This is a genomic window from Kitasatospora sp. NPDC088861, assembly GCF_044750105.1.
GTDB lineage: Bacteria > Actinomycetota > Actinomycetes > Streptomycetales > Streptomycetaceae > Kitasatospora.
In genome coordinates this window covers 1-55,637 of the sequence record NZ_JBIVJF010000036.1, presented here as the reverse complement: position 1 = coordinate 55,637, position 55,637 = coordinate 1, and the positions used below count along the sequence as shown (strand labels likewise).

Genomic DNA, 55,637 nt, shown 5'->3' with positions numbered 1-55,637 from the left:
CCCGGCCGACTGCCCGGACACCTCCACCGGCGCCGTGGGCACCGAGAAGCTGCGGGCCATCGCCTGAATGTTCCTCACATAGCCCTGGGTCTCCTTGTACGGCGGCACCCCGTTGTACTTGGTCACCGCGTACGGGCCGGCGTTGTAGGCGGCCAGCAGGTTGGCCTGCCGGTCGCCCGGGACCTTGGCGACGTCCTTCGCGAGCGCGCAGTCGAAGGTGGCCGCCGAGGCGATCGCGTCCAGCGGGTCCCAGACGTCCTTCTTGCCGTCCCCATTGGCGTCCGTGCCGTACGCCGCCCAGGTATCGGGCATGAACTGCGCCATTCCCTGTGCCCCGACGCCCGATTGGGCCTTCGGATCGAAACCGCTTTCCTGGTAGAGCTGTGCCGCGAGCATCGGCGGCGAGATCTCCGGGCAGAGCGCGCCCCACTGCTGGATCGGCGCCTGGAACGCCGCCGGGACCGTCCCCGGCGAGAGTGCGGCGCGATTCGCCGACTGCTGCGGCGTCCCACTCGCCGCGAACGTCCCCACCGTCACCAAACCGAGCAACCCGAACGTCACAACTCCCGCAGCGGCGGCGGCCGTACCGGCCTTCCGGAGTACCATCAGCACCATCCCGACGAATCGTCAGTCGAAGTGTTCCGGAAGGCGTTGCTCACCGCAATCATCAGAGATACAAAGAGTGAGCGCTATCCTTCGTACGGTGGACATCCTCGCGTACGTGCCCGGTGCCTCACGACCAATCCGCGAGAAGTAGCCAAGTCGACATCAGATCTGGCCAAGAATAGGTACCGACCCTTCGCGCGGGCGGGGTCAGGGCCCTTGAATTTGCCTGATCGGGCGGTGAGATGGAAATGAACCTGAGCAGCGTGCACACGAACGCGATCGGCCACCTGGCCGAGGACCCTCCAAAGAAGCCGAATATCGACACCATCATCGGCGGGATCGCCCCGGACTGGGGCCCGTTCGCGACCCTCGGGTCGGAGGCCAGGGTGATGGTCGAGGTCATCATGGCCGTCGCCATCCTCATCTGCCTCGGCATCGCCGTCTGGGGGGCGGCCAAACAGCGGATCGGTGCGACCGCGATGCGCGACAGCTTCGGCGCCGAACAGGGCAAGGGGCTGATCGTCGCCGGTCTGACCGGCGTGTTCATCATTGGATCACTCGGCACGCTGTTCACCATTGTCTACGGCATGGCGATCTGACGATCGGACAGCAGTAGTCAGGCCCGCCCGCCCGCCCCGGGGCCAGGTCCCCGTCCGGACCGCCCCGAGCCCACCCGCCAGCAGTCCACCCCCCGTTCCCACCCTCCGTCCGCGCCCGCCCCCGGCGGAGGGCCCCCGGAGCCCCCCGGCTCCCCGCACCAGGAGGGCCGCCGTGCCGTTGTCCGACGACCAGCCGCACACCCGTACGCGGCTGCCGGTCGGCGAACAGCCCTCCTCCCAGCCGACCCCGCGTCAGGCCCGACCGCTCCGCACCCTGCTGACCGTCCTCGTCGTCGTCACCCTGCTCGTCGTGGCCATCGCCATCGCCAACCGCGACAAACCCGACCCCGGCAGCACCGGCCGCTCCGCCGACCACGCCGCCCCCACCGCGCCCGCCGGCGCCGGCCCCGCCCCCAGCGGCGACCAGCCCGTCGGCACCACCACCAACGGCATCGGATCCGGCTACCCGCACACCGACCAGGGCGCCCAGTCCGCCGCCGCCAACTACGCGGTGGCGATCGGCTCCGCCGACATGTTCCGCGCCGACAGCCGCCACGCCATCGTCGCCACCATCGCCGACCCGGGCGCGGTTTCCGGCCTGCAGAGCCGCCTGGACCAGGGGTTCGGCGGTGACACCGCCGCCCGTTACGGCCTCGACGCCCAGGGCCGCGCGCCCAAGGGCCTCACGTTCGTCAGCCGCACCGTCCCGGTCGGGGCCAAGTCGACCGGCTACAGCGACGGCGACGCCAAGGTCGAGGTCTGGTGCACCGGCCTCACCGGCCTCGCAGGCGAACACTCGGTCCAGCCCGTGACGACGAACTGGTTCACCCTCACGCTCTCGCTCCACTGGACGGGCAGCGACTGGAAGCTCACCGACTTCACCAGCAAGCAGGGTCCCGCGCCGATGCCGGGGGACCAGCAGGCCGCCACCGCCGACGAGATCACCGGCGCCGTCCAGCAGTTCGGGGGGTTCCGCTATGCCCGTTGACCAGACCTCACACCGTTCCACCGGACGCCGAGCGGGCACGCTGGCGGGGGCGTTCGCCGCCTTGCAGGTCGCGGCGCTGCTGGCGGCCCAGCGGGTGTTCGCCGAGCCGTCACCGACGGCCACGCCGTCCGCCACCCCCACGTGCCAGAAGGTCGATCTGCCGATCCCGGGCAGCGACGCGGGCTGCGCCCCGAATGGCGCGGTCGTCATCCCGGGCAGTGGGACCGTCGGGAGTGTGACCGATCCGTTGGGGTCGTTGGCCAAGGGGTGTGCCCAGGCGGCGGCTTGGGTGGTGCGGAAGCTGTCGAGCGCGATCGACGGGACGACGCAGGTGGACTTCACCAATGCGTCGTTCCTGCAGCAGTACGCGGTGGTGTTCGCCGTGTCGACGGTGATCACGCTGGTGCTGTGGCTGCTGGCGGTGACGAAGCGGGCGGTGCGGGGGGCGCCGTTGGCGACGGCGTTCACGGAGGCGATCGGCTTCCTGTGGCTGACCGTCGTGGCGTCCGCGTTCACGCCGCTGATCCTCTACACCGTGGTGAGCGTGACGGACGGGCTGACCAAGGCGATCGCGGTGGGGACGAAGTCGGACACCGGGTCGTACCTGGGCGCGTTCGCCGACACCCTGGAGAAGGGTGACATGGGCGGCGGCCCGCTGATCCTGATCATCGTGTCGCTGGTGGCGGTGCTGGCGGCGGCGGTGCTCTGGATCGAGCTGTTGATCCGGGCGGCGATGCTGTACGTGGGCGCGCTGCTGGGTACGGCGGTGTACGCGGGGTTGGTGGACAAGCAGCTGTGGAAGCACGTGCGCCGGTGGGCGGGGGTGATGGTGGCGGTGGACCTGGCGAAGCCGATCATCGTGGTCATCCTGGGCCTGGCGGGTGCGGTGGCGACGGGTGCCGGGGCCAGCGACGACTTCGCGCGGGTGCTGTCGGGGCTGGCGATCCTGTTCCTGTCGATCTTCGCGAGTGCCGCGGTGTACCGCTTCGTGCCGGGCTTCGGCGACGAGATCATGAACATGCGCCATGCCCGGGCGAGCGCGGTGTCGGCCGGATCGGCGATGATCAACGGCACCGCGAACCTGATGAAGCAGGGCATCACCACCCACGGTGACCGCGGGCCGGTCGGCGCGGGTGGCGGCGGCGGGGGTGCGGGCGGCGGTTCCGTCGCGCCGGGCATCGCCGCGCACGCCGGGCGGACGCCGGCGCCACCACCGCAGGCCGGGCCGCCGCAGACCTCGGTTCCGATCCGCGACAGCAACTCAGCGAAGGGAGGGTGACGGGTAAGTGAGCAGTGAACCGCTCGGCCAGTACGGAGCCCAGTACGCCCAGCCGTACGTGCACCAGCGCCGCACCTACCTGATCGGCAAGGCCCGCCCGAACGCGCCGATCGGCCGCAACCGGGAGTCCGGCGAGATCGTCCTGATCATCTTCGGGGCGTTCCTCGGCATGCTCTGGGGCCTGCTGATGCCGATCCTGCCGCTGCGGATCGGCGGCCTGATCGGCCTGCCGATGGTGGCCATCGCGGCGGTGTACGTGCCGTACCGCAGGCGGACGTTCTACAAGTGGGCGGAGATCAACCGCACCTACCGCCGGACGGTGCGGAGCGGCCGGTCGGTGTGGCGCTCGGACGTGATGGACGCCGGGACCCGGATGGACGGCCGCGAGGTGGAGGTCGGCCCGCCGCCCGGGGTGGGGCGGCTGCGCTGGCTGACCGCGCCGTTCGGGCCGGACGAGGTCGGGGTGCTGATGCACCTGGAGCGGCGGACGGTGACGGCCGCGATCGAGATCGAGGGCCCGGGTGTAGGCCTGCGCGACTCGGAGGACCAGGAGGCGCTGGTCGACCGGTTCGGCACGCTGCTGAAGCACGTCGCCAACGGGGACGGCTTCGTGACCCGGTTGCAGATCCTGGCCCGGACGCTGCCGGCCGACCCGGACGCGCACGCCAAGGACGTCGAGCGGCGCGGGGACCACGACGCGCCGCGCTGGCTGCAGGACTCGTACGACCAGTTGCAGTCGATGGTGTCGACCTCCTCGGAGCAGCACCGGGCGTACCTGGTCGCGTGCATGCACTACACCCGCGACCTGGCGGCCGAGGCGCACGCGATGGGCCGTACGGCGACCGGTCGGCGGGCCCGGGACGACGAGGGGCTGGCGGCCGTGATGGCGCGCGAGCTCACCGACATCTGCGCCCGGCTGGCGGAGGCGGACATCCGGGTGCGCCAGCCGTTGGGGCAGGCCCGGCTCTCCTCGCTGCTGCACTCGATGTACGACCCGGACCACCCGATCGACCACATCCAGGCGATGTCCCGGCGCAACGCCTGGCCGGCCGAACTGGACGCGACCAACCCGCAGTACCTGGAGGCGAAGACCCGCGAGTCGGCGACCCGGGAGCCGTGGTGCCACGCCACCGCGTGGATCAAGGAGTGGCCGCTGACCCCGGTGGGGGTCAACTTCCTGGCGCCGCTGCTTGTGCACACCCCGGACGTGATCCGGACGGTCGCGGTGACGATGGACCTGGAGCCCACCGACGTCGCGATCGAGCGGATGCTGACCGAGAAGACCAACGACGAGGCGGAGGCCAGCCGCGCGGCCAAGATGAACCGGACGGTCGACCCGCGCGACCTGGCCCACACCGGCCGGGTGGACCAGCGCGGCGACGACCTGGCCTCCGGCGCGGCCGGCGTGAACCTGGTCGGCTACATCACGGTGTCCTCGCGCAACCCCGACGCGCTGGCCCGGGACAAGCGCACCATCCGGGCCTCGGCCGGCAAGAGCTACCTCAAGCTGGAGTGGTGCGACCGCGAGCACCACCGGGCCTTCGTCAACACCCTGCCGTTCGCGACCGGCATCCGCCGCTGACACCCGGTCCGCACCGCTCCACCACCGCCCGTCGACCAGACCAGGAGGCCGTACATGGCGCTCGGCAACCTCTCCGAGGCGTTCACCAGCCTGATGTTCGGCAAGGTGGAGACCACCCGGCTGCCGGTGCGCACCTCCACCGGCCAGGCGCAGGCGGTCTACCTGCCCACCGCCGCGCCGGGGCTGGGCGACTCGGGCGTGATCATCGGCCGTGAGGTGTACAGCGGCAAGGGGTACGTCTACGACCCCTTCCAGCTGTACGGGCAGCAGCTGCCGGCCCCGCACTGGCTGGTGCTCGGCGAGTCCGGCAACGGCAAGTCGGCGCTGGAGAAGACGTACGTGCTGCGGCAGTTGAGGTTCCGCGACCGGCAGGTCGTGGTGCTCGACGCGCAGGGCGAGGACGGCGTCGGCGAGTGGAACCTGATCGCCAACGCGCTGGGCATAAAGTCGATCCGGCTCGACCCGATGGCCGCCCGGGACGGCGGGGTGAAGCTCAACCCGCTGGATCCGGCGATCACCCAGACCGGCCAGCTGTCGCTGCTGCGCACCATCGTCGAGGTGGCGATGGGGCGGGGCCTGGAGGAGCGGGCCGGGTTCGCGCTGAAGGCCGCGCACGCCCATGTGGTGGCGACGGTGACGGACCGCCAGCCGGTGCTCGACGACATCATCGACACCCTGCGCAGCCCCGAGCTGTCCTCGGTGGAGTCGCTGGGCGTGGCGGTGGACGAGGTGCAGTCCTGGGGCCTGGACGTGGCGCTGGTGCTGGACCGGCTGGTCGACGGCGACCTGCGCGGCATGTTCGACGGGTCGACTACCGACGGCATCGACCTGGACGCGCCGCTGATCGTCTTCGACCTCTCGCACATCGACCGGAACTCGATCGCGATGCCGATCCTGATGGCGATCGTCGGCGTGTGGCTGGAGCACACCTGGATCCGGCCGGACCGGAAGAAGCGCATCTTCCTGGTCGAGGAGGCCTGGCACATCATCAACAGCCCGTTCGTGGCACAGCTGTTCCAGCGGCTGCTGAAGTTCGGCCGCCGGCTCGGGCTCTCCTTCGTCGCGGTGGTGCACCACCTGTCGGACGTGGTGGACGGCGCGGCGGCCAAGGAGGCGTCGGCGATCCTGAAGATGGCCTCCACCCGGACGATCTACATGCAGAAGGCGGAGGAGGCGCGGGCCACCGGCCGGGTGCTGGGCCTGCCGCGCTGGGCGGTGGAGATCATCCCCACCCTGTCGCCGGGCATCGCGGTCTGGGACGTCAACGGCAACGTCCAGGTGGTCAAGCACATCATCACCGAGGCCGAGCGGCCGCTGGTGTACACCGACCGTGCGATGACCGAGGACGCGGTGGCCGAACGGGACCGGGCCGAGCGGCAGTTGGCGGCCGAGCCGGGAGTCTGAGCGGCCGGCGGGGGTCCGGGCGGCTCTGCAGGGCGGCGCCGGGAGGCTCGGACGGGGGCAGCGGCCCTGGTCGGACGGCGACGGTTCGTCAGGAGGTAATCCTCTCGTTACGTTCGACATCCTGACAGCTACGCGCGTTGACTCTAGGCTTCACAGGCGCAACACATCGCTCAGACGCCCGGTCCAGTCCACAGCGGGCGCTCCTCCAAGGTGCAGGGGACCCTCATGCTCACCGTCAGATCCCGACGCGCGGCGCTCGCCGTCGTCGCCGCCGCAGGTCTGTTCGGCACGGTGGCCGTGCCGACGGCCGCGCAGGCCGCCGACGCCAACGCCAAGCGTCACAAGACCGTCAACCTCCAACTGCTGGCGATCAACGACTTCCACGGCAACCTGGAGCCCCCGGCCGGCTCGTCCGGCACCATCCGGGAGATCGACCCGGCCACCGGCAAGGAGGTCTCGACTCCGGCCGGTGGCATCGAGTACCTGGCCACCGAGCTGCGCAAGGCGCGGATCCCGGCCGACGACTCGATCACCGTCGCGGCCGGCGACATCATCGGCGCCAGCCCGCTCACCTCGGCGCTCTTCCACGACGAGCCGACCATCGAGGCGATGGACAAGCTCGGCCTGGACGTCACCTCGGTCGGAAACCACGAGTTCGACGAGGGCGCGCAGGAACTGCGGCGCATGCAGGACGGCGGCTGCCACCCGGTCGACGGCTGCTACGAGCCCGGCCGCACGTTCAAGGGCGCCAACTTCAACTACCTGTCGGCCAACGTCACCGACGAGAAGACCGGCAAGCCGCTGCTGGCCCCCTACTGGGTGACCAAGTCCCAGGGCGTGAAGGTCGGCTTCATCGGCGTCACCCTGGAGGGCACGCCGAACATCGTGACCGCCGAGGGCGTCAAGGGCCTGAAGTTCGCCAACGAGGTCACCACGATCAACAAGTACGCCGCCGAGCTCAAGGCCAAGGGCGTCAACTCGATCGTCGCGCTGATCCACGAGGGCGGCTACCCGGCCAGCAGCGTCTACAACTACGACTGCGGCCCGGCCGGCCAGGGCATCTCCGGTCCGATCGTCGACATCTCCAAGAAGCTCGACCCGTCGATCGGCGCCATCGTCACCGGCCACACCCACAACGCGTACGCCTGCACCATCCCCGACCCCAACGGCGTCCCGCGCTCGGTCACCAGCGCCGCCTCCTTCGGCCGGCTGTACACCGAGATCGACATGAAGCTGGACAAGACCACCGGCGAGATCGTGCGCCCGACGGTCAAGGCCGAGAACCACGTGGTGCGCCGCACCGTCGAGAAGGCGCCCGACATGACGGCGCTGGTCGACCACTACTCCAAGCTGGCCGCCCCGATCGCCAACCGGCCGATCGGCTACATCGCCTCGGACATCAACGGCCGCGGCAACAGCGACCTGGAGAAGCCGCTCGGCGACCTGATCGCCGACGCGCAGGTGGAGGGGCTCGCCCCGGCCGCCAAGGGCGGGGCGCAGATCGCCTTCATGAACCCCGGCGGCATCCGCGCCGACCTGGTCTACAAGGCCTCCGGCGCCGAGGGCGACGGCGTGGTGACCTACGGCGAGGCGTTCACCGTCCAGCCGTTCACCAACATGATGCAGGTCAAGACACTGACCGGCGCCCAGCTGGTGCAGCTGCTCCAGCAGCAGGTCAGCGGCTCCAACGAGGCCGCGCCGAAGATCCTCCAGGCGTCCTCGGGCCTGCGCTACACCCTGGACATGCGCAAGACCGGCGCGGACCGGGTGGTCGTCGACTCGATCCGGCTGAACGGCGCTCCGATCGAGGCGGCCGCCAAGTACCGGGTCGCGGCCAACGAGTTCCTGGCCGGCGGCGGCGACGGCTTCCCGGCCTTCGCGGCCGGCACCGACAAGCTCGTCGGCGCCTCCGACCTGGACGTCTTCGCGGCCTACCTGGGTGCCCACAGCTCGGCGGCCTCGCCGCTGAAGGCCCCGGCGCAGGACCGGATCAAGGTCATCGGCCCGGGCGTCGACATCGACTGACCGTGAGCCGGTACGGGACGGGCGGGGCGCTGTCGGGGCGCCCCGCCCGTCCTGCGTTGTCCGCGGGTCCCGCCCTATTCGGGGGTGGGGCCGCCGGGCAGCCGGACGGTCGCCAGCGCGCCCGGTCCGCCGTCCCCGGCCGGGCCCAGCGACACCTCGCCGCCCGCCTCCCGGACGCTCTGCGCGACGATCGACAGGCCCAGGCCGGAGCCGGGCAGCTGCCGCGAGGACGGCGAACGCCAGAACCGGTCGAACACGTACTGCAGTTCCTCCGGCGGAATGCCGGGGCCGTGGTCGCGGACGGTCAACACGCCCTGCTGGAGCCGGACTTCGATGGTGCCGCCGGGCGGGCTGTACTTGACCGCGTTGTCCAGCAGGTTGATCACCGCGCGTTCGAGCCCGGGGGCGTCGCCGTGCACGAACCAGGGGTCGGTCGCGGTCTCGAAGACCAGCCCCGGGCCGCGCAGCTTCGCCCGCTCGACCGCCCGTCCGGCGATCTCGTGCAGGGCCACCACGGTGGGGTTGTGGACCGGCTTGGGGGAGTCCGGGCGGGACAGCTGGAGCAGGTCCCCGATCAGGACGGTGAGCTCCTGCATCTGCGCCTTCATGTTGCCCAGCAGCTTGGTCTTGGTCGCGGCGGGCAGCGGGCGGCCCGTGTCGTTGCTGCGGATCAGCAGGTCGACGTTGGTGCGCAGCGAGGTGAGCGGGGTGCGCAGCTCGTGCCCGGCGTCGGCGATCAGCCGGGTCTGCCGCTCGCGGGAGTTGGCGAGGGCGGTGCTCATCGAGTTGAAGGAGGTGGAGAGCCGGGCGATCTCGTCGTCCCCCTGGACGGGGATGGTGGTGCCGACCTCCTCGGTGCGGGCGATGTGCTCGACGGCGTCGGTGAGTTGGTCGACGGGCTTGAGCGCGGACCGGGCGACCACGCGGCCGGCGATGGCGGCGAGGATGATCCCGCCGAGGGCCACGCCGCCGAGGAGGAGGGCGAGCCGCTGGAGGGAGTCCTCGATGGGCTGGGAGGGGGTCGCGACCATGACGACGACGGGCACCTGGAAGCTGTGGTTGAGGGTCAGCCGGACGATCGCGGGGTCACCGTTGGTGTACCTGCCGTCCCGGATGATCGACTGGCCCGGCTTGAGCCGGAATCCGGCGGCGTCCTCCGACGTGGTCGCGATGGCCTTGGTCGCCCCGGGGGGCAGGCAGACGCCCCCGGCCCGGAGGAACTGGGTGTCCCGGGGGACGGCCCCGCTGATGTCCGGGATGCCGACGCCGCGCTGGTTCTCCAGCGCGGCTTCCGGGGTGGCGTAGCAGGTCAGGGGGTACTTCCCGATCGGTGCTGCGGGAGCACCCGCCAGGTCCGCCCGGACCTGGTCGTACAGCTGCTTCTCCACGATGAACCAGCAGGCCAGCGCCGACAGGGCGATGGCCACCGCGACCGCGGCCGCGCTCAGGAAGGTGAGGCGGCTGCGGAGGGAGCGGGAGCGGAGCCAGTGGGTGAGGCGCCGGCGGCGGGGGGCGCCGGGTGGAGCCAGTGGCGGGGGCGGGTAGGGCGTGGGGGAGGTCACGTGGTGGCGCCGGCGGCCGGGCGCAGGGCGTAGCCGACGCCGCGTACGGTCTGGATGAGGCGGGGCATGCCGCCCTGCTCGGTCTTGCGGCGCAGGTACATCACGTAGACGTCCAGGGAGTTGGAGGAGGGTTCGAAGTCGAAGCCCCAGACGGCCTTGAGGATCTGTTCGCGGGTGAGGACCTGGCGGGGGTGGGAGAGGAACATCTCCAGCAGCATGAACTCGGTGCGGGTGAGTTCGACGGGCTTGCCTGCGCGGGTGACCTCGCGGGTGGCGGTGTTCATCCGCAGGTCGCCGAAGGCCAGCACCTCGCTCTCGTCCTCGGCGGCGGCGCGGGCGGCGGCCTCGGTGGCGAGGGCGTTGCGGCGCAGCAGGGCGCGGACGCGGGCGAGCAGTTCGTCGAGCTCGAAGGGCTTGGCGAGGTAGTCGTCGGCGCCGACGTCCAGGCCGGTGACGCGGTCGCCGACGGCGTCGCGGGCGGTGAGCATCAGGACGGGGACGGTGTCGCCGCGGGAGCGCATCCGGCGGACGGCGGTGAGGCCGTCCATCCGGGGCATCATGATGTCCAGCAGGACGAGGTCGGGCCGGTCGCGTTCGACGGATTCCAGGGCCTCGTAGCCGTCGGTGGCGGTGGCGACCTCGTAGCCCTCGAAGGCGAGGCTGCTCTCCAGGGCGTCCCGGAGGGCGGGTTCGTCGTCGACCACGAGGAGCCGGGCGGAGGGGTGGCCGGCCTCGGCGGGGGTGCGGTCGTCGGCGGACGGGGTCATGGGCTGCTGCCCTTTCTCGTCGGGTGGAGGGCCTGCTGGGAGTACCGGGGGTAATTGTCCGTCTTACAGGTTCTGGCCGGCCTCCAGTTTCGGCAGAACCTGCTTGATGTCGTTGATCGGGATGGCGAAGCCGAGGCCGACGCTGCCGGCGCTGCTGCCGCCGCCGCCGGCGGTGGAGCTGGCGCCGCTGGGGGCGTACATCGCCGAGTTGATGCCGATGACCTGGCCGTTGGCGTTGATGAGCGGGCCGCCGGAGTTGCCGGGGTTGAGGGCGGCGTCGGTCTGGAAGGCCTTGTAGGTGGTGGTGCTGCCGCTGTTCTGCTGCGGGAGGTTGCCGCGCGTTCCGGGCAGGTTGGGCAGGCCGGGCAGGCTGGGGAAGCCGAAGCCGCCGTTGCTGCTGGTGGTGCCCTCGTCGAGCTGGACGGTGACGTCGCGGTTCTCGGCGCTGATGATGCCGGAGGTGACGGTGCCGGTGAGGCCGTCGGGGTTGCCGATGGCGACGACGGGGTCGCCGACGGCCACGCCGGAGGAGTCGCCGAGGGTGGCGGGGGTGAGGTTCTTGCCGCCGCCGGCGGTGATCACGGCGACGTCGAGGGACTTGTCGGTGCCGGTGACGGTGGCCGCGGCGGTGGAGCCGTCCTTGAAGGTGACGGTGATCTGGCCGCCGTCGGCGGCGGTGTCGATCACGTGGTAGTTGGTGAGGATCCGTCCGCTGGTGTCGAGGATGACGCCGGTGCCGGTGGCGGTGCCGTTGCCGTTCTTGACGGTGATCTGGACGACGCTCGGCGAGACGGCGGCGGCGATGGCCGGCACGTCGGCTCCGCCGTCGGAGCGGGCGGAGACGGGGCTGGCGACGGTGCTGGTGCGGGTGGCGGAGCCGTGCTGCTCGGCGGCGACGAACCCGCCGGTGACGCCGCCGATGACGGCGGCGACCGCGGCGACGGCGGTGACCAGGGCGAGCCGCCCGCGCAGCAGGCCGCGCCGGGTGCGGTTGCCGTGGCCGCCGTGGCCGCCGGGCCGGCCGGCGGTGGGCGGCTCGGGGGGCATGGGCGGGGGCGGGGAGTCGAAGCCGCCGGCCGAGTGGTCCTCGCGGTACCCGTAGGCGGTCGTGGCGGCGCTGCTGCCGAGGACGGTGCCCTCGACCACGCGGGGCTCGTACGGGCCGTACTGCTCGTCGTGGTGCTGCTGCTGTTCGCTCATGCAGACCAAAGTCCGCCTGGTGGATGAGGATGGCATGAGAACCGGCTCAGAAGGGTCCGAGAAGCCCGTTGGGTTCTCATAAAGCCTGGTCAGGCGGTGTGCGGCGGCGGGTGGAGCGGAGTGCGCTACTCCGCTTCCCCGGTCGGGACCGCCGCGGCGCCGCCGCAGCCGCAGGAGCGCCGGATCACCAGGCGGGACGGGAACTTGCGGACCCGCTCGGTGTCCGATCCGGGCACCATCAGCGAGTCGTCGAGCACCAGGTCCACGGCGGCCCGGGCCATCGCGTCGCGGTCGGAGGCGACGGTGGTCAGCGGCGGGTCGGCGAGCGCGGCCTCGGGGACGTCGTCGAAGCCGGCCACCGCGAGGTCCTCCGGGACCTTCAGGCCGACCTCGCGGGCGGCCCGCAGCACGCCGATCGCCTGGTCGTCGGTGGAGCAGAAGATCGCCCGCGGCCGGTCCGGCGAGCGCAGTACCCCGAGCGCGACCTCGTACGCGCCGTAGCGGTGGAAGGGCGCGTCGATCAGGTGGGGCTCGGTGGGCAGGCCGTGCGCGTCCATGGCGCGCTGCCAGCCCTCGACGTGGTCGATGACCGGGTCGCCGGGGGCGGGGGACTCGACCGGGCCGCCGAAGCAGGCCACGTACGGGTGCCCGTGCACCTCCAGCAGGTGGCGGACGACGGCCTCGGCGCCGCCCACGTCGTCGGTGACCACCGCGACGTCGTCGATCGCCTCGGGGCGGCGGTGCAGCAGCACGACCTTGGCGCCCTCCATCGCGGCGAACTCCTCGGCGGCGCGCTGCGAGGGGCCCTGGCTGACCAGGATCAGGCCGGAGACGCGCATGCCGAGGAAGGCCCGGACGTAGTGCACCTCGCGGTCGTCCACGTAGTCGGAGTTGCCGATCAGCACGAGCTTGCCGCGCTCGGAGGCGGCCCGTTCCACGGCGTGCGCCATCTCGGCGAAGAAGGGCTGGCGGGCGTCCGGGACGACCATGCCGATCAGGTTGGTCCGGCGGGAGGCCATCGCCTGGGCGACGCTGTTCGGCCGGTAGCCGAGCTGCTCGATCGCGGCGAGGACCTTCTCCCGGGTCGCGGGCGCGACCGGGCGCGGCCCGTTGTTGATGACGTAGCTGACGACCGCGGTCGAGGTACCAGCCAGCCGGGCTACATCGTCGCGCGTCACTTTGGCCACGGGGGGAGTCTACGCGTGTGGCGTGCGCGTCGGCAGTGGGACCTGGGGCTTTCCGGCAGGGCTTTCGGCAGGTGCCGGGGGAGCGAACCGGACAAGCCGGGCGGGGTCGGCCCGCCCGGCCGCCGGTCAGGCCTCCAGCGGCGCCGAGGGGCGCTGGGCGAGCTCCGGGCGCTCGCCCTTCTCCGGCTTCTCCGGGACGACGAAGCGGTAGCCGACGTTGCGCACGGTGCCGATCAGCTGCTCGTGCTCGACGCCGAGCTTGGCGCGCAGCCGTCGGACGTGCACGTCCACCGTCCGGGTACCGCCGAAGTAGTCGTAGCCCCAGACCTCCTGCAGCAGCTGGGCCCGGGTGAAGACCCGGCCGGGGTGCTGGGCGAGGTACTTGATCAGCTCGAACTCCTTGAAGGTGAGGTCGAGCGCCCGGCCCTTGAGCTTGGCGGAGTAGGTGGCCTCGTCGACCGAGAGGTCGCCGTTGCGGATCTCCATCGGGCTGTCGTCGGTGCTGATGTGGAGCCGGCCGAGTGCGAGCCGCAGCCGGGCCTCGACCTCGGCCGGGCCGGCGGTGTCCAGCAGGACGTCGTCGATGCCCCACTCGGCGGTGACGGCGGCGAGGCCGCCCTCGGTCACCACCAGGATCAGCGGGCAGCCGATGCCGGTGGAGCGCAGCAGCTGGCAGAGGCTACGGATCTGCGGCAGGTCGCGCCGGCCGTCGACCAGGATGACGTCCGCACTGGGGGTGTCCACCAGGGCGGATCCCTCGGCGGGGGCCACCCGGACGTTGTGCAGCAGCAGGCCGAGGGCCGGCAGCACCTCCGCGGAGGGTTGCAGAGCGTTGGTGAGGAGGAGGAGAGAACTCATACCCGGTAGTCCCCTTTCCGGGTCGTCGCGGTCGCGTTACGGCTGCCGCCACAGCCGGATGGCGCACGTGCTGAGGGCGGGGGGAGGAGGACGGACGCCCGAGGAGCGCCGGAGGACCGGCCGGTGCGCAGGACGCGACGGCGCACGCGCCGAGGGTCCCGCAACCCCTGGCGCACCGTTTCTGCCCTGTTCATCCCGCGAACCCTCCGGTTTGTTCCGGTCCCGGGCGGCGGCCCGGGTGCCGGGTGGACACCCCGGCCGGCCGGGGCACGTCGTCGTGCCGCGTGGGGCGGGGCGGTTCCCGCGACGCGCCGGGGGTGGGCCGACGAATCGCAAGAATGTCCGTACTGGCGTCCTGAAAGCACAAAAGGACCCGGGGGCGACTCTGCCCGGATCCCTCTTGGACGTCGAGAATAGCCGACGGCCCTCCGCGCCGGGAGGGCTCGAATCCGGCGGTTCGCCCAATCCGGGCGCGCGCCGGGTGAGCCTGGACACAGCTTCGAGCCGTCCTCCGGGCCCCCTCGGCCAGGGCGATTGCCCCTCGTGGCGGCGGACACGCCATCATGGGACGCACATCGGCGGCGCCGTGCGAGTCCATCTTTCGGGTGGTCGGGCGGCCCGGTGGCGAGCCGGACCGGGGCACCGGGGCCGGGCGAGGACGACGAGAAGGGGTGGCCCGATGGGTGTGACCACGGAGCCCGCGAGCGGCGCCCGGGTGCGCGGGACGATCCGCTACTGGGCGGCCGCGAAGTCCGAGGCCGGGCTGGCCGAGGAGCCGTACGAGGCGGTGACCCTGGCGGAGGCGCTGGCACAGGCCAGGCGGCGGCACGCGGACCGGCCGAAGCTCGTCCAGTTGCTCGGGCACTGCTCCTACCTGGTCGACGGCTCCCAGGTCGGCGGCCGGGACCACACGGCCGTGCCCCTCACCGAGGGCGGCACGGTCGAGGTGCTGCCCCCGTTCGCGGGAGGCTGAGCGGCGTGACGGACATGAACAACGCGAACCAGGGCGGCTACGGCGAGTGGCCGCAGCAGTCCCCGCCGCCCCAGCCGCCCTACCGGCATCCGCAGCAGCAGCCCCACCCCCCGTACCCGCAGCCGCCGTACCCGCAGGCCCAGGCGCCGCAGCCGGGGCAGCAGCCGCCGTACGGCTACCCGGGGTACGGTCAGCCGCCGATGGATGACGCGGCGACCACGCTGCTGCCGCCCGTCCCCGCGCTGGACGACGCCACGGCGACCACGCTGCTGCCGCCCGTGCCGCCGATGGACGACGCGGCCACCACGCTGCTGCCGCCCGTGCCCCCGATGGACGACGCGGCCGCGACGACGCTGCTGCCGCCGGTGGTCGTGTCCGGCGCGATGCCGACCGCTCCGCCGGCCTGGACGCCCGCCCCGCCGCCGCCGGCGGCACGGCATGCCGCGCCGCCGCAGGCCCGGCACGCCGCTCCGGCACCGGTCCCGCGGCAGGCGGCCCCGCCGACGGCGCCCCCGCAGCAGGGGCAGGGAGCGCCCGCCCTCGACTCGCCGACCATGACGCTCAAGCGCCCGGTCGCCCCCGGCGGCCCGGCGGGCGCCCCGGCCGCGCCGCCGTACGCGGCCGTCCCGGCGCGGCCCGCGCCGGTGGCACCGCCCGCCGGCCCGCGCGGCCGGACCGGTTCGCCGATCATCGATCCGGGCCTTCAGCCCGCGCTGATCACCGCCGGCGTGGCCGCGCTGCTGGCCGGCGGCGCCGCGCTCGGGCAGGTGGCGCTGGCACTGGTGGTGGCGCTGCTCCAGGTGCTGACGGCGGCCGGCTGGTTCCGGCTGAACGGGATGTGGCCGGCCCGCCAGGGCATCGCGCTCGCCGCGCTGGCCGGGCTGACCGCGGACGCGGCGGTGCTGCTGGCGGACTCCGAGGGCAGCGTGGCGGCGGTGGTCGGCACGCTGGGCGGGTTCTTCCTGCTGGTCCTGGTGCTGCAGACGTTCCGTCCCTCGGACCCGAAGGAGCGGTTCTACGCGCTGACGGTGCTCGGCTCGGCCACGGTGGTGACGGCGCTGTGCACCTCGCTGCTGGTGGCCGACTGGGTGCCGGCCGGGGTGGGCGCGGTCGCGCTGGCCACCGTGCTGGCGGCGGCGCCGTTGCCCGGCCCGAAGCTGCTGGGCCCGGTGCTGGGCCTGGCGGCGGCGGTGCTGCTGGGTCTGCTGGTGGGCGCGCCGCCGGCGCTGGGGGTGCTGGCGGGGCTGGGTGCGCTGGTCGGCCGACGGGTCGCGGCGTACGACTTCCCGTCCCGGTTCGTGCACATGACGGCGGGCGTGGCGCTGCCGCTGGCGGTGGCCTCGCCGCTGATCTGGATCGCCACGGACCTGCTGGCCGGCTGACACCCGGCCGACGACGGCGAGTCCCGCTCCGGAACCATGCTCCGGGGCGGGACGTCGTACGGTCGGGCGGGAACGGCCTTGGCCGGGGCCGCCATGGAACGCCGGGCGAGGAACACCGGACGAGGACAGCGAACGACGACGGCGACCGGCGACGACGGGGAGTGCGATGCGCGGATGGCTGAAGGCGACGATCGGCCTGGTGGTGCTCTCCGGCCTGCTGGTCGGTGCCGACCGGATCGCGGTCGGGGTGGCCGAGGACCAGGCCGCCGACCGGATGGTGAGCAGCGGCCGGATGAGCCAGCGGCCGGACATCTCGATCGAGGGCTTCCCGTTCCTCACCCAGGCGCTGTCGATGAAGCTGGACGACGTCCGGATCTCCTCCGACGGCCTGACCGTCGGTGACGGCGGCCGCCAGGTGGCGCTGCGCTCCTTCAAGGCCCGGCTGTCCGGCGTCACGGTGAGCGACAGCCTGAGGAGTGCCACGGTGGACAGCGGCACCGGCAGCGGCCTGATCTCGTACGCGGACCTCGCGCAGCTGCTGCCGCCGGCCTCCCAGCTGATGTCGGGGGCGGGCAAGCTGCCGGTGGGCGGCAACACCCGGCTGGCCCTGTCGTACGGCGGGCCGGGCAAGATCAAGGCCGCGCTGGGGCCGGTCGCGGTCGGCGAGGGCTCGGTGCACAGCAGCGGGAGCACCGTCACCGCGGACGGCTTCCAGCTCAGCGCGCTGGCCGGGATGTTCGCCGGGGTCACCGACCAGCGGCTGAAGCCGATGAGCTTCACCCTCGACTCGCTCCCGGCCGGGCTGAAACTGGCCGACAAGGACGGGGCGACGCCGCTGCCGGAGGGCCTGCAGCTGACCTTCGAGGGCAAGGGCGTCAACCTGCTGGGCTGACCGGCCGGTCACTTCCGCTCCCGTGCCGTTCCCTCCCCCCGTTCCCTCCCCCCCGCTCCCTCCCTCCGTTCCTTCCATTTCTTCCGTCTCCTGCGTTCCGCTCCGCGAGACGCGCCGTCCGGTGCCTCTCGCGGAGCGGTGTCGTTTCCGCCCGTTGTGGGCCGCCCGGGGCCGCCGGCCTCGGGCGGGACGGCGGCCCCGCAGGCCATGAAAGGGTCAAATCTCGGTATTCGGGCTATTCAGTCTCGACATTCGGTACGCTGATGACAGCGGGCCTCCGGTGTCCCTAGCATCGTCGACATGAAGCGACAGACGGATCTCACGAAGCGGCGGGCGGTCGACCTGTGCCGCGTGGCCGCCTGTCTGTGTCGAATGCGCTAACTCGGCGTTTTGGCTGGGCAGTTGAAGCCCGCCGCCGATTTTCCCGGTGACCTTGCCCGGCCACCCCGGCCGGCCGTCGCCGCCGCACCCCGCAGCTCCCCGCCGGTCGGCCCGGACCGCCACCCCCGTCCCAGTATTCGGACAGGAATTCGGACCGCAGTCGCCCGGGCACCCAGCAGCACCTCCCGAGCAGAACCTTCCGCACACCGCCCTCGGATGGAGAACACCACCATGAGCCGCAGCGACGTCCTGGTCGACGCCGACTGGGTCCAGGCCCACCTGGACGACCCGAAGGTCGTCATCGTCGAGGTCGACGAGGACACCTCCGCGTACGACAAGAACCACATCCGCAACGCCGTCCGGATCGACTGGAAGCAGGACCTCCAGGACCCGGTCCGCCGCGACTTCATCGACCAGGCCGGCTTCGACGCGCTGCTCAGCGCCAAGGGCATCGCCAACGACGACACCGTCGTGCTCTACGGCGGCAACAACAACTGGTTCGCCTCGTACGCCTACTGGTACTTCAAGCTGTACGGCCACGGTGACGTCCGCCTGCTGGACGGCGGCCGCAAGAAGTGGGAGCTGGACTCCCGCGACCTGGTCGCCGAGGTGCCGGCCCGCGAGGTCACCGAGTACCGGGCGCAGGCCGCCGATTCCTCGATCCGCGCCTTCCGCGACGACGTGCTCGCGGCCATCGGCCAGCTCAACCTGGTCGACGTCCGTTCGCCCGACGAGTTCTCCGGCAAGCTGCTCGCCCCGGCGCACCTCCCGCAGGAGCAGTCGCAGCGCCCCGGCCACGTGCCGAGCGCCCGCAACATCCCGTGGGCCAAGAACGCCAACGACGACGGCACCTTCAAGAGCGACGACGAGCTCAAGGCGCTGTACGAGGCCGAGGGCATCGACCTGGCGAAGGACACCATCGCCTACTGCCGCATCGGCGAGCGCTCGGCGCTCACCTGGTTCGTCCTGCACGAGCTGCTCGGCCAGGAGAACGTCAAGAACTACGACGGTTCGTGGACCGAGTACGGCAGCCTCGTCGGCGTGCCGATCGAGCTCGGCAGCAACTGAGCCCGCGGCTCGACCGTCGTCAGAAGGGAAGACAAGACATGTGCGGTGCGAAGGCCGGCGGCCCGGACCTGGCAGGAGTTGACGTGGCGAACGAGACGATCATCCAGGGTTCGGTGACCCGCGACGGTGAGCCGGTCAACGGCTACGTCCGGCTGCTCGACGAGGGGGGCGAGTTCACGGCCGAGGTGCCCACCTCGGCGACCGGCCAGTTCCGGTTCTTCGCCCGCCCGGGCAAGTGGACCCTGCGCGCGCTGGTGCCGGGCCAGACCGTGGACCGTCAGGTGGTGGCCTCCCAGGGCACCGCCGTCGAGGTCGCGATCGCGGTCTGATCGGTACCCGATCCGCCCGTTCCACCTGAGCCACCCGAACCACCCGATCCGCCTGATCCACGGGCGGAGTGCACCGAGGGCCCTGCCGCGGCAGGGCCCTCGGTCGTACCGTGGAGACGTGCAGACAAGGCGGCGGCGGCATTACTACTTCGCCCTGATGGGCGTCTGCCTGGGCCTGTTCGTGCTGGCCTGGGGCGTGGTGAGGTTCTTCTCCGTGCCCGCCGCCATCGGCATGTGCGTGGTCGCGATGGTGATCCCGCCGGCCGCCGCCGTGTTCGCCAACAAGCGGGACCCGGACGACGACTGGTGGAACGACCCGCGCTGGGACGACCCGAAGTGGGACGAGCCCGGCCACGACCGGGACCGCCCCGACCACGAGGAGCACCCGTAGCCGTCAGTAGACGAGTGCCTGGACGTTGTCCGCCATGATCTCGCTGACGAAGACCTGCGCGCCCGCGATCCGGACGCCCTCGACGGTGTCCTGCTGCACGATCCCCCGGCGGGCCGCACACTGGGTGCACAGCGTCACCGAGCCGCTCGCGAGGATCGCCTCCAGCAGGTCCGGAAGCGGTGCCGCGTGCGGCAGTTCGAACTCCGCCGCCCGCCCCGGCAGGGCGAACCAGGAGGACTCCCCGGTCAGCCAGAGCGAGACCTCGATCCCGCTGGCGACGGCCACCGCCGCGACGGTGAACGCCTGCGAACACCGCTCCGGCGCATCGGCCCCGGCGGTGACCTTGATGACGAGTTTCTTCGACATGGCGCCACCTTAGAGGGCTCGCGGCCCCCGCTCGCCGTCATCCCGGGATCCCTTGGGGAAACCTTGGACGGCGGAGGAGAATCGGCGCGAACGATGACGTGGTGGGGCTCACCGCGACCGGTCGATGACCGGCGGATAGAGTGAGCGGCAGCAAAATCCACCACACTGTCGCCGCCTGGGAGCCACCCGTGTCCGGTCTGGAAATCTTCTTCGACGGTCTGCTGGCCCTCATGGCCGTGCTGATCACCTGGTTCGCCATCTTCTCGGTGATGAAGCTCTACCAGGGCCAGCGCTGATCCTGCCGTACGGTTGAGGCAGCCCACACCGACGACGACAGCGACCAGGAACATGATCGAGATCCCCTCCGACCTCCACAAGGACGTCGTCCCGCTCGCCTTCCTCCTCGGCACCTGGGAGGGCGCGGGCGTCTATGCCCCGTTGCCAGATGAAGAGGGCCCTGGCGCCGAGAAGTGCAACTTCGGCCAGGAGATCGTGATCCGGCACGACGGCCGGCCCTTCCTGGAGTTCCGCTCCCGCACCTGGGTGCTGGACAACGAGGGCGAGAAGGTCCGCCCGCTGGAGAACGAGCACGCGTTCTGGCGCATCACCAGCAACCACGACGGCACCAGCGGCGTCCGCGGGATCGAGATCTCGTCCGTCCGCGACGACGGCACCGTGGAGATCTGGTACGGCGAGCTGGCCGACGGCAAGCCGCAGATCGACGTCTCCACGGACGCGGTCGCCCGGATCGAGGGCTCGCCGGAGTACTCGGGCGGCAAGCGGCTGTACGGCTTCGTCAACGAGGAGCTGCTCTGGGTCGGCGAGAAGGCTGCCCCGAACGTGCCGCTGCGCCCGTACATGTCGGCCCAGCTGAAGAAGGTGCTCAGCCCGGCCCAGCTGATCAAGGACATCAACGACCTGCCGGACGACGGCATCGCGTTCTTCAAGTGAGCCCGGCGCTCCGCTGAGCGGTACGGCTTTCGCGTGAGGTAGGGACCGGCCGCCGGCCGGTCCCTACACTTGCCTCAGGACCCCCGACCTTGGCAGGGACAGCACCGTGGCGGACACCGGCACCACCGACTGGCAGCTCTCCGGCGACTGGAAGGCCGACCTGCGCGAACGCGGCTACCGGCTGACCCCGCAGCGGCAGCTCGTACTCGAAGCCGTCGACCGCCTCGACCACGCCACCCCCGACGAGATCCTCTGCCACGTCCGGCAGACCGCCAGCGGCGTCAACATCTCCACCGTCTACCGGACCCTGGAGCTGCTGGAGGAACTCGGCCTGGTCTCGCACGCCCACCTCGGCCACGGCGCCCCGACCTACCACCTGGCCGGCCGCCACCACCACCTGCACCTGGTCTGCCGGGACTGCGACAAGGTCTCCGAGACCGGCACCGAGATCGCCGAGCCGCTGATCCGCAGCCTGCGCGAACAGCACGGCTTCGACACCGACCTCAAGCACTTCGCCATCTTCGGCCGCTGCGCCGACTGCACCGCCAAGCTCGCGGACGGCCGGTCGTAAGCTGGCCGGTATGAAGAGCCCGCTGCTGAGCCTGCCCGGAGCCGTCCCCGCCGAAGGCGCCGACGAGGGCGTCGCCGCCCACTACGGCGACATCTTCCGCGAGCAACGCAACCTCGCGCGGGGCACGGGCTTCGTGGACCTCTCGCACCGCGGCGTGCTCACCGTCACCGGCCAGGACCGCCTGGCCTGGCTGCACCTGCTGCTCACCCAGCACGTCAGCGCGCTGGCGCCGCAGGAGGCCACCGAGGCGCTGGTGCTCTCCCCGAACGGGCACGTCGAGCACGCGCTCTACCTGGTCGACGACGGCACCACCACCTGGGCGCACGTCGAGCCGGGCACCCAGGAGGCGCTGCTGGGCTACCTGGAGAGCATGAAGTTCTTCTACCGGGTGGAGGTCGCCGACGCGACCGCCGAGTACGCCGTGGTGCACCTGCCGGCGGGCTCCACCGCCTCCGTCGAGGGCGCCGCGGCGGTGCGCGAACTCCCGTACGGGCGCGACCTGTTCGTGCCGCGCGCCGAGCTGGCGAAGCTGACCGCCGGGTACGGCCCGGCGGCGGGGGTCTGGGCGTACGAGGCGCTGCGGATCGAGGGCCACCGGCCGCGGCTGGGCTTCGAGACCGACCACCGGACCATCCCGCACGAGGTGGACTGGCTGCGCACCGCCGTCCACCTGCAGAAGGGCTGCTACCGCGGACAGGAGACCGTCGCCCGGGTGCACAACCTGGGCCGGCCGCCGCGCCGCCTGGTCTTCCTGCACCTGGACGGCACCGAGGAGACGCTGCCCCCGCACGGGACGCAGGTGCGGCTGGCCGCGGAGCCGGACGGGCGCCCGCTCGGCTTCGTCACCTCCTCGGCCCGCCACCACGAGCTGGGGCCGATCGCGCTGGCGATCGTCAAGCGGAACGTCCCGGTGGACGCGGTGCTGCTGGCCGGGACGGTGCCGGGCACCCAGGACGTGATCGTCCCGCAGTAGCCCGTGCGCCCGGCTGCGGTCAGACCTCCACGAGGACGGTGAACGGGCCGTCGTTCACCAGCGCCACCTGCATGTCGGCGCCGAACCGGCCCGTCTCCACCTTGGCGCCGAGCGCGCGCAGTCGGGCGACCACCTCGTCCACCAGGGGCTCGGCGACCGGGCCGGGGGCGGCGGCGTTCCAGGTCGGGCGGCGGCCCTTGCGGGCGTCGCCGTAGAGGGTGAACTGGCTGATCACCAGCAGCGGGGCCCCGAGGTCGGAGCAGGACTGCTCGACGCCCTCGTCGTCGGCGGGCAGCAGCCGCAGCGTCCACAGCTTGCGGGCCAGCTGGGCGGCCTTGGCCGGGGTGTCCTCGTGGGTGACGCCGACCAGGACGCAGAGTCCGGGCCCCTCGATCGCGCCGACGGTCTCTCCGGCCACGGTCACCCTGGCCTCGGTCACTCGCTGCACCACTGCTCGCATGCCGCCATTGTGCCGGAGGCCCGGGGCGTGCCCGACGGGCACCCGGCGCCGTGCCCGACGGGCACCCGGGGCGTGAGGGAGGGGCGCGTGTACAGGTGGTGCACGCTGGGTGGTGCGCGCCTGCGCGGGGTCGGGCGCCGCTCTTCCTGCGGAAAGGTCCGGTCATATCAGCCACCCCCGTTCGCCAGGGGGCCGTTCGGGTGCACGGGCGGTGCGCCCGCGCCGGGCGGGGTGGCACGCTGGTGGACCGTACGGAGGGCCCGGCGCGCCATATGGTCCGCCGCACCGGGCCGGGCTCGGCCGGGCGGTCGAGCCCGTAGGTCAGGCGTTCTGGCGGCATCGCCCCGGTGGGTGGTTCCGGCCGGGAACCGGAACCTTCGGGGGCGGCCGGGCGTGCCAACGGACGGGACGCGTGAGCCCGTCGGGGGACGGGCCGGACCGGCGGCAGGGACGCAGTGCCGCGAGCGGGCGGGATCGGACGACGGCAGGTGGGTTGGTTGATGGACGCGAGCAGCGCGGCGTGGGACCGGTCCGGGCACGTGGCGGAGGTCGCCGGGGGCGCCGGGGCCCTGGGCACGGCGATAGAGCCCGATCTGGAGCGGCTGGGCCTGGACCAGCTGCGGATCCTGCGCCGGGAGACCCTGGAGCAGGAGGCCGACCTCTCCTACCTGCGGCGGCTGCTGCACGGGCGGATGGACATCCTGCGCGCCGAACTCGACCGCCGGCCCGGCGGTCCGGTCCGGGCGGCCGGGCCGGCCGGGGCGGGCGGCGCCGACGGGCCCCCCGGCGACCTGCTGGACCGCCTCCCGGCCATCCTGACCGACGCGCCCTCCACCGTGCGGCGCTCGGCCCGGCACGTCACGCTCGGGCCGCCGCGCGGCCACGAGTCCCAGCTGGAGGCGGCCGAACTGATGGGGGACGTCCAGCTCGCCGACCTGGCCGCGCACCCGGCGGAGGAGCTGCTGGCCGCGCTGGAGCGGCTGCGCGCGCACGAGCGCGAGGTGTCCGGGCGGCGGCAGCGGCTGCTGCGGACGGCCGACGGTTGCAGCGCGGAGATCACCCGCAGGTACCGTGATGGGGAAGCACGGGTCGAGGACCTGCTCGCAGGGGGGCCGCTCTGACCGGGTGAGGTACCACGGGCGGGCGGGGCCCGGCTCGCCCCCCGGTCCACCCTCACCCCCGGAAGGCTCCCGCCATGTCCCAGTCCGCCACCCCGCCCGTCGTCCTCGCCGAGGTCATACGCTCGGGCTTCACCGAGGGCCGCCACCACGGCTCCCTGGTGCTGCTCGCCGCCGACGGCTCGGTGGAGTTCGCGCTCGGCGACCCCGACGCGCCGGTCTTCCCCCGGTCGACCGCCAAGCCGTTCCAGGCGGTGGCCACGCTGCGGGCCGGGCTGGCGATCGAGGGCGAGCTGCTGGCGCTGGCCGCCTCCAGCCACTCCGCGGAATCGTTTCACCTCGACGGTGTCCGGACCATCCTGAGCTCCGCGGGGCTCGACGAGTCCGCCCTGCGCACCCCTGCCGACCTCCCGCTCGACGAGACCGAGGCGGAACTGCTGCTCGGCTCCGGCGGCCGCCGCGCCCCCGTCCTGATGGACTGCTCCGGCAAGCACGCCGGCTGGCTGGCCGCCTGCGTCGCCAACGGCTGGGACACCGCGAGCTACCTCGACCCCGGGCACCCGATCCAGCGGCTGGCCCGCGAGGCCCTGGAGGAGGGCACCGGCGAGACCGCCACGCACGCCGGGGTGGACGGCTGCGGCGCGCCGCTGCTGGCCGTCACGCTGACCGGCCTGGCACGCGGCTACCGCGGCCTGGTGCTGGCCGCCGAGGGCACGGCGCCCCGCCGGGTGGCCGACGCGATGCGCGCCCACCCCGAGTACGTGGCCGGCACCCGCCGGGCCGACACCTGGCTGATGCGGGCCGTCCCCGGCGCGCTGTCCAAGATGGGCGCCGAGGCCGTCCAGGTGGTGGCGCTGCCGGACGGGCGGGCGCTCGCCTTCAAGATCGACGACGGCGGCGAGCGGGCCCGCGGCCCGGTGCTGGCGGCCGCGCTGCGCCGGCTCGGGGTGACCGGCGCGGACGAGACCGTCGAGCGGATCGGGGCGGCCCCGCTGCTGGGCGGCGGTGCCCCGGTCGGGCAGGTGCGGGCGGCCTTCTAGCGGCCTCCGCGGCCTCCCTCGGCCGCCCCGGGGTGCGCCGGCGGCCTCCCCGGGGCCTGCCAGGGGCCTGCCGGCGGCCTTCCAGGGGATGCGGGGAGGCCGGAGGCAGCCGTCGGCGTGCGGGCGGAGCGGCGGCGGTGCACGGTGGACCGGGGGCCGTCGCACAGCTGAGGGAGTCCGCCATGACTGACCACGTGTACCGGGTGACCGAGATCGTCGGATCCTCGACCGAGAGCGTCGACGCCGCGATCCGCAACGGGGTGGAGCGGGCCTCCCGGACGCTGCGCAACCTCGACTGGTTCGAGGTGACGCAGGTCCGGGGCCACCTGGAGGACGGCGGGGTGAAGCACTACCAGGTCGGGCTGAAGCTCGGCTTCCGGCTGGAGGACTGAGCCCGCTTCCGCGGCCCGCCCAGGCCCGTCCGCAGCCCCGCCGCGCCGGCCCCGCGCCCGGTCAGCGTTCGGGCAGCACCAGCGGCACCCCGGTGCGCGGGTGCGCCAGCACCTCGACCGGGTGGCCGTACACCTCGCTGAGCAGCGGGGCGCGCAGCACCTCGGCGACCGGCCCGTCCGCGACCGTCGCCCCGGCGTTCAGCAGTACCACCCGGTCCGCGTAGGCCGCCGCCAGGGACAGGTCGTGCAGCACCACGACCACGCCGTCCCCGGCGGCGGCGCGCTCCCTGGCGACCCGCAGCACCAGCTCCTGGTGGCGCAGGTCCAGGGCGGCGGTCGGCTCGTCCAGGAGCAGCAGCGACGCGCGCTGGGCCAGCACCCGGGCCAGTGCCACCCGGGCCCGCTCGCCGCCGGACAGCGCGGTGAACGGGCGCCCGGCGAAGGCGGCGGACTCGGTGGCGGCCATCGCCTCGGCGACCACGGCCTCGTCCTCGGCGGCGGACGCCGTGCCGGTCCAGGGGGCGCGGCCCATCCGGACCACCTCGTCGGCGGGGAACGGGAAGGACAGCGCGGCGGACTGCGGCAGCAGCGCGCGGTGCAGGGCGAGCTCGGCGGCGCCGTAGCCGGCCAGCGGGCGGCCGCGCAGCCGGACCTCGCCGCCGTCCGGCCGGACGTCGCCGGCCAGGACGGACAGCAGGGTGGACTTGCCGGCGCCGTTCGGCCCGAGCAGCGCGACCACCTCTCCGGCGGCGACCCGCACCGACGCGCCGTCCAGCAGGGCGCGCCCGCCGATGGTCAGCCGGACGGTCTCGGCGGTCAGCAACTCGGTTCCGGGCAGGGGCCGTTCGGGCACCTGCCGGGGGGTTCGCAATCTCATGCCCAGCCTCCCTGCCGGCTCCTGGTCCGGCGCAGCAGCCAGAAGAAGAACGGACTGCCGATCAGTGCGGTGAGCACCCCGAGCGGCAGCTCGGCCGGCTCGGCGACGGTGCGGGCGGCGAGGTCGGCGGCCACCAGGACCAGCGCGCCGCCGAGCGCCGAGGCGGGCAGCAGGAAGCGGTGGCCGGGCCCGGCCAGCATCCGCAGCAGGTGCGGGACGACCAGCCCGACGAAGCCGATGATGCCGCTGACCGCGACGGCCGCGGCGGTGAGCAGCGCGACGACGGTGATCAGCACCAGCCGCATCCGCTCGACGTCCACCCCGAGGTGGCGGGCCGGGCGTTCGCCGAGGGCCAGCAGGTCCAGCTTGCGGGCGTACAGCGGGGCGACGGCCAGGCCGACGGCGGCGAACGGCAGGACGGCGAGCACCTTGCCCCAGGTGGCCTGGGAGAGCGAGCCGAGTTGCCAGAAGGTGACCTGGCTGATCGCGGCGGAGTCGGCGGTGAACAGGAAGATCCCGATCAGCGCGCCGCAGAAGGCGTTCACGGCGACCCCGGTGAGGATCAGCGTGACCACCTCGGTGCGGCCGCCGGAGCGGGCCATCAGGTACACCGCGAAGACGGTCAGCAGGCCGCTGGCGAAGGCGAAGGCGGTGATCGTCCAGCTGCCGAGGGCGTCCAGGCCGAGCACGATGCAGGCCACCGCGCCGACCGCGCCGCCCGAGGAGACGCCGATCACGGCGGGCTCGGCCAGCGGGTTGCCGAACACGCCCTGCATCAGCGCCCCGGCGCAGCCGAGCGAGCCGCCGACGAGCAGGGCGAGCACCACCCGGGGGAGCCGGACGTTCCACAGCACCGACTCGGGCACCCGGTCCAGGGCGTGCCCGCCGAGGCCGAGCCGGTGGGCGGCGGAGGCCAGGATGTCGCCGAGCGGGATGCGGTAGGCGCCGATGCCGGCGGCGAGCAGGGCGCAGAGCACCAGGGCGGCGGCGAGCCCGGCGGTGATCAGGGTGGTCCTGCTGACGGCGGGCGCGGTCTTCGCCCGTACGGCGGTGGTCACTTGGCGTCCGCCGGGTAGAGCTGGGCGGCGATCTCGCGGAGCACCTGGGGGGTGCGCGGGCCGTAGCTGAGCAGTTGGCCGTCCTCGATCGAGACGATCCGGCGGTCGAGGCCGGCCGGGGTCTGGGCGACGCCGGGCAGCTTGAGCAGGCCGTCGACGCCGCCGACCGAGTCCAGGCCCTTGCTCATCACGAGGATGGCGTCGGGCGCGGCCTTGACCAGGGCCTCGCTGGTGAGCGGGGTGAAGTCGCCGGTGAGGCCGGCGGCGGTGCCGGCGTCCTGGCCGCCGACCGCCTCGATCAGCGAGCCGGCGCCGGAGGCGGGCCCGCCGAGCAGGTAGACGGAGGCGCTGCCGCGCAGGTAGAGGAAGGCGACCTTGGGGTGGCGGGCGGCGGCCGGGGCGGCGGCCCTGGCCTCGTCGATCCGCTGTTCGGTGCGTTCCTTCAATTGCCGTCCGGCGTCCGGTACTCCGAGGGCGGCGGCGACGGTGTCGATGCGCGGGCCGACGTCGGCGAGCCGCTTGGCGTCGTCCAGGACGAGCAGCGGGACGCCGGCCGCGCGGATCTGCGCGATGGCCTCGGCCGGGCCGGTGGAACGGTCGGCGAGGACGACGGTGGGGTGCAGCGACAGCACGCCCTCGGCGGACACGTCGTGGGCCTGGGTGATCACCGGCAGGGCGGCGGCCTGCTGGAAGGTGGTGGAGACGTCCCGGGCGACCACCTTGGGGCCGAGGCCGAGGCTGAACACCAGCTCGGAGAGGCTGCCGTTGAGCGGGATGATCCGCTCGGCGCTGGTGACGGTGACCTGGCGGCCGTCGACGGAGGCGGTGGTGGCCGGGAGCTGCGGGACGGGTTCGACGGGCAGCGGTTCGACCGCGTCGGGGGCCCGGGAGGAGCTCGCCGCGGCCGCTCCGCCGGCGGTGCCGGACGGGCCGCAGGCGGTGAGGGCGAGCAGCAGGCCGAGGGCGAGCAGCAGGAGGGCGGGCCCGCGGGCCGCCCCGGTTCGGATCGTACTGCTGCTCAACGCGCTTCCCTTCACTGGGAGTTGTCGCCGCTCTGGTCCTGGTGGAGGGGTTGCGGCGGGACTCTTGACTCATATATTAGGTTAGCCTTACCTGAGTTCCGCAAGGGGGTCGGCGCCACGCCCGACCCCTCCCTTGCCGCGTCCTTCACCGCCACTGACCGCACCCCGCCGAGGAGTGATCCGCCGTGCCCCTGTCCAGCCGGCTCCGCCGTCTGGCCGCCACCCTGGTGGCCGCCCTCGCCGCCCTGCTGGCGGTGGGCCTGTCGCCTGGCCCGGCGCACGCGGCGGAGGGCAAGGTCGCCGGCGGACGGCTGGACTGGGGCATCAAGCAGTCCTTCCTGACATACATCACCGGGCCCATCGCCAAGGGGAGTTGGACGCTCAACGGCGGCGCGGCCACGGTCGGCGGCAGCACCTTCCGGTTCCACTCCGCGACCGGCGGCTACGACCCGGCGACCGGTGCGCTGACCGCCGCCTTCTCCGGCGGGGTCCGGTTCACCGGGCACCAGGAGAACGGCGCCAACGCGCTCGACCTGAGCCTCGGCCGGCTCACCGTCCGGGCCGTCCAGGGCGGCGCGGCCGGGCTGTACGCCGACGTCAGCAGCAAGTCCAAGGACACCGGGCAGGTCAGCAGCGCGAGCCAGGCCAAACTGGCCGAGCTCTCACTGGCCGGCGTCGACCTGCGCGGCGCGGCCGGCACCCTGACGCTCAGCAACGTGCCGGGCACCCTCACCGACGCCGGGGCCAAGGCCTTCGGCAACTTCTACCCCGCCGGGACGGCCCTGGACCCGCTCACCCTCTCGGTCAACCTGCCCGCCGCGCAGCCGACTTCGTCGACCCCGTCGCCGACCGCCGCGGCCACCCCCTCGGCGGCCGCCGTGCCGACGCCGTCGGCGACCGCCGAGACCCCGACCGCCCCGCCCGTCGCCCAGGCCCCCGCCCGGACCGAGTTCGCGAACGGCGCCCTCGACTGGGGCGTGCGCCGCACCTTCCGCGACTACGTCACCGGCGCGATCGCCCAGGGCCGCTGGGAACTCGGCGCCGGCGCGGCGGACGGCGGCGCCTACTTCCGCTGGACCCCGGCCAAGGGCGGCTACGACCCCGCCAACGGCGACCTCACCGCCGCCTTCACCGGCACCGTGCGCTTCACCGGCCTGCGCAGCGGCGACACCTACGGCCTGGACCTCACCCTCGCCAACCCGGGCGTCACCGTGGCCGGAGGCCAGGGCCGACTGGTCGCGGACGTCTCCGGCCGGACCCCGGACGGCGCCACCCAGCAGCTCACCGGCGTCGAGCTGGCCGCCTTCGACCCGGCCGGCCTCAAGCCCGAGGGCGGCCTGCTGAAGGCCGTCGAGGTGCCGCTGAAGCTCACCGAGGGCGGCGCCAAGGCCTTCGGCGGCCTCTACCCGGCCGGCACCGAGATGGACCCGCTGAGCTTCGCCGTCGCGCTCGACCCGGCCGCCGCGCTGCCCCCGCTGCCCGACCTCGGCAGCGCCCCGGCCACCGCGCCGAGCGCCACCGCGACCCCCGCCACCGGCCCCTCCGCCGCGCCCGTCGCCGCCGCCTCCTCCCCGGGCGGCTTCCCGGTGGCGGCCGTGGCCGGCGGCGCCGTGCTGGTGGCCGCGCTCGCCGTGACCGGCGGCCTGCTCGTCCGGCGCCGCCGCGCGGCCGCCGCGTCGGGCGCGGGCGCCGACGGCGGCCCCGGTGCCGCGCCGGGCCCCGGCGACGCGGCCTGACACCCCGGAGCGTCCCCCCGCTCCCTCCCCCCGCCCCATCCGAACGGAGTACCCACCATGTCCCGCAACCGCACCCGGCTGGCCGCCCTCGCGGCCGCCACCGCCGGCCTCGGCCTGACCGCCCTCGGCGCCCCCGCACTGGCCTTCGGCGCGGGTGGTCCCGGCAGCGTCACGTACGACACCGGCTCGCTGGACTGGGGCGTGAAGGCCAGCTTCCGCAGCTACGTCAGCGGCCCGGCCTCCCAGGGCGGCGCCATCGAACTGACCGGCGGCGCCACCACCAACGCCGACGGCACCTTCCACTTCGGCCTGGCGAACGCCACGTACGACCTCGCCACCCACGCGCTGAGCTCCTCCTTCACCGGCGGGGTCCGCTTCACCGCCCACCACGGCGCGCTGGACGTCGCCCTCAGCGACCTCAAGGTCACCACCGCCGGGACGACCGGCACGCTCACCGCCGACACCGCCTCCAAGGAGTCGATGGGCGCCACCGAGGTCACCCGACGGGACGACGTGCCGCTGGTGACGTTCACCGTCGGGCGGGACACCACCACCGGGGTGCCGACGGCGGCGAAGCTGACCGAGCAGGGCGCCAAGGCCTTCGCGGGCTTCTACGCGGCCGGGGCGGACATGGACCCGCTGTCGCTGCTGCTGAAGCAGAGCCCGGCGACGCCGTCGCCGACCGCCACGGCGACCGCCACCGCTTCGCCGACGGCCCCGACCCCGACGTCGACGCCGTCCGCCACGGGCACGCCGACCGCCTCGCCGTCCGCCACCGGCACGCCGACGGCCACGCCCTCCGCCACGCCGTCGGCCACCTCGACGCCGTCCGCGACGCAGTCGCCGAGTGCCACCGCCTCGCCGTCCACGAGCGCCACCCCGTCCGCGACCGGGACCCCGGCGCCCACCGGCGCCCCCGGTCGGCTGCCCGTGCTGAACGGGACCCTCGACTGGACGGTCAAGGAGAGCTTCCGCGCGTACCTGGCCACCCCGATGGCGAGCGGCAAGGTCGAGTTCGGCGGCGGCGCGGCCGACTACCGCTTCGGCGGCGCCACCGGCGGCTACAACACCGCCGACCACTCGCTGACCGCCGCCTTCGACGGCTCGGTCCGCTTCCTCGGCCACCCCGGCAAGGACGGCTGGGCGCTCGACACCACGCTCTCCAAGCTGGGCCTGACGATCGACCAGGGCGGCGCCTTCCTGACCGCCGACGTGAACGGCAAGTCCCCCGACGGCAAGGCGACGTCGCTGAGCGGCGCGCGGATCGCCAAGCTGGACGTGCCCGCCTCCGCCCTGAAGCCGGTCAACGGCGTGGTGACGCTCTCCGGCGTCCCGGCCACGCTCACCGCCGAGGGTGTCCCGGTGTTCTCCAACTACCCGGCGGGCACGGCCCTGGACCCGGTCAGCGCCACCCTGGCGTTCGACAAGGACGCCAAGCTGCCGGCCACCCCGCCGACCGCCGGGTCCGGTGCCGGTGCCGGTGGCGCCAACCAGCCTGCCGGAGGCCAGGGTTCGGGCACCGGCACGGTCGGCGGCGCCTCGCTGACCACCGGCGGCGGCCTGACCGGTGCGGGCAGCGCGGGCGGTGCGGGCGGCGTGCTGGCCGCCACCGGTTCGGAGACCCCGGTGGTCCCGCTGCTGGCCACCGCGGCCGGTCTGCTGCTGGTCGGCGGCAGCGCCACCGTGCTGGTGCGCAACCGGCGCGGCGCGCGCTCCTGACGCACCCCCGGGACGCGCGGCGGCCCCGGCGAGCAACCGCTCGCCGGGGCCGATCCGTTGGCGCACCCGGGCGGGTGCGCCTCAGGAGAAACGTTCAGGCGCTCAGGGGGTAGCGCGCGTCCAGGTCCCGGAAGACCGCGCCGTTGAGCACGAAGGCCCGCTTGCACTCCTCGACCACCCGGCGCCGCTCCACCTCGTCCATCGCCAGCCCGGCGGCGTCCAGCCGGGCCCGGTACTCGCGCTTGAAGGCGGCCGGATTGTCGACCTCCTCGAAGACGTAGAACCGCACGCCGTCGCCCTTGCGCTCGAAGCCCCAGGTCTTCTCGGCGATGCCGCGGATGATCTGACCGCCGGACAGGTCGCCCAGGTAGCGGGTGTAGTGGTGCGCGATGTACCCGGCCGGCCACGTCTCGGCCAGCTCCTCCACCCGCGCGACGTACGCGGCGGTGGCGGGCAGCGGCGCCAGGCCGTCCCGCCAGTCCGGCCCGCGCAGGTGCGCCAGGTCGCGCTCGATGGCAGCGGTGCGCAGCAGCGCCCGGTCGATGAAGGGCCCGGCGAGCGGGTGCTCGGCCAGGTGTCCGGCGCGGTTCTCCAGGGCCCGGTAGACGTACCAGAGCTGGCCGGTGAGGTCGGCGTAGGCCTCGACCCCGAGCCGTCCGCCCAGCAGGTGGCTCATGAACGAGGACTGCTCCGCAGCCTCGTGCTCCTCGCTGCTGGCGGTGCGGAGCGCGGTGGAGAACGGGACGGGCTCGGGCGTGGGCATGCGGCCTCCAGGATCGGATTCGGCCCCGACTGTTTTGGTTAGCCTAACCTAACAAGCCGTCTTGCCGACAGGCTGTCGGCAAGACGGCCGCGCCCGGCCCCGGACACGGCGAAGGCCGGGGCCCGCGGACGAATCCGCGAACCCCGGCCTCCGGCTGCCCCGACCTACCTCGAACTGCTCAGAACTATCTGATCGAACGAGATCGGAACGACGGCTCAGTGACCGCCCTGCTCCGCCAGACGCTTGATCGAAGCGGTGACCTCGGCCTCGGCCTCGGCGCGGCCGACCCAGTTGGCGCCCTCGACGGACTTGCCGGGCTCCAGGTCCTTGTAGACCTCGAAGAAGTGCTGGATCTCCAGGCGGTCGAACTCCGACACGTGGTGGATGTCCCGCAGGTGCTCCCAGCGCGGGTCGGTGGCCGGAACGCACAGCAGCTTGTCGTCGCCGCCGGCCTCGTCGGTCATCTGGAACATGCCGATGGCACGGCACTTGATGAGGCAACCCGGGAAGGTCGGCTCGTCCAGGATCACCAGCGCGTCCAGCGGGTCGCCGTCCTCGCCGAGCGTGCCCTCCACGTAGCCGTAGTCGGCCGGGTAGCGGGTCGAGGTGAAGAGCATCCGGTCGAGCCGCAGCCGGCCGCTCTCGTGGTCGACCTCGTACTTGTTACGAGAGCCCTTCGGGATTTCGATAAGGACGTCGAATTCCAACGGTTCCTCCAAGGTAGGGACTGACAGAATCCAAGTGTCTCCTACGGGAGTGAGTGCTCAGGAAAGGGGCCGGTCGGTGGGAACAGGGGTCGGGGCGGCGCGCCGCCGCAGGGGGACGGCCGCGGGACTGTTCGGAGCGGCCCTGCTGGTCGCCGGAACGGTCCTGACCTCGGGCGGAGCGTACGCGCAGCCCTCCCCGGGCCCCGGCGGCCACAGCACCGAGCACGGCGAGGGCGACGGCCGCGACGGCGGGAAGGGCGGCCGGGGGAGGGGCGACGGCAAGCCCAGGCCGGGCGACACCCCGGCCACCCGCCCGGGCGAACAGCTCACCGCCCCCGGCACCACCGGCGGCTCCACGCCCACCGGCACCGGCTCCACGGGCCCCACCGGCTCGGCCCCCGCCCCGGGCGGCGGCGCCCGCCCGGCCCCCGCCCCCGGCGCCGTCCTGGCCACCGTCGAGGCCGGCGGCCCCGCCGCCGCACCCACCGCCCAGGGCCTCCAGCAGGCGCTCGCCGCCGCCGTCGCCGACAAGAGCCTCGGCACCGTCACCTTCGCCGTCGCGGACGCCGCCGACGGCCAACTCCTGTACGGCTCCGGCGAGAACACCCCGGCCACCCCCGCCTCCACCACCAAGCTGGCCACCGCGATCGCGGCCCTGTCGCTGATCCCCGGCGACACCCGGCTGACCACCCGGGTGGTCCGGGGCGCGGACCCCGGCACGATCACCCTGGTCGGCGGCGGCGACCCGACGCTCACCGCACTGCCCGCCGACCAGGTCCAGATCGGCGGCCGGGCGGCCGACGCCGACACCGCCCCCGCCTCGCTCGACGCCCTGGCCCGGCAGACCGCCGCCGCCCTCAAGGCCGCCGGCACCACCACCGTCAAGCTCGACTACGACCTGTCGATGTACGCGGGCAACCCGCAGCACAAGAACCACGACGGGCAGAACATCGCCCTGGTCGTCCCGTTGATGGTCGACGAGGCCAAGGTGGACCCCAAGAGCCGTGACGATGCGCCGGCCCGGGTCGCCGACCCGGCCGGGAAGGCCGCCGAGATCTTCGCCGCTCTGCTCAAGGCCCAGGGCGTCACCGTCGACGGCACGGCCAGGCCCGCCGCCGCCCCGGCCGCTTCCGCCGCCCCCGTCCTCGGCCGGGTGGACTCGCCGACCGTCGCCCGGCTGGTCGAGCGCATGCTCACCACCTCCGACAACCAGATCGGCGAGGCGATGGCCCGTCAGGCGGCCCTCGCCGCGGGCCAACCGGCCAGCTTCGAGGGCGCCGCCACCGCCGTCACCCGGGAACTCGCCAAGCTCGGCGTGCCGATGGCGGGCGTGTCCCTGAACGACGGCAGCGGACTGCACCCGGGCAACGCCGTCCCGCCGGCCGTCCTCGTCCGACTCCTCGCCCTGGCCGCCTCCGACCAGCACCCGACCCTGCGCCCGGTCCTCACCGGCCTGCCCATCGCCGGCTTCACCGGCACCCTCGGCAAGCGCTACGGCACCGGCTCGGGCGCCGCCGACGCGGCCGGCCTGATCCGTGCCAAGACCGGGACCCTCAGCGGCGTCAACACCCTCGCCGGCACCGTCGTCGACGCCGACGGCCGCCTCCTCGCCTTCGCCGTCATGACCCGCACCACCGCCCCCGCCGACACCGCGCGCGCCGCCATGGACCGCATCGCCGCCCGCCTCGCCGCCTGCGGCTGCCACTGACCCGCCCCCGCCCGCCCGCGGCCCCCGCCCCGCCGGGGGCGGGGTGAGGGTGTTCGTGGCGGGTGGCTGCCGCTGGTGGGTGGGAGCACGTACGGTGAGGGCATGACGAGCGCGAGTGGCGGTGCTGGCATGGTCGACTGGAATCTCGCGGTCGCAACCGCGACCAGGTTGGTGCGGCCGGGGCCGGAGGTGAGTCGGGCGGAGGCGGCGGCCGTGGTCGCCGAACTGCGCCGGCACGCGCTGGAGGCCGAGGAGCACGTCCGGGCGTTCACGGGGATGCGGTCGAGCAGTCTGACGGCGGCCACCGCGACGCCGGTGCTGGTGGTGGACCGCCCGGGCTGGGTGCGGGCGAACGTGGCCGGCTTCCGCACGGTGGTCCAGCCGCTGGTGGAGAAGCTCCAGGCGCGCCGGGCGAGCAGCCCGACGGCCGGGGTGTTCGGCGCGGTGGGGGAGAAGGCCACCGGGATCGAGGTGGGCGCGCTGCTGGCGTTCCTGTCCGGGAAGGTGCTCGGCCAGTACGAGACCTTCGCCCCGGCGGAGCCTTCGCTGGAGGCCCCGGACAGCCCGGCGGCGCTGTTCGACAAGCCCCGGCTGGGGCCGGAGGGCCCGGGGCCGGGCCGGCTGCTGCTGGTGGCGCCGAACATCGTGCACGTCGAGCGGGAGCTGGACGTCGACCCGTCCGACTTTCGGCTCTGGGTCTGCCTGCACGAGGAGACGCACCGGACGCAGTTCACCGCGGTGCCGTGGCTGCGCGACCACATCCAGTCCGAGGTGCAGTCCTTCCTGGCGGAGACCGACGTGGACCCCGGCGCCCTGCTGGAGCGGCTGCGGGACGCGGCGGGTTCGCTCGGCGGCGGGCTGCCGGGTGCCGGGGGCCGGGACGGCATGCCGTCGGCGGGGCTGATGGAGGTCGTCCAGTCGCCGGCGCAGCGCGAGATCCTGGGCCGGCTGACGGCGGTGATGTCGCTGCTGGAGGGCCACGCGGACGTGGTGATGGACGGGGTCGGCCCGGCGGTGGTGCCGACCGTGGCGGAGATCCGGGAGAAGTTCCAGCAGCGCCGGGACCGCGGGGCGAACCGGCTCGACCTGCTGTTGCGCCGGCTGCTCGGGATGGACGCGAAGCTGCGCCAGTACCAGGACGGTGCGGTGTTCGTGCGCGGGGTGGTGGAGCAGGTCGGCATGGAGGGCTTCAACCGGGTCTGGACCTCCCCGAACACGCTGCCGACCAAGGAGGAGATCCACGATCCGGCCGCCTGGGTCGCCCGCGTCGCCCGCTGAGGCGGGCACGGACGGGGCTCGGACGGGGCTCGGACGGGGCTCGGACCCCAAGCGCCGGGCGGTGGTCGGTGGTGGTCAAACCCGCTCGTACGAGTGGTCCAATCGGGCAGACGGAGGGTGAAGATACGTTTCTCCATTCACCCGAACGTGGGACGGTGGTCGTACCGGTGGCGCGGGTGGCGTAGCGGGGTGCTCCTTTCTGCCACCATCTGTGAGCGCCCGGTAACAGGGCGCTCATGAAGCTGCGCGGCCCCGCCGCGCGAGCCGCCGTCCTGTCCCCTCCGTCGAGGAGTCGTCCGCCGTGGGTCCACACCCCGCAGTCGCAGCGATACGCCTGGCCGTCCGCCGCACGCTCACCGACCTCGCCGCCGAGGCCGGTACCACCTTCACCGCGCCCGTGCGTGAGCCCCGCCAGCGTCCGGCCGGGGCGCCCCTGGTGGGCGCCGCCGTCGGCACCACCCTGATCGGCAACGCCGCCCGGCACCCGTCCGGACTGCCCCGGACCCCGGCCGCCCCCGGCTCGCCGCTGGTGCTGGTCGCCGTCAGCGGCGGCGCCGACTCGATGGCGTTGGCCATCGCCGCCGCCTTCGAAGCCCCCAAGATCGGCCTGCGGGTCGGCGCCGTCACCGTGGACCACGGCCTGCAGCCCGGCTCCGCCGACCGGGCCGCCCAGGTGGCCGAACGGCTGCGCTCGCTCGGCCTGGACCCGGTCGAGGCGATCCCGGTGCGCGTCGGCCGGTCCGGCGGCCCTGAGGCCGCCGCCCGGGACGCCCGCTACGCGGCCCTGGACGCGGCCGCCGAGCGGCTCGGCGCGCTCGCGGTGCTGCTCGGCCACACCCGGGACGACCAGGCCGAGACGGTGCTGCTGGGCCTGGCGCGCGGTTCGGGCTCCCGCTCGCTGGCCGGGATGCCGGCGCAGAAGGGCCGCTACCGCCGCCCGCTGCTGGAGCTGGACCGGGCGGCCACCCGGCAGGCCTGCTCCGCCCAGGCGATCCCGGTCTGGGACGACCCGCACAACTGTGATCCCGCCTACACCCGCTCCCGGGTCCGGCACGAGGTGCTGCCGGTGCTGGAGAAGCACCTGGGCGGCGGGGTGGTCGAGGCGCTGGCCCGCACCGCCCGGCTGTTCCGCGACGACGCGGACGCCCTCGACCAGTGGGCCTCCCTGGCCGAACGCGACCTCCGGACGGGTGAGGGCGCCCTGGACGCGGTGAAACTCGCCGAGCTCCCGCCCGCGGTCCGCCGCCGGGTGCTGCGCCGGGCCGCGCTGCGGGCGGGCTGCCCGGCCGGGGACCTGTTCGCGCGGCACCTGGAGACGATCGACCTGCTGGTCACCGGATGGCGCGGCCAGGGGCCGCTGCACCTACCCGGGGGCGTCGAGGCCACCCGCAGGTGTGGCACGCTGGTCTTTCGGCGGCAGGGCGACTGACGGGCGGGCATGTCCCGGGGTAGTCGGCCGCCGGCCACACAGACCCCGAACGTTTGAGGACGTATCCCCGGTGGACCAGAACGACATGGGCGCTGACCTCGCGAAGGTGCTCATCAGCAAGGACGAGATCGACGCCAAGCTCCTGGAGCTGGCCGAGCGCATCGACCGGGACTACGCAGGCAAGGATCTGCTGATCGTCGGCGTCCTCAAGGGGGCTGTGATGGTCATGGCCGACCTCGCCCGGGCCCTGCACTCGCAGGTCACCATGGACTGGATGGCGGTGTCCTCCTACGGCATGGGCACCAAGTCCTCCGGCGTGGTCCGCATCCTGAAGGACCTGGACACCGACATCGCCGGCCGGGACGTCCTGATCGTCGAGGACATCATCGACTCCGGTCTGACCCTGTCCTGGCTGCTGGGCAACCTGAGCTCGCGCGGCCCGGCCTCGCTGGAGGTCTGTGCCCTGCTGCGCAAGCCGGACGCGGCCAAGGTCGAGATCGACGTGAAGTACGTCGGTTTCGACATTCCGAACGAGTTCGTGGTCGGCTACGGCCTGGACTACGCGGAGAAGCTGCGTAACCTGCCCTTCATCGGGACGCTCGCCCCGCACGTCTACGGGGGCTGAGGGCTCCGTTCGGGCTACGGGTGGGAACAGGAGCCGGTTCCCGCCCGTTGGACCGGGGGGACCAAGAACGACGGCCGTGTCGCTGCGCTCCCGCCATGGGCGGGTGCGACTGCGGTACGGTCCATTAAAACCGCTCTTCACATGAGCACCGACCAGGATGCGCCGGCGGCACCCAGCCCGCGGCGCCGCTGAGTGGCAGGAGGGACGGGGCGGCAACGCCCCGCATGGATGGACGTCAAGCGATACTTCCGTGCGCCGATCATGTGGATCGTGCTGGCCGTCCTCGCCGTCATCGTTTTGATGCAGGTCGTTTCGGATTCGAACGGCTACAAGACGGTGGACACCGGTCAGGTCGTCGCGGCGATCGACGCGAAGCAGGTCAAGTCGGCGCAGATCACCACTGGTGACTCGAACACGATCAAGATCCAGCTGAAGGACGGCGCCACGCTGTCCAACGCCGGTACCGGCAAGACGCCGTCCGGCAGCAAGTTCCAGGCCTCGTACATCGGCGACCAGGGTGTTGCGATCGCCGACAAGCTCCAGGCCCAGATCAACGACAACGACCAGAGCACGCTCGCCGAGGGCTACACCATCAGCCCCGAGAAGCAGAGCACCTTCGTCAGCCTGCTGCTGTCGATGCTCCCGATCGTCATCATCGTCCTGGTCTTCCTGTTCCTGATGAATCAGATGCAGGGCGGCGGCTCCCGGGTCATGCAGTTCGGCAAGTCCAAGGCCAAGCTGCTCACCAAGGACACCCCGAAGACGACCTTCGCGGACGTCGCGGGCGCCGACGAGGCGGTCGAGGAGCTCCACGAGATCAAGGAGTTCCTCCAGGAGCCGGCCAAGTTCCAGGCCGTCGGCGCCAAGATCCCCAAGGGTGTGCTGCTCTACGGCCCGCCCGGTACCGGCAAGACCCTGCTGGCGCGTGCCGTCGCGGGCGAGGCCGGGGTGCCGTTCTACTCGATCTCCGGCTCGGACTTCGTCGAGATGTTCGTGGGTGTCGGCGCCAGCCGCGTCCGCGACCTCTTCGAGCAGGCCAAGGCGAACGCCCCGGCGATCGTCTTCGTCGACGAGATCGACGCCGTCGGCCGGCACCGCGGTGCGGGTCTGGGCGGCGGTCACGACGAGCGCGAGCAGACCCTCAACCAGCTGCTGGTCGAGATGGACGGCTTCGACGTCAAGGGTGGCGTGATCCTGATCGCGGCCACCAACCGCCCCGACATCCTGGACCCGGCGCTGCTGCGCCCGGGCCGCTTCGACCGCCAGATCGCGGTCGAGCGCCCCGACCTCCAGGGCCGGCTGGACATCCTCAAGGTGCACCAGAAGGGCAAGCCGATCGCGCCCGACGTCGACCTCTCGGCCGTCGCCAAGCGCACCCCCGGCTTCACCGGCGCGGACCTGTCGAACGTCCTCAACGAGGCCGCTCTGCTGACGGCCCGTTCGGACAAGAAGCTGATCGACAACGGCATCCTGGACGAGGCGATCGACCGCGTCGTGGCCGGTCCGCAGAAGCGCACTCGGATCATGTCCGAGAGGGAGAAGAAGATCACCGCGTACCACGAGGGCGGCCACGCCCTGGTGGCGGCGGCGTGCCCCAACAGCGACCCGGTGCACAAGATCACGATCCTCTCGCGCGGCCGGGCCCTCGGCTACACCATGGTGCTGCCGGACGAGGACAAGTACTCCACCACCCGCAACGAGATGCTCGACCAGCTGGCCTACATGCTGGGCGGGCGCGCGGCGGAGGAGCTGGTCTTCCACGACCCGACCACCGGCGCGTCGAACGACATCGAGAAGGCCACCGCCACCGCCCGGGCCATGGTGACCCAGTACGGCATGACCGAGCGGCTCGGTGCCATCAAGTTCGGCTCGGACAACGCGGAGCCGTTCCTGGGCCGTGAGATGGGCCACCAGCGCGACTACTCGGAAGAGGTCGCCGGGCTGGTGGACGAAGAGGTCAAGAAGCTCATCGAGAACGCGCACAACGAGGCCTGGGAGATCCTGGTCGAGAACCGCGACGTGCTCGACAACCTGGTTCTGGAGCTCCTGGAGAAGGAGACCCTGAACAAGGAGCAGATCGCGGAGATCTTCGCCACGATCGTGAAGCGCCCGGCCCGGCCGGCCTGGACGGGCTCGTCCCGTCGCACGCCGTCCACCCGGCCTCCGGTGCAGTCCCCGAAGGAGCTGGCGCTCACCAACGGCGCCGCCGCGATCGACACCGCCCCGGTGGACATCGTGAAGCTCCCGCCGCTGCCGACGTCGGAGCCGCCCGCCGAGGGCTGATCCCGCGCACCGTACGGAATGGATGCCGCGTCACCGGGGTTTGTACCCTGGAGACGCGGCATCCGTGCTGTTCAGCAAAGTCGTCCCAAGTAAGCGAGGCCCGCATGATCGACCCGGTGACGCTCGACGGTCCACCCACCGTCGGGACCTTCGACCAGAAGCGGGCCGAGAACGCCATCCGCGAGCTGTTGCTCGCCGTGGGTGAGGACCCGGACCGCGAGGGGCTGCTGGAGACCCCGGCCCGGGTCGCGCGCGCCTACAAGGAGATATTCGCGGGCCTCTGGCAGGAGCCCGAGGACGTCCTCACCACCACCTTCGACCTCGGGCACGACGAGATGGTGCTCGTGAAGGACATCGAGCTGACGTCCGTCTGCGAGCACCACCTGGTGCCGTTCCGCGGTGTGGCGCACGTCGGGTACATCCCGTCCGCCAGCGGCAAGATCACCGGCCTGTCCAAGCTGGCCCGGTTGGTCGACGTCTACGCCCGCCGCCCCCAGGTGCAGGAGCGGCTGACCAGCCAGGTGGCCGACGCGCTGATGCGGATCCTGGAGCCGCGCGGGGCGATCGTCGTGGTCGAGTGCGAGCACATGTGCATGTCGATGCGCGGCATCCGCAAGCCCGGCGCCAAGACCATCACCTCGTGCGTCCGCGGCCAGCTGCGCGACCCGGCCACCCGGGCCGAGGCGATGAGCCTCATCATCGGCCGATAGCGGAACGGCCGGCCGGTCCCCTCGGACCGGCCGGCCGTCACCCGGCTGCGTCACCTGCCCGCGTCAGCCGAGCCGCTCGCCGATCCACTCCAGCGAGGACGGCAGCTCACGGGTCCAGCTGTCGAAGTTGTGGCCGCCGTCGTCCAGGTAGAGCGAGTCGACCTTGAACTGCGGGTTGGCCGCGGCGACCTGCTGGGCGTGGTCGACGAACTGGAGGGTCTGCGCGAAGTCGCCCTCCTTGCGGGAGGAGACCACCAGCAGCGAGAGGGCGGGGGCCGGGAGGTTCGTCAGCCGCCAGTCGAGGTCGCTCTGCTGGGCCAGGGCGGCGTCGCCGGCGAACAGGTCACCGCCGGTGAACTGGTCCGCCTTGACCTTGTACTCGCCGTGCAGGCCCACCCCGATGCCGTAGACGTTCGGGAAGCGCATCGCCAGCCGCAGCGCGCAGCTGCCCCCGGTCGAGTAGCCGAAGACGGACCAGGAGGCGGCCGAGCGGCCAGTCCGGTAGCTGGTCCGGAGCGCGTCCGGCAGGTCCTTGGTGAACCAGGTCTCGGCGCGCGGGCCGCCGGGGACGTCCACGCACTCGGTGTCGCGCGGCGGGGCGACGGTCGGGCGGGCCATGACCACGACGGTCGGCGGCATCTTGCCGGACTTCCGCAGCTCGGCCGCGGTGCGCAGGAGCGGCAGCTCCTTGATCAGGTTGAGCGAGGTGCCGGGGAAGCCGGAGATGGCGACCAGGACGGGGAAGCGGACCAGGGCGAACTTCGGGTCGAAGTACTCGGGCGGCAGGTAGACGAACAGCTGGTCGGACAGTCCGGTCTCCTTGCCGGTGACCCGGACCGATTCGACCTTGCCGACCTCCTCGGGCGGGCCCTTGGGCAGGTCGGCGACGGTCTCCAGACCGCCCTCGTCGGTCGGCTGGAGCTGCGTGTCCGAGGCCGGGGCGTCGCCCTTGTGGTTCTCGTTGCTGGTCAGCGCGAGTTTGGCGCTGCCGGGGCTGAGCAGGTCGTCCCACGAGGTGTAGAACCCGAAGGAGTTGTTCACCGCCAGCGCCAGCACGGCCACGACCGCGACTTGAGTGACGGTCAGCAGGCCGATCCGGCCCAGGACGGGCAGCGGGCGCTGGCGCGCCAGTCGCGGCCAGAGCCACAGGGTGGTGACGAGAGCCGCAGCGCCGAGTGCGAGCAGCGAGTTCACCAGCGCTTCGCTGGTCAGTTCCATGCCGTCGGCCTTCCGGTGGGACACTGTCGGTGCACGCCTCATCGTCTGGCGGTCCGTCAGCTCCGGCCACCGCGGCTAGGCTGTCCGGATGCCCGGGCGAGCTGGGAGGGCGGGGGGAGCCGCAGGCAACCGGCGCCCTAGAATGCGGCGTCCACCGTACGTACGGCGTACCGGAGGACCCTGCCGCGCCACGCGGCGGCAGGCCCTCGGCTCCGTCCCCGGCTCCACCGCAGCGCGCCCACGGCACCGGTTTACCGACCGTTTCCGGGTCCTTGGTATGCGCATTGCCTGATGAAGGAAAAGGCATTGAAGGTCCATCACACGTGCTCCCCCGGAGTGACCGGACGGCGTCCCGCAGCCTCTACGCTGAGCTTCCATGAGCGTTCCCGTGTCCGTTGAGCCGAGCCCCGAGCAGCCGCGTCGTCGACGCGGCCTGCAGACGCTTCGCACCCAGGCGGCGGCTGTTCCGAGGGCCTGGCTGCCCGGCGCGGTCGGGTACGCCTGTCTGCTGATCGGCCTGGTCGACATCGCCAGCGCGGTGTTCCCCAAGCTCCGGCACTCCAAGATGCACACCTTCACCGGGCAGCTGCCCGGCGGCACCACCTCGCTGGCCGCGGTCGGGACGATGATGGTCGGCCTGCTGCTGGTGCTGCTCGCGCACGCGCTGCGCCGGCGCAAGCGGCGGGCCTGGCGGGCGGTGTGCGTGCTGCTGCCGGTCGGCGCCGCGCTGCACATCGTGCGCTGGCACCAGGTCGGCCCGGCGGTGGTCTCGCTGGCGGTCTTCGTGGTGATGCTGGTGCACCAGCGCGAGTTCTACGCCAAGGCCGACCCGCGCACCCGCTGGCGGGCGCTGGTCAACCTGATCGTGATGGGCGCCGTCAGCGTGCTGCTCGGCCTGCTGATCGTGAGCACCCGGACCAAGTACGAGATCGGCTACCCGGCCCTGCCCGAGCGCCTCCAGCACGTCGTGTACGGGCTGTTCGGCTTCGAGGGGCCGATCCGGTACAACAACGTCCGGATGTCCGACCTGGTCGCCTACCTGCTCGGCGGGCTGGGCCTGCTGACCGCCTTCACCACCGCCTACCTGGCGCTGCGCCCCGGCAAGCCCAAGCCGGAGCTGACCCCGGAGGACGAGGAGAAGGTCCGCGAGCTGCTCACCCGGCACGGCGAGCGCGACTCGCTCGGCTACTTCGCGCTGCGCCGCGACAAGAGCGTGCTGTTCTCGCCCACCGGCAAGGCCGCGATCTCCTACCGGGTGGTCTCCGGCGTGATGCTGGCCTCCGGCGACCCGGTCGGCGACGTCGAGGCCTGGCCGGGCGCGATCAAGGTGTTCATGGCCGAGGCCCGCGAGCACGCCTGGGTGCCGGCCGTGATGGGCTGCAGCGAGGTCGGCGGCGAGGTCTGGACCCGCGAGGCGGACCTCGACGCGCTGGAGCTGGGCGACGAGGCGATCGTCGACACCGCCACCTTCTCGCTCGCCGGCCGGGCCATGCGCAACGTCCGCCAGATGGTCAAGCGGATCGAGCGCAACGGCTACTCCTGCCAGGTGCGCCGGGTCAGCGACCTCACCCTGGAGGAGAAGCACCGGATCGCCGACGCCGCCGCCCGCTGGCGCGGCACCGACACCGAGCGCGGCTTCTCGATGGCCCTCGGGCGCTTCGGCGACCCGCTGGACGACGACTGCGTGGTGGTCACCGCCCACAAGGCCCCGGAGGAGGGGGAGAGCGGCGACGACCTGAAGGCCGTGCTGCACTTCGTGCCCTGGGGGCCGGACGGCATCTCGCTGGAGCTGATGCGCCGCGACCGCGCGGCCGACCCGGGCCTGAACGAGCTGCTGATCGTCGCCGCCCTCCAGGCCGTGCCCGCGATGGGCGTGCGCCGGGTGTCGCTCAACTTCGCGATGTTCCGCTCGGCGCTGGCCCGCGGTGAGCGGATCGGCGCCGGCCCGGTGCTGCGGGCCTGGCGCGGGCTGCTGGTGTTCCTCTCGCGCTGGTTCCAGATCGAGTCGCTGTACAAGTTCAACGCCAAGTTCCAGCCCGAGTGGGAACCGCGCTTCCTGGTCTTCCCGAACACCCGGGACCTGCCGCGGATCGGCTTCGCCGCGATGCAGGCCGAGGCCTTCATCACCCTCGGCATGCCGCGCTTCGGCCGCCGGCGCCAGCGGGAGGGCCTGATGCCCACCCCGGGCGCCCGCGACGTCACCGAGGCCGCCTGAGGCACCGCCGCGACCAACGGGGCCCCCGCCGAGAATCCTCGGCGGGGGCCCCGTTCGATAATGGGCGCATGAGCAACTCGCCGTCCTTCTCGCTGCCGGCCGGACTGCCGCGGCTCGACCGCTGCGCCGTGATGGGTGTGGTCAACGTCACGCCCGACTCCTTCTCGGACGGCGGCCTCTGGCACGACCCCGCCAAGGCGATCGCGCACGGGCTCGCCCTGCGCGCCCGCGGCGCGGACCTGGTGGACGTCGGGGGCGAGTCCACCCGGCCCGGCTCGCAGCGGGTGCCCGAGGAGGAGGAGCTGCGCCGGGTGCTGCCGGTGGTGCGCGAGCTCGTCGCCGCCGGGGTCGTGGTGTCGGTCGACACCATGCGGGCCTCCGTCGCCGAGCAGGCCGTGGCGGCCGGTGCCGCGCTCGTCAACGACGTCTCCGGCGGGCTCGCCGACCCGGCGATGGCCCGGGTGGTCGCCGACACCGGCGCGCCGTTCGTGGTGATGCACTGGCGCGGCCAGTCCGCGGACATGGAGCGGCTGGCGGTCTACCGGGACGTGGTGACGGACGTCGTCGCCGAGCTGGCCGTCCGGGTGGACGCGCTGCTGGCGGCCGGGGTCAAGGAGGACCAGCTGATCCTCGACCCGGGCCTCGGCTTCGCCAAGACCCCCGAGCACAACTGGGCGCTGCTCGGTCGGCTGGACGCGCTCACCGCGCTCGGCCGTCCCGTCCTCGTCGCCGCATCGCGCAAGCGGTTCCTGGGTACGCTGCTGGCCGACCCGCAAACCGGGGCGCTGCGCCCGGCCCGGGAGCGCGACGACGCGACCGCCGCGGTGTCGGTGCTGTCGGCCCAGGCCGGCGCCTGGGCGGTGCGGGTGCACGACGTGTCCGGCACGGCGGACGCCGTCCGGGTGGTCGCGGCCTGGCAGCACGCGGCCCGGCAAGGGGTGAGGGAGGGTCTGTGACAGGTGACGGCAGGCTGAGCGGCGGAACGGCCGGCCAGGCCCGCGAGGCGGACCTGGAGGCGGTGCTCGCGGCGAACCAGGCGCTCTACCAGGCCCTGGAGGAGGGGGACCTGGAGGCGGTCGAGGACGCCTGGCTGGGGGCCGCGGACGCGGACGACAAGGGCGGCGTGGTGTGCGTGCACCCCGGCTGGCCGGTGCTGCGCGGGCGGGCGCAGGTGACCCGCTCGTACATGCTGATCATGATGAACACGGAGTACATCCAGTTCTTCCTGACGGATGTCGAGGCCGAGGTCCACGGAGATGTGGCCCTTGTCACGTGCACCGAGAACATCCTCTCCGGCGGCGAGGCGGAGGAGGAGGGGGAACTCGGTCCGCTGGTCGGTGGAAAGGTCGTGTCGACGAATCTGTTCCGCCGTACCCCGGGCGGGTGGAAGCTCTGGTCGCACCACGGTTCACCCGTTCTGACCAGCGGCGACGACGAGGACGAGGACTGATTCGGGCGGCCTTCGGAAAACGCGGCCGGGAGGTCGCCCGGGAATTCCCGAGTGGTCACCGAACGTTCACGTCAATCGCCATTCCGGTGCGCGTGGCGACGGTTCGTGCCGGGTAGGACGGTCAGACGTTGTCAGCGCCCGCGGGTAGATTCGAAACGGAGTGGCGGGTGTGCTGCCCGCCTTCGCCCCGCTCGTCCATGCCATTCTCCGGGTGGGGCCCGTCCGACTGGGAGCAGTGATTCGTTTGCTGGACCGCGTCACCCTGCGGGGGCTGCGTGCCCGGGGCAACCACGGCGTCTTCGAGCGCGAGCGCATCGAGGGCCAGACCTTCGTGGTCGACCTCGTGCTGTACCTGGACACCCGCCCCGCCGCGTCCGGCGACGACCTCACCCGCACGGCGCACTACGGCCTCGTGGCCGAGGAGGTCACCGCGATCATCGCGGGGGAGCCGGTCGACCTGATCGAGACCCTGGCCCAGCGCATCGCCGACCAGTGCCTGAAGCACGAAGCGGTCGAGGAGGTCGAGGTGACCGTGCACAAGCCCGACGCCCCGATCACCGTGCCGTTCGACGACGTGACCGTGACCATTCACCGGGGCCGCGCATGACCGCCGCCGTGCGCCCCGTTCCAGTTGCAGAGGGATCTCGATGAGCACCAGCGACCCGACCGCCTCGCCGACCACGTTCGACCTGGAGAGCCGGGTGGACTCCGCCGACACCACACTGCACAGCCAGCGCTGCGCGGTGATCGCACTCGGCAGCAACCTGGGCAACCGCCTGGACACCCTCCAGGGCGCCGTCGACGCGCTCGCCGACACCCCCGGGCTCAAGATCAAGGCCGTCTCCGCGGTCTACGAGACCGAGGCCGTCGGCGGCCCGGACGAGCAGCCCAACTACTACAACGCGGTCGTCGTGCTGCGCACCTCGCTGCCGCCGCGCGACCTGCTGGAGCGCGGCAACGCGATCGAGGACGCCTTCGGGCGGGTCCGGACGGTGCACTGGGGTCCGCGGACCCTGGACGTCGACATCCTGGCCTACGAGGGCGTGCTCAGCGACGACCCGCAGCTGCTGCTGCCGCACCCGCGCTCGCACGAGCGGGCCTTCGTGCTCGCCCCCTGGCTGGACGCCCAGCCGGAGGCCGAGGTGCCCGGGCACGGGCAGGTCGGCGAACTGCTGGACGCGCTCGGCGGCCCGGGCGCGCAGGGCGTCCGGCGGCGGGACGACATCCGGCTGACGCTGCCGGAGTGACCGGCCCCGGCCCGGCGGCCCGGTGAGGGCGGCCGGGGAACTCGACCGGGGGGCCCGGCCGTACGAGTAGGTGTCCGCCGTTCGCGCGGGTGTCCGCCCGGTCGGGCCCGGTACGGTGGCCTGGCGCCGCCGTGCCGGGCCACCGGGCGGCGGCCGGCTCTGGTAACCCCGGGAAGGACCTCCTCCGAGTGAAGCTGCTTCGCCTACGCCTGCTGGTCGGCATCACCGCTGCTACCACGGCGCTGTCCTGGGCCGGTGCCAAGCTCTGGGCCTCCCTGGACACGCTGCCGGCCGTGCCGGTCGCGGCGCCGGTGGTGCTGGCGGCGGTGGCGGTGGTCCTGTTGGCGACCGCCCTCTCGCTGCGGTCCCGGCTGAAGGCGGTGCGCGAGCGGCAGCCCGGCGCGAAGGGCGTCGACCCGCTGCTGGCGGCCCGGGCGGTGGTGCTGGGGCAGGCCAGCGCGCTGGTCTCGGCGGTGGTCACCGGCGTCTACGCGGGCGCGGGGATCTTCCTGCTGGGCGAGCTGGACGTGTCGGCGCGCAAGGACCAGGCCGTCACGGCCGGGCTCGCGGTGCTGGCGGGGGCCGCGGTGATCGCGGCGGCGCTCTGGTTGCAGCACGTGTGCAAGCTGCCGGAGAACCACGACGATCCGGGCGGCCCGGCGCCCTCGCCCCGCTGAACAGGTCTTTTTTCGTGATCTTGAGTGAAACGCCGGGCACGTGCGGTAAAACTTGCGCACTGTCAAGGGCGGAAGAGGACCCTGGGCTGACACGGCCCCAATTCGCACGCTAGTTTCTTGGCATGTCTCGCGGACGCCACCGTCATTCCTCCGTCCTCGGCCGGATCTTCCCCCCCACCGCCGCCGGCGTGCTGCTCGTCGCCGCGCTGGCCGCTCTGCTCTTCAGTCAGGACGCCGTCCTGGTGCGTTCGGTGGGTGTCGCGGCGGTGGTCGCGACGCTCGGCTTCGCGCTGCTGCTGCGGCAGCGGGACAAGGCGGCCCGGGCGGCCGCCGAGATGGCCGCGGCGCAGCGGCTGCGGGCCGAGGAGCGCTTCGAGGAGCAGCTGGCGGAGGCCGAGTACGCGGCGGAGGTCGCCGAGGAGCGGGCCACCCGGTTCGGGCGCCGGCTGACGGCGGAGAAGTCGCGGCTGGCGAAGGCCGAGACCGAGATCGCCCGGCTGCTGCGGGAGCGGGCCGTGGCGGTGGCCGAACAGGCGCTCAAGGAGGCCGAGGCGGCCCAGCGGGCGCTCGCCGCGAGCCGCCCCAAGTATCCGGCCAGCCCGGCCGCGTTCGTCCGTGCCGCGTCCGTGCTGCGGCTGCTGGAGCGGCGGGCGGCGGAGCAGGAGGCGCGGCGGGAGCGGACGGCGGGCTCGGAGGTCGCGCTGCGGGCGCGTACGGCGCCGGCCGCTGCGGCCCCGGCGCCCGCGCCCGCTGTGGTGGCGCCCTCGGTGCCGGCGCCGGTGGCCCCCGCGGTGCCCACTCCGGAGCAGGCTCCGGTGGCACAGGCACAGGCACAGGCACAGGCACAGGCACAGGCACAGGCACAGGCACAGGACCAGGCACAGGCACAGGACCAGGCACAGGCGCCGGTGCGGCCCGCGCCGGTGCGCCCGGCGCTGACCGCCACGGTCGGGCAGCTCGGCGGGACGCCGTCCGCTCCGGTCGCGGCGCCCGCGCCGGTGGAGCGGCAGCGGCCGCGGTCGGCGCAGTCCGGGGCGGTGCGCGGGCCGGGCTTCAGCTTCTTCGGCCGGGGTGCGGGCGCGGCCGTGCGGGCGGCGGCCCCGGCGCCGGCGGTGGGCAGCGTCGCCGAACTGGGCGAGCGCACGGACCTGGCCGACGTGGTGGGCGACGAGGCGGTGGCCGCGCAGGCGAAGGCCGAGGCGCAGGAGGCCCAGGAGGCTCGTGAGGTGCAGGAGGCCGTGGCCGGCTCGCAGGCGTCGCAGCCGGCGGCCGAGCCGGCGCCGGGTGCGCCCGCGGTGGTGGACCTGACCCCGGAGGACGAGACCGAGCTGATCCAGCTGCCGGAGCTGCGTGCCTCGCGCTAAGGGCCCTCTTTCGGATCACGCCGGGCGCGCGACGTGATCCGAAAGAGAGCCCCTAGGGCCTGAGCCCGGGCCGGGTGCGCGAAAGCGGCGCGGGACGTCGGTGTGACCGATGTCCCGCGCCGCTCTCGTTCCGGCGGTGTGCCGGGCCGGGAGGGGCCCGGCGGGGCGTCAGAGCTGGACGCCGAAGTCCTGGGCGATGCCCGCCAGGCCGGAGGCGTAGCCCTGGCCGACGGCGCGGAACTTCCACTCGCCGCCGTTGCGGTAGAGCTCGCCGAAGATCATGGCGGTCTCGGTGGCGGCGTCCTCGGAGAGGTCGTAGCGGGCGATCTCGGCGCCGCCGGCGGCGTTCACCACGCGGATGTACGCGTTGCGGACCTGGCCGAAGCTCTGGCCTCGGGCGACCCCGTCGTAGATGGTGACGGGGAAGGTGATCTTGACGGCCTCGGCCGGCAGGCCGGCCAGGTTGACGTTGATCGACTCGTCGTCGCCGGCGCCCTCACCGGTGCGGTTGTCGCCGGTGTGCACGACGGTGTTGTCCGGGCTGCTGGTGTTGTTGAAGAAGACGAAGTGCCCGTTGGAGAGCACCTTGCCGTCCGCGTTCAGGACGATCGCGCTGGCGTCGAGGTCGAACTCGGTGCCGGTCGTGGTCCGGACGTCCCAGCCCAGGCCGACACTGACCGCGGACAGGCCCGGGGCCTCCTTGGTCAGCGAGACGTTGCCACCCTTGGAAAGGCTCACTGGCATGGCGATTGCAGTCCCTTCGTTCGCTTTTTCCGGGACAACGCAATACCCCGGTGGGTTGGTTCCGCGAAGTCCGTGAATTCTTCGTGGACGCCAATCCACTGGCAAAGGCCTGACAATGCCCTGGTCAGATCCGGGGGAACCGGCCCTGCAGCGACCAGATGTTCGGATTGTCGGCCAGCTCGGGGTGCATATCGAAGAGGTCGGCGAGGGTGTCCTGGAGGAAGTCCCGGGCCTCGCGCCGCAGCTCGCCGTGGCGGACCACGGCGGGCGGCTCGTCCGGCAGCCAGGTCGCGGTGATCTCGACCCAGTTGAAGCGGCGGGCGAACCGCAGCAGCTCGGTGTTCTGGGTGAAGTCGAGGTCCGCGGTCTGCACCCGGGCGGCCCGGCCGCCGTCCGGGTCGCGGTCCAGCTCCTCGGCGATGTCGCACAGCGCCCAGGCGAAGTCGAGCACCGGCACCCACCCCCAGCCGGTGGACAGCTCGGCGCCCTCGGCGTCCAGGTAGACGTCGCCGCAGAACAGGTCGTACCGCAGGGACCGCACCGGGGCGGAGCGGTAGTCCGTCTGCGGGGGGTCGGGGAAGCGGTTGGAGAGGGAGTAGCCGAGCTCGATCACGTACGCCATTGTCCGGGCTGCGGGCGGTGGAGCGGAACCGGGCCGCCGGCCGTCGCGGATAACCGGGTGACCGGGCGGTGCGGGCGCGGGATGATGGACGCATGCCCGAGCCCATCCGCGTACGGGGGTCGGTGGTCGTCCCCGACACCGAGCTCGTCTGGCGCTTCTCGCGTTCCTCCGGCCCCGGTGGCCAGCACGTCAACACCTCCGACAGCAAGGCCGAGCTGCGCTACGACCTGGCGGCGTCCAAGGCGCTGCCCGAGGTGTGGCGCGAGCGCGCGCTGGAGCGGCTGGCCGGGCGGCTGGTGGACGGCCGGGTGCTGGTGATCCAGGCCTCGGAGTTCCGCTCGCAGTGGCGCAACCGGGAGGCGGCCGCGGCCCGGCTGTCGGCGGTGCTGACCGAGGCGTGCGCGCCGCCGCCGAAGTCCCGCCGGGCGACCAGGCCGAGCCGGGGGATGGTCGAGCGCCGGTTGTCCAACAAGCGGCGCCGCTCCGAGCTGAAGCAGGGGCGGCAGTCGCCGCGGGGCGGCGAGTAGCCGGGGCGGCTCAGCCGAGGGCGCGGTAGCCGCCGCGGAAGTAGAGCAGCGGCCGGCCGGCCGGGCTGGGTACCGCGGCCTCCAGGACGCGGCCGAGCAGCAGGGTGTGGTCGCCCGCCGGTATCCGCTGTTCGGTGCGGCACTCGACGGTGGCGAGCGCGCCGTCGATCAGCGGGGCGCCGGAGCGGGGGCCGCGGTGGTGCGGGGTGTCCGCGAACAGCAGCCGGTCGCTGAGCCGGCCCTTCATGGCGAAGCGGGAGCCGAGCGCCTTCTGCCCCTCGGTGAGCAGCGAGACCGCCCAGGTGTCGGTGCGGGAGAGCACCTCGTCCATCCGGGAGTCCTCGCGGACCGAGATCAGGACCAGCGGCGGCTCCAGCGACACGGACAGGAAGGACGTGGCGGTCATGCCGACGTCCTCGCCGTCCTCCGGATCGTGGACGGTCACCAGGCTCACGCCGGAGGCGAGCTGGGAGAGTGCCGCCCGGAACTCGTCGGGCGTGGCGTGGGAGGCAGCTTCGGGCTGCGGGGACGAGTACACGTACCGCACGGTAGTCGGCGTCCGCCGGAATCGGCATCGGGCCGAGGTCGTAGGACCAGCGGCGCACGGGGCGGGGTTGCGGCCGGGTTCGGGACTCACCCTCAGGAGTGAAGCAAGGGGCCTGCCGGGCGGCAGCGGGCTTCAGCGCGAGGCCGATGCGGTCGACCAAGGGAAATATTCCGATAGCGCTTTATGTCCCGCTATGGGGCGGATGAGCTGATTAAGGGTGCATTAGTGTCGTGTGATTTAAGTCACAAGTGATGGCCTATTGCTGACCGAGCGTGCCGAACGCTGTGCTCCCTGTGATTCAGTTCTTCTGGCAATCGGACGATAACCAATCAAGAACTATCCGAAGCAGCCGGGGAGCCCCCGCATGGAAGCCGAGTCGGAGCCGTACGTCCGTCTCGCGACCCTCCGCACCTTGCACCGGGTCGTGGCGGACCTCAACGCTGCCCGCAGCCTGGCGGGCACGCTGCAGGCCGTCGTCGAGGGTGCGGTGCACGGGCTCGGCTTCGACGCCGCCGCGGTCAGCCTGGTCCGCCCGGACGGGGACCTCGTGGTGGCGGCCGTCTGGGAGCTGGAGGAGAGCACCATGGGCGGCCCCTCCGTCCTGCTCGGTCAGGTCGGCTCCCGGGAGTCCTGGGACCGACTGCTCGGCGTCAGCGACCACTGGGGCACCCTGCGCTTCCTGCCGTACGACCGCGGCTGGGCCGTCGCCAGCGACATCCCGCGCTGGATCGGGGACGGCCCGCTGCCCGTCTACGCCAACGACTGGCACCCCGCCGACGGGCTGCTCGCCCCGATGTACAGCGCCGGCGGCGACCTGCTCGGCGTCCTCTCGGTGGACCGCCCGCGCAGCGGCAAGCGGCCCGGGGCGTGGACCCGCGAGGCGCTGGAGATGTTCTCGCTGCAGGCCTCCATCGCGATCGGCAACGCCCGGCTGCGGGCCGAGATGCAGCGCGCGCTGGCCCGCCTGGAGAAGGAGCAGCAGGCCCTGCGGGCCAGCGAGGAGAGCTTCCGCCAGGCCTTCGAGTACGCGCCCAGCGGGATGGCCATCACCGAACTGCACGGCGCCGGGCGCGGCCAGCTGACCAGGGTCAACGACGCGCTCTGTCGCCTGCTCGGCCGACCCCGCGCGGTGCTGCGCCAGCAGAGCTTCGCCGACCTCGTGCACCCGGAGGACCGGGCGCTGCTGGAGCGCACCAGCGCCGAGAGCGGCCGGGCGGAACTGCGGTTGTCCCGGCGGGACGGCGGCTACCAGTGGGTGTGCCTGCGCAACTCGATCGTGGCGGACGCGGCCGAGGGCCCGAGCTTCCTGCTCACCCACGTCGAGGACATCGAGGACCGCAAGCGGCACGAGTTCCAGCTCGCCCACCGGGCCAGCCACGACGCGCTCACCGGCCTGCCGAACGGCGCCGAACTGAAGGCCCGGCTGGGCCGCCGGCTCTGTGCCGAGCCGCAGACCGTCGGGGCCCCCGCCGGGCCGGGCGAGCCGGCCTACCCGGCGCCGTACGGCTACCCGGCCGACTCCTACAGCGCGCACGCCGCGTACGACCGGTTGGAGGGCGCGGACCCGTACGGCGGGCCGGTGCACGGCTACGGGATGCCCGAGGGCGGCCCGCCGTACGGCCTCGCCCCGGGCTACGGGGAGCACGTGCACGCGGTGGTCCCGGCCGACCAGGGCCCGGGCGGCGAGGCGTGGTCCGCACCGTTCCGCTCCGGCGTCGCGGCGTCGCTGGACAAGGGGCTCGCGGTGCTCTTCTGCGACCTGGACGGCTTCAAGTCGATCAACGACCGGTTCGGCCACAACGCGGGCGACGCGGTGCTGGTCGAGGTCGCCCGGCGGCTGAGCCAGGCCGTCCGGGACGGCGACACGGTGGCCCGGCTCGGCGGCGACGAGTTCGTCGTGCTGGCCGACGGGATCGGCCGCGAGGAGGCCAAGGACCTGGCCCACCGGCTGCGGGGCGCCATCATCCCGCCGATGCGGATCGACGGCCGGGCGATGCGGGTGGGGGTGAGCCTCGGGGTCGGCTGGGCGGGCTGCGGGATGAGTATCGAGGAGGTGCTGCACACCGCGGACGAGCGGATGTACGACGAGAAGCGGGCCCGGGGCGGCGCGGTGCGCGGCGCGCGGGGCGAGCGTTCGCACCGACGGGCGGGCTGAACCCCGCCGGTCCTGGTTACCCACGGGTTGTCAAGGGCTCTTTTCCGGCTGTCACAAAGGACAGGTAGGGTTCCCGGGTACGACAGCGTCCATGATCTGCGCCGGCGGCCCCGCATCCCGGCGGCGCGAACCGGATGGGGGAGTTGACCACCGTGACGACCGCCGGCAACAACGGAGCGCCCGAGGGCGGTGCCCCGCAGGACGACGACCCGTTCGGCTACCTCTACCGCCCGGCGGAGGGTGCCTCCGGGCAGCCGGCCGAGCCACAGCAGGGCGTGCCCCGGACGCCGTACAGCCGTCCGATGGAGGTCGGCCGGGCCCAGTACGGGCAACAGCCCTACCAGCCGCGGCCGCAGCAGCCCCAGTACGGCCAGCAGGCGGGGCCGCAGCAGGGCTACCCCGGCGGCCAGCAGCCGTACCCGCCGCAGCAACAGCAGCCCGAGTACGGCACCGCGCCCACCCAGCAGACCCGTTACGCCGAGCACTCCCGGCCGCAGCCGGGGGAGGACCGGTCGAGCAGCGGCCGGAGCAAGGGCGCGGTGATCGGCGCGGTCGCGGTGGTCGCGGCCATAGCGATCGGCGCGGGGATCGCGCTCTCCACGGGCGACCCGGACGGCGACAAGACCGCCAAGGGCGGCGCCCAGACCACCGCCGCGGCTCCTCCCAGCACCCCGGCGACCGGCAGTTCGTCCCCGACCGCCTCGGCCTCGGCGAGCACCACCGCCCCGGCCGGCCCGTTGACCGTGGACGCGGGCCAGCTCCAGGCCCAGAACGCGCCGTCCGGCAACGGCGTCAAGGGCGCCAAGTCCGCCGACGGCAGCTACCTGACGCTCCAGCCGGGCGGCTCGGTGACCTGGAGCGGCGAGGTCGCCGCGGCCGGCACCTACAAGCTGAACGTGCACTACAACAACACCGGCGGGGACCTGAAGGGCGCCGCCTCGGTGAACGGCAAGGACTGGCCGAGCGGGCTGCTCTTCAAGAACTACGCGTCCGGCAAGGACCCGGCGTCCTCCTGGTTCAACACCTGGATACTCCCGCAGCTCCAGGCCGGGGCGAACACCATCACCTTCACCGTGCCCTCCGGTTCGATCCTGATCGACCAGATCACCCTCGAACCGAATGCGACCGGTTGATCGGCAGAGCGGCTGACCGGCTGACCGGCTGAGCCGGAACGCGAGACGGCCGCCCGACCCCGTGGGGGAAGGGCGGCCGTCGGCGTTCCGGCGGGCCGTCAGGAGGGCTTCACCACGTCGAAGCGCTCGCCGCCGAGGACCCAGCGGCCGCGGCGCATGACGGCGACCAGGTCGTAGCCCTCGGAGTCGAGCACCACCAGGTCGGCCTGCTTGCCGGCCTCCAGCGAGCCGATCGAGTCGGCGAGGCCCAGCAGGCGGGCCGGGGTGGCGGACAGCGACTCGACGGTCTGGTTCAGCGTCAGGCCGTCGACGGTGAGCGAGCGCTTGAACGCGACGTCCAGGGTGAGCGTGGAGCCCGCGATGGCGCCGCCCTCGACCAGCCGGGCGACGCCGTCCTTGACCTCGACCTGGAGCGGGCCGAGCGGGTAGAGGCCGTCGCCCATGCCGGCCGCGCCCATCGCGTCGGTGATCAGGGCGAC

Annotated in this window: 55 protein-coding genes (1 of these 55 running past the window's edge); 37 read left to right on the top strand and 18 right to left on the bottom strand. The window is 73.2% G+C overall.

The features are described from left to right. Positions 1–615: the 5' portion of an NlpC/P60 family protein gene (locus ACIP37_RS34325; RefSeq protein WP_400845129.1), read on the bottom strand. It extends 630 nt beyond the left edge of the window; 615 of the gene's 1,245 nt are visible here — the first part of the coding sequence; it begins with the start codon at positions 613–615; the stop codon falls past the left edge of the window. A 239-nt stretch (positions 616–854) separates the two neighbouring features. On the opposite strand from ACIP37_RS34325, the gene ACIP37_RS34320 reads away from it, so the two are divergent. From ACIP37_RS34320 to ACIP37_RS34295, 6 genes are all read left to right on the top strand, one after another. Further along, positions 855–1,205 carry a hypothetical protein gene (locus tag ACIP37_RS34320; RefSeq protein ID WP_350885142.1) on the top strand — a complete coding sequence of 117 codons (351 nt, stop codon included), beginning with the start codon at positions 855–857 and terminating at the stop codon, positions 1,203–1,205. A 172-nt stretch (positions 1,206–1,377) separates the two neighbouring features. Beyond that, the gene (locus tag ACIP37_RS34315) at positions 1,378–2,193 is read left to right on the top strand and encodes a hypothetical protein (RefSeq protein ID WP_400808943.1); all 816 of its coding nucleotides are present in this window, start codon (positions 1,378–1,380) and stop codon (positions 2,191–2,193) included. Further along, a complete protein-coding gene (locus tag ACIP37_RS34310) occupies positions 2,183–3,472 on the top strand; it encodes a hypothetical protein (protein WP_400808940.1) in 1,290 nt (429 codons plus the stop codon). The genes ACIP37_RS34315 and ACIP37_RS34310 overlap by 11 nt, the downstream gene beginning before the upstream one ends. Positions 3,473–3,479: 7 nt before the next feature. Continuing rightward, positions 3,480–5,054: an SCO6880 family protein gene (locus ACIP37_RS34305; protein ID WP_350885148.1), complete on the top strand. Its 1,575-nt coding sequence runs from the start codon at positions 3,480–3,482 to the stop codon at positions 5,052–5,054. A 54-nt stretch (positions 5,055–5,108) separates the two neighbouring features. After that, positions 5,109–6,458: an ATP-binding protein gene (locus ACIP37_RS34300; protein ID WP_363586551.1), complete on the top strand. Its 1,350-nt coding sequence runs from the start codon at positions 5,109–5,111 to the stop codon at positions 6,456–6,458. Between the two features lie 225 nt (positions 6,459–6,683). Next, positions 6,684–8,483, top strand: a complete 1,800-nt coding sequence (locus ACIP37_RS34295) for a bifunctional metallophosphatase/5'-nucleotidase (RefSeq protein WP_400808936.1) — start codon at positions 6,684–6,686, stop codon at positions 8,481–8,483. 74 nt (positions 8,484–8,557) lie between these two features. Here ACIP37_RS34295 and ACIP37_RS34290 read toward each other — a convergent pair whose 3' ends face one another. From ACIP37_RS34290 to ACIP37_RS34270, 5 genes are all read right to left on the bottom strand, one after another. Continuing rightward, positions 8,558–10,045 carry a sensor histidine kinase gene (locus ACIP37_RS34290; RefSeq protein ID WP_400808935.1) on the bottom strand — a complete coding sequence of 496 codons (1,488 nt, stop codon included), beginning with the start codon at positions 10,043–10,045 and terminating at the stop codon, positions 8,558–8,560. Beyond that, complete coding sequence (locus ACIP37_RS34285) at positions 10,042–10,812, bottom strand: response regulator transcription factor (protein ID WP_363586554.1); 771 nt, start codon at positions 10,810–10,812, stop codon at positions 10,042–10,044. Before ACIP37_RS34285 ends, ACIP37_RS34290 begins: the two co-directional genes overlap by 4 nt. Before the next feature lie 63 nt (positions 10,813–10,875). Then, positions 10,876–12,012 (bottom strand): S1C family serine protease, encoded by a 1,137-nt coding sequence (locus tag ACIP37_RS34280; RefSeq protein WP_400808931.1) that lies wholly within the window; start codon positions 12,010–12,012, stop codon positions 10,876–10,878. Between the two features lie 125 nt (positions 12,013–12,137). Continuing rightward, positions 12,138–13,199: a LacI family DNA-binding transcriptional regulator gene (locus tag ACIP37_RS34275; protein WP_363632082.1), complete on the bottom strand. Its 1,062-nt coding sequence runs from the start codon at positions 13,197–13,199 to the stop codon at positions 12,138–12,140. Between the two features lie 126 nt (positions 13,200–13,325). Beyond that, positions 13,326–14,057, bottom strand: a complete 732-nt coding sequence (locus ACIP37_RS34270) for a response regulator transcription factor (RefSeq protein ID WP_350885162.1) — start codon at positions 14,055–14,057, stop codon at positions 13,326–13,328. 679 nt (positions 14,058–14,736) lie between these two features. On the opposite strand from ACIP37_RS34270, the gene ACIP37_RS34265 reads away from it, so the two are divergent. The 7 genes from ACIP37_RS34265 (at position 14,737) to ACIP37_RS34235 (ending at position 19,473) form a co-directional block, all read left to right on the top strand. Then, positions 14,737–15,030: a MoaD/ThiS family protein gene (locus ACIP37_RS34265; RefSeq protein WP_400808927.1), complete on the top strand. Its 294-nt coding sequence runs from the start codon at positions 14,737–14,739 to the stop codon at positions 15,028–15,030. A 5-nt stretch (positions 15,031–15,035) separates the two neighbouring features. After that, positions 15,036–16,412, top strand: a complete 1,377-nt coding sequence (locus tag ACIP37_RS34260; RefSeq protein ID WP_363632083.1) for a hypothetical protein — start codon at positions 15,036–15,038, stop codon at positions 16,410–16,412. A gap of 166 nt (positions 16,413–16,578) precedes the next feature. Then, positions 16,579–17,304 (top strand): DUF2993 domain-containing protein, encoded by a 726-nt coding sequence (locus ACIP37_RS34255; protein ID WP_363586559.1) that lies wholly within the window; start codon positions 16,579–16,581, stop codon positions 17,302–17,304. Between the two features lie 300 nt (positions 17,305–17,604). After that, positions 17,605–17,685 (top strand): Ms5788A family Cys-rich leader peptide, encoded by an 81-nt coding sequence (locus tag ACIP37_RS34250; protein WP_350517234.1) that lies wholly within the window; start codon positions 17,605–17,607, stop codon positions 17,683–17,685. A gap of 231 nt (positions 17,686–17,916) precedes the next feature. Continuing rightward, the gene (locus ACIP37_RS34245) at positions 17,917–18,753 is read left to right on the top strand and encodes a sulfurtransferase (RefSeq protein WP_363632085.1); all 837 of its coding nucleotides are present in this window, start codon (positions 17,917–17,919) and stop codon (positions 18,751–18,753) included. A gap of 38 nt (positions 18,754–18,791) precedes the next feature. Next, on the top strand, positions 18,792–19,082 hold the full coding sequence (locus tag ACIP37_RS34240; protein WP_030059605.1) for a DUF1416 domain-containing protein: 291 nt from the start codon (positions 18,792–18,794) through the stop codon (positions 19,080–19,082). A gap of 118 nt (positions 19,083–19,200) precedes the next feature. Beyond that, on the top strand, positions 19,201–19,473 hold the full coding sequence (locus ACIP37_RS34235) for a DUF3099 domain-containing protein (RefSeq protein WP_350885170.1): 273 nt from the start codon (positions 19,201–19,203) through the stop codon (positions 19,471–19,473). A 3-nt stretch (positions 19,474–19,476) separates the two neighbouring features. Here ACIP37_RS34235 and ACIP37_RS34230 read toward each other — a convergent pair whose 3' ends face one another. Continuing rightward, positions 19,477–19,839, bottom strand: coding sequence for a DsrE family protein (locus ACIP37_RS34230; RefSeq protein WP_063348267.1), 363 nt, complete (start codon positions 19,837–19,839; stop codon positions 19,477–19,479). 348 nt (positions 19,840–20,187) lie between these two features. On the opposite strand from ACIP37_RS34230, the gene ACIP37_RS34225 reads away from it, so the two are divergent. From ACIP37_RS34225 to ACIP37_RS34215, 3 genes are all read left to right on the top strand, one after another. After that, entirely contained in the window at positions 20,188–20,790 is a 603-nt protein-coding gene (locus tag ACIP37_RS34225) for an FABP family protein (protein ID WP_063348266.1), read from the top strand. 106 nt (positions 20,791–20,896) lie between these two features. Next, positions 20,897–21,361, top strand: coding sequence for a transcriptional repressor (locus ACIP37_RS34220; protein ID WP_363586561.1), 465 nt, complete (start codon positions 20,897–20,899; stop codon positions 21,359–21,361). A gap of 10 nt (positions 21,362–21,371) precedes the next feature. Next, a complete protein-coding gene (locus tag ACIP37_RS34215; protein ID WP_363586562.1) occupies positions 21,372–22,334 on the top strand; it encodes a glycine cleavage T C-terminal barrel domain-containing protein in 963 nt (320 codons plus the stop codon). A 19-nt stretch (positions 22,335–22,353) separates the two neighbouring features. Here ACIP37_RS34215 and dtd read toward each other — a convergent pair whose 3' ends face one another. Continuing rightward, the gene (gene dtd, locus ACIP37_RS34210; protein WP_363586563.1) at positions 22,354–22,794 is read right to left on the bottom strand and encodes a D-aminoacyl-tRNA deacylase; all 441 of its coding nucleotides are present in this window, start codon (positions 22,792–22,794) and stop codon (positions 22,354–22,356) included. Positions 22,795–23,294: 500 nt separating this feature from the next. On the opposite strand from dtd, the gene ACIP37_RS34205 reads away from it, so the two are divergent. From ACIP37_RS34205 to ACIP37_RS34195, 3 genes are all read left to right on the top strand, one after another. Continuing rightward, the gene (locus ACIP37_RS34205) at positions 23,295–23,915 is read left to right on the top strand and encodes an ABC transporter substrate-binding protein (protein ID WP_363632086.1); all 621 of its coding nucleotides are present in this window, start codon (positions 23,295–23,297) and stop codon (positions 23,913–23,915) included. Between the two features lie 74 nt (positions 23,916–23,989). Beyond that, entirely contained in the window at positions 23,990–24,952 is a 963-nt protein-coding gene (locus tag ACIP37_RS34200; protein ID WP_363586565.1) for an asparaginase, read from the top strand. 182 nt (positions 24,953–25,134) lie between these two features. Next, on the top strand, positions 25,135–25,344 hold the full coding sequence (locus ACIP37_RS34195; protein WP_063348261.1) for a dodecin: 210 nt from the start codon (positions 25,135–25,137) through the stop codon (positions 25,342–25,344). 61 nt (positions 25,345–25,405) lie between these two features. Here the strand turns inward: ACIP37_RS34195 and ACIP37_RS34190 are convergent, their stop codons facing one another. The 3 genes from ACIP37_RS34190 to ACIP37_RS34180 are packed head-to-tail and all read right to left on the bottom strand — an operon-like array spanning position 25,406 to position 28,301. Further along, complete coding sequence (locus ACIP37_RS34190; RefSeq protein WP_363586566.1) at positions 25,406–26,221, bottom strand: heme ABC transporter ATP-binding protein; 816 nt, start codon at positions 26,219–26,221, stop codon at positions 25,406–25,408. Next, on the bottom strand, positions 26,218–27,279 hold the full coding sequence (locus ACIP37_RS34185) for an iron ABC transporter permease (RefSeq protein WP_363586567.1): 1,062 nt from the start codon (positions 27,277–27,279) through the stop codon (positions 26,218–26,220). The genes ACIP37_RS34190 and ACIP37_RS34185 overlap by 4 nt, the downstream gene beginning before the upstream one ends. Further along, positions 27,276–28,301 carry a hemin ABC transporter substrate-binding protein gene (locus ACIP37_RS34180; RefSeq protein WP_400808916.1) on the bottom strand — a complete coding sequence of 342 codons (1,026 nt, stop codon included), beginning with the start codon at positions 28,299–28,301 and terminating at the stop codon, positions 27,276–27,278. The genes ACIP37_RS34185 and ACIP37_RS34180 overlap by 4 nt, the downstream gene beginning before the upstream one ends. A 185-nt stretch (positions 28,302–28,486) precedes the next feature. Here ACIP37_RS34180 and ACIP37_RS34175 point away from each other — a divergent pair, with 185 nt between their 5' ends. Both ACIP37_RS34175 and ACIP37_RS34170 read left to right on the top strand, forming a co-directional pair. Beyond that, positions 28,487–30,037, top strand: coding sequence for an HtaA domain-containing protein (locus ACIP37_RS34175; protein WP_363632088.1), 1,551 nt, complete (start codon positions 28,487–28,489; stop codon positions 30,035–30,037). A 57-nt stretch (positions 30,038–30,094) separates the two neighbouring features. Then, the gene (locus tag ACIP37_RS34170) at positions 30,095–31,756 is read left to right on the top strand and encodes an HtaA domain-containing protein (RefSeq protein ID WP_363625020.1); all 1,662 of its coding nucleotides are present in this window, start codon (positions 30,095–30,097) and stop codon (positions 31,754–31,756) included. A gap of 94 nt (positions 31,757–31,850) precedes the next feature. Here ACIP37_RS34170 and ACIP37_RS34165 read toward each other — a convergent pair whose 3' ends face one another. Then, complete coding sequence (locus ACIP37_RS34165; protein WP_363586572.1) at positions 31,851–32,519, bottom strand: biliverdin-producing heme oxygenase; 669 nt, start codon at positions 32,517–32,519, stop codon at positions 31,851–31,853. 215 nt (positions 32,520–32,734) lie between these two features. Next, a complete protein-coding gene (locus ACIP37_RS34160) occupies positions 32,735–33,226 on the bottom strand; it encodes an inorganic diphosphatase (protein WP_063348256.1) in 492 nt (163 codons plus the stop codon). 76 nt (positions 33,227–33,302) lie between these two features. On the opposite strand from ACIP37_RS34160, the gene dacB reads away from it, so the two are divergent. From dacB to folE, 6 genes are all read left to right on the top strand, one after another. After that, on the top strand, positions 33,303–34,934 hold the full coding sequence (gene dacB / locus ACIP37_RS34155; RefSeq protein WP_363632091.1) for a D-alanyl-D-alanine carboxypeptidase/D-alanyl-D-alanine-endopeptidase: 1,632 nt from the start codon (positions 33,303–33,305) through the stop codon (positions 34,932–34,934). 102 nt (positions 34,935–35,036) lie between these two features. Continuing rightward, positions 35,037–36,212, top strand: coding sequence for a zinc-dependent metalloprotease (locus tag ACIP37_RS34150; RefSeq protein WP_363586574.1), 1,176 nt, complete (start codon positions 35,037–35,039; stop codon positions 36,210–36,212). Between the two features lie 301 nt (positions 36,213–36,513). Beyond that, positions 36,514–37,641 carry a tRNA lysidine(34) synthetase TilS gene (gene tilS, locus ACIP37_RS34145; protein ID WP_363586575.1) on the top strand — a complete coding sequence of 376 codons (1,128 nt, stop codon included), beginning with the start codon at positions 36,514–36,516 and terminating at the stop codon, positions 37,639–37,641. A gap of 70 nt (positions 37,642–37,711) precedes the next feature. Beyond that, positions 37,712–38,266 (top strand): hypoxanthine phosphoribosyltransferase, encoded by a 555-nt coding sequence (gene hpt / locus ACIP37_RS34140; protein ID WP_063348252.1) that lies wholly within the window; start codon positions 37,712–37,714, stop codon positions 38,264–38,266. Between the two features lie 228 nt (positions 38,267–38,494). Then, complete coding sequence (gene ftsH, locus ACIP37_RS34135; protein ID WP_363586576.1) at positions 38,495–40,549, top strand: ATP-dependent zinc metalloprotease FtsH; 2,055 nt, start codon at positions 38,495–38,497, stop codon at positions 40,547–40,549. Positions 40,550–40,653: 104 nt separating this feature from the next. Then, positions 40,654–41,259: a GTP cyclohydrolase I FolE gene (gene folE, locus ACIP37_RS34130; protein WP_063348250.1), complete on the top strand. Its 606-nt coding sequence runs from the start codon at positions 40,654–40,656 to the stop codon at positions 41,257–41,259. Between the two features lie 63 nt (positions 41,260–41,322). Here folE and ACIP37_RS34125 read toward each other — a convergent pair whose 3' ends face one another. After that, positions 41,323–42,477 carry an alpha/beta hydrolase-fold protein gene (locus ACIP37_RS34125; protein ID WP_363632092.1) on the bottom strand — a complete coding sequence of 385 codons (1,155 nt, stop codon included), beginning with the start codon at positions 42,475–42,477 and terminating at the stop codon, positions 41,323–41,325. A 376-nt stretch (positions 42,478–42,853) separates the two neighbouring features. On the opposite strand from ACIP37_RS34125, the gene ACIP37_RS34120 reads away from it, so the two are divergent. The 7 genes from ACIP37_RS34120 to ACIP37_RS34090 all read left to right on the top strand — a co-directional run bounded on the left by ACIP37_RS34120 (position 42,854) and on the right by ACIP37_RS34090 (position 49,430). Further along, positions 42,854–44,692, top strand: coding sequence for a phosphatidylglycerol lysyltransferase domain-containing protein (locus tag ACIP37_RS34120; RefSeq protein WP_400808907.1), 1,839 nt, complete (start codon positions 42,854–42,856; stop codon positions 44,690–44,692). Between the two features lie 68 nt (positions 44,693–44,760). Then, positions 44,761–45,648 carry a dihydropteroate synthase gene (gene folP, locus ACIP37_RS34115; protein ID WP_350885208.1) on the top strand — a complete coding sequence of 296 codons (888 nt, stop codon included), beginning with the start codon at positions 44,761–44,763 and terminating at the stop codon, positions 45,646–45,648. Then, on the top strand, positions 45,645–46,142 hold the full coding sequence (locus tag ACIP37_RS34110) for a nuclear transport factor 2 family protein (RefSeq protein WP_063348246.1): 498 nt from the start codon (positions 45,645–45,647) through the stop codon (positions 46,140–46,142). The genes folP and ACIP37_RS34110 overlap by 4 nt, the downstream gene beginning before the upstream one ends. Positions 46,143–46,389: 247 nt before the next feature. Then, positions 46,390–46,749, top strand: coding sequence for a dihydroneopterin aldolase (gene folB / locus ACIP37_RS34105; RefSeq protein ID WP_063351209.1), 360 nt, complete (start codon positions 46,390–46,392; stop codon positions 46,747–46,749). A 40-nt stretch (positions 46,750–46,789) separates the two neighbouring features. After that, positions 46,790–47,389 (top strand): 2-amino-4-hydroxy-6-hydroxymethyldihydropteridine diphosphokinase, encoded by a 600-nt coding sequence (gene folK, locus ACIP37_RS34100; protein WP_363586580.1) that lies wholly within the window; start codon positions 46,790–46,792, stop codon positions 47,387–47,389. Positions 47,390–47,577: 188 nt separating this feature from the next. Next, positions 47,578–48,066: a DUF3180 domain-containing protein gene (locus ACIP37_RS34095; protein WP_363586581.1), complete on the top strand. Its 489-nt coding sequence runs from the start codon at positions 47,578–47,580 to the stop codon at positions 48,064–48,066. Between the two features lie 122 nt (positions 48,067–48,188). Then, on the top strand, positions 48,189–49,430 hold the full coding sequence (locus tag ACIP37_RS34090) for a hypothetical protein (protein WP_400808903.1): 1,242 nt from the start codon (positions 48,189–48,191) through the stop codon (positions 49,428–49,430). A 168-nt stretch (positions 49,431–49,598) separates the two neighbouring features. Here the strand turns inward: ACIP37_RS34090 and ACIP37_RS34085 are convergent, their stop codons facing one another. Together ACIP37_RS34085 and ACIP37_RS34080 are read right to left on the bottom strand one after the other, a co-directional pair. After that, entirely contained in the window at positions 49,599–50,174 is a 576-nt protein-coding gene (locus tag ACIP37_RS34085; RefSeq protein WP_350885215.1) for a TerD family protein, read from the bottom strand. 124 nt (positions 50,175–50,298) lie between these two features. After that, entirely contained in the window at positions 50,299–50,796 is a 498-nt protein-coding gene (locus ACIP37_RS34080; RefSeq protein WP_400335640.1) for a hypothetical protein, read from the bottom strand. 92 nt (positions 50,797–50,888) lie between these two features. On the opposite strand from ACIP37_RS34080, the gene arfB reads away from it, so the two are divergent. Next, positions 50,889–51,323, top strand: a complete 435-nt coding sequence (gene arfB / locus ACIP37_RS34075) for an alternative ribosome rescue aminoacyl-tRNA hydrolase ArfB (protein WP_363586583.1) — start codon at positions 50,889–50,891, stop codon at positions 51,321–51,323. 10 nt (positions 51,324–51,333) lie between these two features. Here the strand turns inward: arfB and ACIP37_RS34070 are convergent, their stop codons facing one another. Further along, entirely contained in the window at positions 51,334–51,861 is a 528-nt protein-coding gene (locus ACIP37_RS34070; RefSeq protein ID WP_350885220.1) for a flavin reductase family protein, read from the bottom strand. A gap of 373 nt (positions 51,862–52,234) precedes the next feature. Between ACIP37_RS34070 and ACIP37_RS34065 the strand changes: the two genes are divergently transcribed. Both ACIP37_RS34065 and ACIP37_RS34060 read left to right on the top strand, forming a co-directional pair. Continuing rightward, positions 52,235–54,025 (top strand): diguanylate cyclase domain-containing protein, encoded by a 1,791-nt coding sequence (locus ACIP37_RS34065; protein WP_363632098.1) that lies wholly within the window; start codon positions 52,235–52,237, stop codon positions 54,023–54,025. Between the two features lie 143 nt (positions 54,026–54,168). Beyond that, positions 54,169–55,158: a hypothetical protein gene (locus ACIP37_RS34060; RefSeq protein ID WP_363586584.1), complete on the top strand. Its 990-nt coding sequence runs from the start codon at positions 54,169–54,171 to the stop codon at positions 55,156–55,158. 98 nt (positions 55,159–55,256) lie between these two features. Here the strand turns inward: ACIP37_RS34060 and ACIP37_RS34055 are convergent. After that, the coding region (locus ACIP37_RS34055; protein WP_400845124.1) for an amidohydrolase family protein at positions 55,257–55,637 on the bottom strand (381 nt) is incomplete at its 5' end.

Excerpts from the sequence above, each read along its gene's own strand:
- ACIP37_RS34065 (WP_363632098.1), top strand. The coding sequence starts at position 52,235 with ATGGAAGCCGAGTCGGAGCCGTACGTCCGTCTCGCGACCCTCCGCACC.
- ACIP37_RS34080 (WP_400335640.1), bottom strand. The coding sequence starts at position 50,796 with ATGGCGTACGTGATCGAGCTCGGCTACTCCCTCTCCAACCGCTTCCCC.
- ACIP37_RS34120 (WP_400808907.1), top strand. The coding sequence starts at position 42,854 with ATGAGCGTTCCCGTGTCCGTTGAGCCGAGCCCCGAGCAGCCGCGTCGT.
- ACIP37_RS34295 (WP_400808936.1), top strand. The coding sequence starts at position 6,684 with ATGCTCACCGTCAGATCCCGACGCGCGGCGCTCGCCGTCGTCGCCGCC.
- folE (WP_063348250.1), top strand. The coding sequence starts at position 40,654 with ATGATCGACCCGGTGACGCTCGACGGTCCACCCACCGTCGGGACCTTC.
- ACIP37_RS34205 (WP_363632086.1), top strand. The coding sequence starts at position 23,295 with ATGGACGCGAGCAGCGCGGCGTGGGACCGGTCCGGGCACGTGGCGGAG.
- ACIP37_RS34240 (WP_030059605.1), top strand. The coding sequence starts at position 18,792 with ATGTGCGGTGCGAAGGCCGGCGGCCCGGACCTGGCAGGAGTTGACGTG.
- folK (WP_363586580.1), top strand. The coding sequence starts at position 46,790 with ATGAGCACCAGCGACCCGACCGCCTCGCCGACCACGTTCGACCTGGAG.
- ACIP37_RS34215 (WP_363586562.1), top strand. The coding sequence starts at position 21,372 with ATGAAGAGCCCGCTGCTGAGCCTGCCCGGAGCCGTCCCCGCCGAAGGC.
- ACIP37_RS34310 (WP_400808940.1), top strand. The coding sequence starts at position 2,183 with ATGCCCGTTGACCAGACCTCACACCGTTCCACCGGACGCCGAGCGGGC.
- ACIP37_RS34300 (WP_363586551.1), top strand. The coding sequence starts at position 5,109 with ATGGCGCTCGGCAACCTCTCCGAGGCGTTCACCAGCCTGATGTTCGGC.
- ftsH (WP_363586576.1), top strand. The coding sequence starts at position 38,495 with ATGGACGTCAAGCGATACTTCCGTGCGCCGATCATGTGGATCGTGCTG.
- ACIP37_RS34090 (WP_400808903.1), top strand. The coding sequence starts at position 48,189 with ATGTCTCGCGGACGCCACCGTCATTCCTCCGTCCTCGGCCGGATCTTC.
- ACIP37_RS34150 (WP_363586574.1), top strand. The coding sequence starts at position 35,037 with ATGACGAGCGCGAGTGGCGGTGCTGGCATGGTCGACTGGAATCTCGCG.
- ACIP37_RS34265 (WP_400808927.1), top strand. The coding sequence starts at position 14,737 with ATGGGTGTGACCACGGAGCCCGCGAGCGGCGCCCGGGTGCGCGGGACG.
- ACIP37_RS34320 (WP_350885142.1), top strand. The coding sequence starts at position 855 with ATGAACCTGAGCAGCGTGCACACGAACGCGATCGGCCACCTGGCCGAG.
- ACIP37_RS34085 (WP_350885215.1), bottom strand. The coding sequence starts at position 50,174 with ATGCCAGTGAGCCTTTCCAAGGGTGGCAACGTCTCGCTGACCAAGGAG.
- ACIP37_RS34170 (WP_363625020.1), top strand. The coding sequence starts at position 30,095 with ATGTCCCGCAACCGCACCCGGCTGGCCGCCCTCGCGGCCGCCACCGCC.
- arfB (WP_363586583.1), top strand. The coding sequence starts at position 50,889 with ATGCCCGAGCCCATCCGCGTACGGGGGTCGGTGGTCGTCCCCGACACC.
- folP (WP_350885208.1), top strand. The coding sequence starts at position 44,761 with ATGAGCAACTCGCCGTCCTTCTCGCTGCCGGCCGGACTGCCGCGGCTC.
- ACIP37_RS34285 (WP_363586554.1), bottom strand. The coding sequence starts at position 10,812 with ATGACCCCGTCCGCCGACGACCGCACCCCCGCCGAGGCCGGCCACCCC.
- ACIP37_RS34195 (WP_063348261.1), top strand. The coding sequence starts at position 25,135 with ATGACTGACCACGTGTACCGGGTGACCGAGATCGTCGGATCCTCGACC.
- ACIP37_RS34250 (WP_350517234.1), top strand. The coding sequence starts at position 17,605 with ATGAAGCGACAGACGGATCTCACGAAGCGGCGGGCGGTCGACCTGTGC.
- ACIP37_RS34255 (WP_363586559.1), top strand. The coding sequence starts at position 16,579 with ATGCGCGGATGGCTGAAGGCGACGATCGGCCTGGTGGTGCTCTCCGGC.
- ACIP37_RS34230 (WP_063348267.1), bottom strand. The coding sequence starts at position 19,839 with ATGTCGAAGAAACTCGTCATCAAGGTCACCGCCGGGGCCGATGCGCCG.
- ACIP37_RS34245 (WP_363632085.1), top strand. The coding sequence starts at position 17,917 with ATGAGCCGCAGCGACGTCCTGGTCGACGCCGACTGGGTCCAGGCCCAC.
- ACIP37_RS34190 (WP_363586566.1), bottom strand. The coding sequence starts at position 26,221 with ATGAGATTGCGAACCCCCCGGCAGGTGCCCGAACGGCCCCTGCCCGGA.
- ACIP37_RS34165 (WP_363586572.1), bottom strand. The coding sequence starts at position 32,519 with ATGCCCACGCCCGAGCCCGTCCCGTTCTCCACCGCGCTCCGCACCGCC.
- ACIP37_RS34125 (WP_363632092.1), bottom strand. The coding sequence starts at position 42,477 with ATGGAACTGACCAGCGAAGCGCTGGTGAACTCGCTGCTCGCACTCGGC.
- ACIP37_RS34270 (WP_350885162.1), bottom strand. The coding sequence starts at position 14,057 with ATGAGTTCTCTCCTCCTCCTCACCAACGCTCTGCAACCCTCCGCGGAG.
- ACIP37_RS34225 (WP_063348266.1), top strand. The coding sequence starts at position 20,188 with ATGATCGAGATCCCCTCCGACCTCCACAAGGACGTCGTCCCGCTCGCC.
- dtd (WP_363586563.1), bottom strand. The coding sequence starts at position 22,794 with ATGCGAGCAGTGGTGCAGCGAGTGACCGAGGCCAGGGTGACCGTGGCC.
- ACIP37_RS34280 (WP_400808931.1), bottom strand. The coding sequence starts at position 12,012 with ATGAGCGAACAGCAGCAGCACCACGACGAGCAGTACGGCCCGTACGAG.
- ACIP37_RS34200 (WP_363586565.1), top strand. The coding sequence starts at position 23,990 with ATGTCCCAGTCCGCCACCCCGCCCGTCGTCCTCGCCGAGGTCATACGC.